Origin of the sequence: Collinsella aerofaciens (genome assembly GCF_015552075.1) — a bacterium.
In the GTDB taxonomy this organism is placed as follows: Bacteria; Actinomycetota; Coriobacteriia; order Coriobacteriales; family Coriobacteriaceae; genus Collinsella; species Collinsella aerofaciens_Y.
Map to the genome: position 1 here is coordinate 57,315 of NZ_JADNDZ010000121.1, position 56,463 is coordinate 113,777.

General features: G+C 60.8%; 53 protein-coding genes, 1 pseudogene and 1 riboswitch. Of the genes and pseudogenes, 10 read left to right on the plus strand and 44 right to left on the minus strand.

The window, feature by feature from the left end:
* Positions 1–36 precede the first annotated feature (36 nt).
* The 3 genes from ygeW to dpaL form a co-directional block, all read right to left on the minus strand.
* A complete protein-coding gene (gene ygeW, locus I2D41_RS09490; protein WP_055287465.1) occupies positions 37–1,239 on the minus strand; it encodes a knotted carbamoyltransferase YgeW in 1,203 nt (400 codons plus the stop codon).
* Between the two features lie 201 nt (positions 1,240–1,440).
* Positions 1,441–2,826 (minus strand): YgeY family selenium metabolism-linked hydrolase, encoded by a 1,386-nt coding sequence (locus tag I2D41_RS09495; RefSeq protein ID WP_195232234.1) that lies wholly within the window; start codon positions 2,824–2,826, stop codon positions 1,441–1,443.
* Positions 2,827–2,900: 74 nt separating this feature from the next.
* Positions 2,901–4,115 (minus strand): diaminopropionate ammonia-lyase, encoded by a 1,215-nt coding sequence (dpaL, locus tag I2D41_RS09500; RefSeq protein ID WP_117583046.1) that lies wholly within the window; start codon positions 4,113–4,115, stop codon positions 2,901–2,903.
* Positions 4,116–4,392: 277 nt separating this feature from the next.
* Here dpaL and I2D41_RS09505 point away from each other — a divergent pair, with 277 nt between their 5' ends.
* From I2D41_RS09505 to I2D41_RS09525, 5 genes are all read left to right on the plus strand, one after another.
* Positions 4,393–5,046 carry a helix-turn-helix transcriptional regulator gene (locus tag I2D41_RS09505; RefSeq protein ID WP_040359230.1) on the plus strand — a complete coding sequence of 218 codons (654 nt, stop codon included), beginning with the start codon at positions 4,393–4,395 and terminating at the stop codon, positions 5,044–5,046.
* Positions 5,047–5,169: 123 nt separating this feature from the next.
* Positions 5,170–6,132 (plus strand): hypothetical protein, encoded by a 963-nt coding sequence (locus I2D41_RS09510; protein ID WP_040359227.1) that lies wholly within the window; start codon positions 5,170–5,172, stop codon positions 6,130–6,132.
* A 266-nt stretch (positions 6,133–6,398) separates the two neighbouring features.
* Positions 6,399–6,489, plus strand: a riboswitch (SAM riboswitch).
* 8 nt (positions 6,490–6,497) lie between these two features.
* Entirely contained in the window at positions 6,498–6,923 is a 426-nt protein-coding gene (locus I2D41_RS09515) for a nucleoside-specific channel-forming Tsx family protein (protein WP_195364334.1), read from the plus strand.
* 324 nt (positions 6,924–7,247) lie between these two features.
* Positions 7,248–9,062 carry a hypothetical protein gene (locus I2D41_RS09520; RefSeq protein WP_195364335.1) on the plus strand — a complete coding sequence of 605 codons (1,815 nt, stop codon included), beginning with the start codon at positions 7,248–7,250 and terminating at the stop codon, positions 9,060–9,062.
* A gap of 182 nt (positions 9,063–9,244) precedes the next feature.
* Positions 9,245–10,480 (plus strand): hypothetical protein, encoded by a 1,236-nt coding sequence (locus I2D41_RS09525; protein ID WP_195364336.1) that lies wholly within the window; start codon positions 9,245–9,247, stop codon positions 10,478–10,480.
* A gap of 41 nt (positions 10,481–10,521) precedes the next feature.
* Here I2D41_RS09525 and I2D41_RS09530 read toward each other — a convergent pair whose 3' ends face one another.
* Positions 10,522–11,256, minus strand: coding sequence for a 3'-5' exonuclease (locus I2D41_RS09530; protein WP_195364337.1), 735 nt, complete (start codon positions 11,254–11,256; stop codon positions 10,522–10,524).
* A 461-nt stretch (positions 11,257–11,717) separates the two neighbouring features.
* On the opposite strand from I2D41_RS09530, the gene I2D41_RS10150 reads away from it, so the two are divergent.
* On the plus strand, positions 11,718–11,843 hold the full coding sequence (locus tag I2D41_RS10150) for a hypothetical protein (protein ID WP_255412934.1): 126 nt from the start codon (positions 11,718–11,720) through the stop codon (positions 11,841–11,843).
* A gap of 150 nt (positions 11,844–11,993) precedes the next feature.
* Here the strand turns inward: I2D41_RS10150 and I2D41_RS09535 are convergent, their stop codons facing one another.
* The 8 genes from I2D41_RS09535 to I2D41_RS09570 all read right to left on the minus strand — a co-directional run bounded on the left by I2D41_RS09535 (position 11,994) and on the right by I2D41_RS09570 (position 25,656).
* Complete coding sequence (locus I2D41_RS09535; protein WP_195364338.1) at positions 11,994–12,635, minus strand: SIMPL domain-containing protein; 642 nt, start codon at positions 12,633–12,635, stop codon at positions 11,994–11,996.
* Between the two features lie 439 nt (positions 12,636–13,074).
* Positions 13,075–14,280 (minus strand): ATP-binding protein, encoded by a 1,206-nt coding sequence (locus I2D41_RS09540; RefSeq protein ID WP_271741694.1) that lies wholly within the window; start codon positions 14,278–14,280, stop codon positions 13,075–13,077.
* A 275-nt stretch (positions 14,281–14,555) separates the two neighbouring features.
* Complete coding sequence (locus I2D41_RS09545) at positions 14,556–15,947, minus strand: ATP-binding protein (protein WP_195364340.1); 1,392 nt, start codon at positions 15,945–15,947, stop codon at positions 14,556–14,558.
* A gap of 333 nt (positions 15,948–16,280) precedes the next feature.
* Positions 16,281–19,058, minus strand: a complete 2,778-nt coding sequence (gene xdh / locus I2D41_RS09550) for a selenium-dependent xanthine dehydrogenase (RefSeq protein ID WP_195364341.1) — start codon at positions 19,056–19,058, stop codon at positions 16,281–16,283.
* Between the two features lie 12 nt (positions 19,059–19,070).
* Positions 19,071–19,550, minus strand: a complete 480-nt coding sequence (locus I2D41_RS09555) for a 4Fe-4S binding protein (RefSeq protein WP_195364342.1) — start codon at positions 19,548–19,550, stop codon at positions 19,071–19,073.
* 11 nt (positions 19,551–19,561) lie between these two features.
* Positions 19,562–22,561 (minus strand): putative selenate reductase subunit YgfK, encoded by a 3,000-nt coding sequence (gene ygfK / locus I2D41_RS09560; protein ID WP_195364343.1) that lies wholly within the window; start codon positions 22,559–22,561, stop codon positions 19,562–19,564.
* Between the two features lie 149 nt (positions 22,562–22,710).
* A complete protein-coding gene (gene ssnA, locus I2D41_RS09565) occupies positions 22,711–24,066 on the minus strand; it encodes a putative aminohydrolase SsnA (protein ID WP_195364344.1) in 1,356 nt (451 codons plus the stop codon).
* A 195-nt stretch (positions 24,067–24,261) separates the two neighbouring features.
* Complete coding sequence (locus I2D41_RS09570; protein ID WP_006235052.1) at positions 24,262–25,656, minus strand: uracil-xanthine permease family protein; 1,395 nt, start codon at positions 25,654–25,656, stop codon at positions 24,262–24,264.
* Positions 25,657–26,008: 352 nt separating this feature from the next.
* On the opposite strand from I2D41_RS09570, the gene I2D41_RS09575 reads away from it, so the two are divergent.
* Complete coding sequence (locus I2D41_RS09575) at positions 26,009–26,665, plus strand: helix-turn-helix transcriptional regulator (RefSeq protein WP_271741695.1); 657 nt, start codon at positions 26,009–26,011, stop codon at positions 26,663–26,665.
* A 112-nt stretch (positions 26,666–26,777) separates the two neighbouring features.
* Here the strand turns inward: I2D41_RS09575 and I2D41_RS09580 are convergent, their stop codons facing one another.
* Positions 26,778–27,155 (minus strand): RidA family protein, encoded by a 378-nt coding sequence (locus I2D41_RS09580; RefSeq protein ID WP_035137477.1) that lies wholly within the window; start codon positions 27,153–27,155, stop codon positions 26,778–26,780.
* Between the two features lie 300 nt (positions 27,156–27,455).
* Here I2D41_RS09580 and I2D41_RS09585 point away from each other — a divergent pair, with 300 nt between their 5' ends.
* The gene (locus I2D41_RS09585; protein ID WP_195364345.1) at positions 27,456–29,951 is read left to right on the plus strand and encodes a U32 family peptidase; all 2,496 of its coding nucleotides are present in this window, start codon (positions 27,456–27,458) and stop codon (positions 29,949–29,951) included.
* Positions 29,952–29,966: 15 nt separating this feature from the next.
* A complete protein-coding gene (locus I2D41_RS09590) occupies positions 29,967–30,626 on the plus strand; it encodes an RluA family pseudouridine synthase (RefSeq protein ID WP_271741696.1) in 660 nt (219 codons plus the stop codon).
* A gap of 116 nt (positions 30,627–30,742) precedes the next feature.
* On the opposite strand, the gene I2D41_RS09595 is transcribed toward I2D41_RS09590, so the two are convergent.
* From I2D41_RS09595 to I2D41_RS09725, 27 genes and pseudogenes are all read right to left on the minus strand, one after another.
* Positions 30,743–31,489: a DeoR/GlpR family DNA-binding transcription regulator gene (locus I2D41_RS09595; protein WP_195364346.1), complete on the minus strand. Its 747-nt coding sequence runs from the start codon at positions 31,487–31,489 to the stop codon at positions 30,743–30,745.
* Positions 31,490–31,492: 3 nt separating this feature from the next.
* Entirely contained in the window at positions 31,493–32,572 is a 1,080-nt protein-coding gene (locus tag I2D41_RS09600) for a Gfo/Idh/MocA family protein (protein WP_195364347.1), read from the minus strand.
* A 471-nt stretch (positions 32,573–33,043) separates the two neighbouring features.
* Positions 33,044–33,349 carry a 50S ribosomal protein L24 gene (gene rplX, locus I2D41_RS09605; protein ID WP_006235043.1) on the minus strand — a complete coding sequence of 102 codons (306 nt, stop codon included), beginning with the start codon at positions 33,347–33,349 and terminating at the stop codon, positions 33,044–33,046.
* 13 nt (positions 33,350–33,362) lie between these two features.
* Positions 33,363–33,731 (minus strand): 50S ribosomal protein L14, encoded by a 369-nt coding sequence (gene rplN / locus I2D41_RS09610; RefSeq protein ID WP_006235041.1) that lies wholly within the window; start codon positions 33,729–33,731, stop codon positions 33,363–33,365.
* 118 nt (positions 33,732–33,849) lie between these two features.
* Positions 33,850–34,110: a 30S ribosomal protein S17 gene (gene rpsQ, locus I2D41_RS09615; RefSeq protein ID WP_006235040.1), complete on the minus strand. Its 261-nt coding sequence runs from the start codon at positions 34,108–34,110 to the stop codon at positions 33,850–33,852.
* Positions 34,111–34,126: 16 nt separating this feature from the next.
* Positions 34,127–34,342: a 50S ribosomal protein L29 gene (gene rpmC / locus I2D41_RS09620; protein ID WP_006235039.1), complete on the minus strand. Its 216-nt coding sequence runs from the start codon at positions 34,340–34,342 to the stop codon at positions 34,127–34,129.
* Positions 34,343–34,428: 86 nt separating this feature from the next.
* Positions 34,429–34,845 (minus strand): annotated as a pseudogene (gene rplP / locus I2D41_RS09625) (50S ribosomal protein L16); the annotation flags it as partial.
* The gene (gene rpsC / locus I2D41_RS09630; protein WP_006235037.1) at positions 34,845–35,555 is read right to left on the minus strand and encodes a 30S ribosomal protein S3; all 711 of its coding nucleotides are present in this window, start codon (positions 35,553–35,555) and stop codon (positions 34,845–34,847) included. The gene rpsC and the pseudogene rplP, both read right to left, overlap by 1 nt.
* A gap of 6 nt (positions 35,556–35,561) precedes the next feature.
* On the minus strand, positions 35,562–35,933 hold the full coding sequence (gene rplV / locus I2D41_RS09635) for a 50S ribosomal protein L22 (RefSeq protein WP_006235036.1): 372 nt from the start codon (positions 35,931–35,933) through the stop codon (positions 35,562–35,564).
* Between the two features lie 14 nt (positions 35,934–35,947).
* Positions 35,948–36,208: a 30S ribosomal protein S19 gene (gene rpsS / locus I2D41_RS09640; RefSeq protein ID WP_006235035.1), complete on the minus strand. Its 261-nt coding sequence runs from the start codon at positions 36,206–36,208 to the stop codon at positions 35,948–35,950.
* Between the two features lie 32 nt (positions 36,209–36,240).
* Positions 36,241–37,071, minus strand: a complete 831-nt coding sequence (gene rplB, locus I2D41_RS09645; protein ID WP_022094198.1) for a 50S ribosomal protein L2 — start codon at positions 37,069–37,071, stop codon at positions 36,241–36,243.
* A 179-nt stretch (positions 37,072–37,250) separates the two neighbouring features.
* On the minus strand, positions 37,251–37,538 hold the full coding sequence (gene rplW, locus I2D41_RS09650; RefSeq protein WP_022094197.1) for a 50S ribosomal protein L23: 288 nt from the start codon (positions 37,536–37,538) through the stop codon (positions 37,251–37,253).
* On the minus strand, positions 37,539–38,165 hold the full coding sequence (gene rplD, locus I2D41_RS09655) for a 50S ribosomal protein L4 (protein ID WP_006235032.1): 627 nt from the start codon (positions 38,163–38,165) through the stop codon (positions 37,539–37,541).
* Positions 38,166–38,211: 46 nt separating this feature from the next.
* Positions 38,212–38,832, minus strand: a complete 621-nt coding sequence (gene rplC / locus I2D41_RS09660) for a 50S ribosomal protein L3 (RefSeq protein ID WP_035137484.1) — start codon at positions 38,830–38,832, stop codon at positions 38,212–38,214.
* A 459-nt stretch (positions 38,833–39,291) separates the two neighbouring features.
* Complete coding sequence (locus I2D41_RS09665) at positions 39,292–39,918, minus strand: histidine phosphatase family protein (RefSeq protein ID WP_195364348.1); 627 nt, start codon at positions 39,916–39,918, stop codon at positions 39,292–39,294.
* Between the two features lie 39 nt (positions 39,919–39,957).
* Entirely contained in the window at positions 39,958–41,112 is a 1,155-nt protein-coding gene (locus I2D41_RS09670; protein ID WP_195364349.1) for a cation diffusion facilitator family transporter, read from the minus strand.
* 151 nt (positions 41,113–41,263) lie between these two features.
* A complete protein-coding gene (locus I2D41_RS09675) occupies positions 41,264–42,478 on the minus strand; it encodes a PTS transporter subunit EIIC (RefSeq protein WP_148331880.1) in 1,215 nt (404 codons plus the stop codon).
* Positions 42,479–42,518: 40 nt separating this feature from the next.
* Positions 42,519–44,243, minus strand: a complete 1,725-nt coding sequence (gene accD / locus I2D41_RS09680) for an acetyl-CoA carboxylase, carboxyltransferase subunit beta (RefSeq protein ID WP_195364350.1) — start codon at positions 44,241–44,243, stop codon at positions 42,519–42,521.
* Positions 44,230–45,573, minus strand: a complete 1,344-nt coding sequence (locus I2D41_RS09685) for an acetyl-CoA carboxylase biotin carboxylase subunit (RefSeq protein ID WP_195364351.1) — start codon at positions 45,571–45,573, stop codon at positions 44,230–44,232. Before I2D41_RS09685 ends, accD begins: the two co-directional genes overlap by 14 nt.
* Before the next feature lie 10 nt (positions 45,574–45,583).
* A complete protein-coding gene (gene fabZ, locus I2D41_RS09690; protein WP_006235025.1) occupies positions 45,584–46,006 on the minus strand; it encodes a 3-hydroxyacyl-ACP dehydratase FabZ in 423 nt (140 codons plus the stop codon).
* 9 nt (positions 46,007–46,015) lie between these two features.
* The gene (gene accB / locus I2D41_RS09695; RefSeq protein ID WP_022094191.1) at positions 46,016–46,489 is read right to left on the minus strand and encodes an acetyl-CoA carboxylase biotin carboxyl carrier protein; all 474 of its coding nucleotides are present in this window, start codon (positions 46,487–46,489) and stop codon (positions 46,016–46,018) included.
* 3 nt (positions 46,490–46,492) lie between these two features.
* Positions 46,493–47,740, minus strand: a complete 1,248-nt coding sequence (fabF, locus tag I2D41_RS09700) for a beta-ketoacyl-ACP synthase II (protein WP_195364352.1) — start codon at positions 47,738–47,740, stop codon at positions 46,493–46,495.
* 39 nt (positions 47,741–47,779) lie between these two features.
* Positions 47,780–48,553, minus strand: coding sequence for a 3-oxoacyl-[acyl-carrier-protein] reductase (gene fabG / locus I2D41_RS09705; protein ID WP_195364353.1), 774 nt, complete (start codon positions 48,551–48,553; stop codon positions 47,780–47,782).
* Between the two features lie 30 nt (positions 48,554–48,583).
* Positions 48,584–49,510 (minus strand): ACP S-malonyltransferase, encoded by a 927-nt coding sequence (locus tag I2D41_RS09710; RefSeq protein ID WP_138113093.1) that lies wholly within the window; start codon positions 49,508–49,510, stop codon positions 48,584–48,586.
* Positions 49,498–50,442: an enoyl-[acyl-carrier-protein] reductase FabK gene (fabK, locus tag I2D41_RS09715; RefSeq protein ID WP_195364354.1), complete on the minus strand. Its 945-nt coding sequence runs from the start codon at positions 50,440–50,442 to the stop codon at positions 49,498–49,500. The genes I2D41_RS09710 and fabK overlap by 13 nt, the downstream gene beginning before the upstream one ends.
* A 2-nt stretch (positions 50,443–50,444) precedes the next feature.
* Complete coding sequence (locus I2D41_RS09720; protein WP_006235019.1) at positions 50,445–50,681, minus strand: acyl carrier protein; 237 nt, start codon at positions 50,679–50,681, stop codon at positions 50,445–50,447.
* Positions 50,682–50,732: 51 nt separating this feature from the next.
* Positions 50,733–51,692, minus strand: a complete 960-nt coding sequence (locus I2D41_RS09725; RefSeq protein WP_195364355.1) for a 3-oxoacyl-ACP synthase III family protein — start codon at positions 51,690–51,692, stop codon at positions 50,733–50,735.
* Positions 51,693–51,868: 176 nt separating this feature from the next.
* On the opposite strand from I2D41_RS09725, the gene I2D41_RS09730 reads away from it, so the two are divergent.
* A complete protein-coding gene (locus tag I2D41_RS09730; protein ID WP_195364356.1) occupies positions 51,869–52,645 on the plus strand; it encodes a biotin--[acetyl-CoA-carboxylase] ligase in 777 nt (258 codons plus the stop codon).
* A gap of 116 nt (positions 52,646–52,761) precedes the next feature.
* Here I2D41_RS09730 and rpsJ read toward each other — a convergent pair whose 3' ends face one another.
* The 4 genes from rpsJ to rpsL all read right to left on the minus strand — a co-directional run bounded on the left by rpsJ (position 52,762) and on the right by rpsL (position 56,175).
* Positions 52,762–53,070, minus strand: a complete 309-nt coding sequence (rpsJ, locus tag I2D41_RS09735) for a 30S ribosomal protein S10 (protein ID WP_022094184.1) — start codon at positions 53,068–53,070, stop codon at positions 52,762–52,764.
* A gap of 61 nt (positions 53,071–53,131) precedes the next feature.
* Positions 53,132–55,231 (minus strand): elongation factor G, encoded by a 2,100-nt coding sequence (fusA, locus tag I2D41_RS09740; protein ID WP_022094183.1) that lies wholly within the window; start codon positions 55,229–55,231, stop codon positions 53,132–53,134.
* Between the two features lie 19 nt (positions 55,232–55,250).
* Positions 55,251–55,724 (minus strand): 30S ribosomal protein S7, encoded by a 474-nt coding sequence (gene rpsG, locus I2D41_RS09745; protein WP_006235013.1) that lies wholly within the window; start codon positions 55,722–55,724, stop codon positions 55,251–55,253.
* A 73-nt stretch (positions 55,725–55,797) separates the two neighbouring features.
* Positions 55,798–56,175 (minus strand): 30S ribosomal protein S12, encoded by a 378-nt coding sequence (gene rpsL / locus I2D41_RS09750; RefSeq protein WP_006235012.1) that lies wholly within the window; start codon positions 56,173–56,175, stop codon positions 55,798–55,800.
* Positions 56,176–56,463 lie beyond the last annotated feature (288 nt).

Consider the following 56,463-nt stretch of genomic DNA (forward strand, 5'->3'; position numbering starts at 1 on the left):
GAGCGCCCCCTTTACATGGCTTACCTCAGCCCGGCTTTAGGCCTGGAGCCAACGGGCGGTGTTGCGCTCGTCGAGGGCCTTGAGGGTAGCGGCGGGATCGGCAACCTTCTGCAGGAACATCATGGCTGCGATGGCGTACGGCTTGTAGCTGGCCTCCTTGTACATGCCCACGCGGTGCATGTCGAAGACGTCGGCGTTGACCTCGCCGTGCTCGCAGGAGACACCGGAGATGTCGGCGGGCAGCGGGTGCATAAAGATGGTGTCCTGGCCGTTGGCAGTCTTCTCCATGAGCTCGGTCGTGGAGCACCAATCCTGATGCGTAGCGTTCTGAGCGAGCAGCTCCTTCTCGAGCGCAGCGATGCCGGCGTCGTCGCCCTCGGCGTACAGGTTGGTGCGCTTCTCCATGGCGGCAAACGGAGCCCAGCTCTTGGGGATTACGATGTCGGCGCCCTCGAAGGCCTCAGCCATGGTGTTGACCTGCTTAAAGGTGGTGCCGGACTCGGCGGCATAGCCCTTGGCGCGCTCGACGACCTCGGGCATGAGGTCGTAGCCCTCGGGGTGAGCCAGGGTGACGTCCATGCCAAAGCGGGGCAGCAGGCTGATCAGCGACTGCGGGCAGGACAGCGGCTTGCCGTAAGAGGGCGAATAGGCCCAGGTGACGGCAACCTTCTTGCCCTTGAGGTTCTCAAGACCGCCAAACTCGTTGATGAGGTAGAGCATGTCGGCAGAGGACTGCGTGGGGTGGTCGGAATCGGACTGCAGGGAGATGAGCGTGGGACGGTGATCCAGAACGCCGTCCTCGTAGGCCTGCTGGACAGACTCGGAGACCTCGGCCATGTAGGCGTCGCCCTTGCCGATGTACATGTCGTCGCGGATGCCGATGACGTCGGCCATGAAGGAAATCATGGTAGCGGTCTCGCGGACGGTCTCGCCGTGAGCGATCTGGGACTTCTTCTCGTCCAGGTCCTGCAGCTCAAGGCCAAGCAGGTTGGCGGCCTTAGAGAAGGAGAAGCGCGTACGGGTGGAGTTGTCGCGGAACAGCGAGACGGCCAGGCCCGAGTCGAAGATCTTGGACGAAACGTTGTTCTCACGCAGCTCGCGCAGGGCGTCGGCGACGATGTAGAGCGCCTTGAGCTCATCAGTGGTCTTGTCCCAGGTGTGCAGGAAGTCGCTGCCGTACATACCCTTAAAATCGAGGCCGTTCAGCTGCTCGACGAGCTCGGTAAACTTAGCGTCCATGTAAATGTCCTTTCTAAAGGTGAAACGATCGCAATGAGTAGATGCGCTCCGGCATGCGCGTGTGGCTAGAACATGCAGAGCGCTATGACGAGGACCCGCTACCGTCGAGGAAGCATGGGAGATAACGACCGCGGGCCCCAAGTCAACAGGAGGTGCCGGGGGCATAAACTGTCCCCGGCTCAACAAGATCGAGGAATGGGACTAGTCGATCTTGTTGTTGGTCAGACCGGCGCGGAACACGGTGGCATCGCCATCGGCCTGGCTCGGATCGTAGAGGTTCAGGGCAGCCACATACATGGCGGCAGCGGTGACCAGGTCGTCCTTGTAGGTGACCTCGTTGGGAGCGTGAGCCTGAGACTCGGCACCCGGACCAAAGCCGACGCAGGGGATGCCATAGCGGCCCTGGATGGAGACGCAGTTCGTGGAGAAGGTCCACTTGTCGCACAGCGGACGACCGGTGCGCTTGTCCATGCTGGGCTCGCAGCCGATGCGCTCGTCACCGAACATGGCCTTGTGGGCGTCGACGAGGGCCTTGACGTGCGGAGCAGTCTCCTTGTTGATCCACGTGGGGAAGTAAGCCTCGGTCTCGTAGACCTCGCCGGTCCAGGACGGACGGTCGTACATGTACATGGAGACCTTCACGTCGTCGCCGTACTTCTTGGCGGCCGGCAGGTTACGGATCTCGTCCAGGCAGGACTCCCAGGTCTCACCAGCGGTCATGCGACGGTCGATGGAGATGGCGCAGGAGTCAGCGACAGCGCAGCGGCTGGGGCTGGTGTAGAAGATCTGGCTGACGGTGCAGGTGCCGCGACCCAGGAAGCGGGCGTCCTCGAAGTGCTCGGGGTTGTACTTGGGGTCGAGCATCTTGACGAGACCCTTGATGTCGGTCGACTCGTCGCAGCCGTTGTTGTTGAGAGCGCGAACGTCGGCGATGATGTCGGCCATCTTGTAGATGGCGTTGTCGCCGCGGTCGGGAGCGGAGCCGTGGCAGGAGGTGCCGTGAACGTCGACGCGGATCTCCATGCGGCCGCGGTGACCGCGATAGATGCCGCCGTCGGTGGGCTCGGTGGAAATGACGAACTCGGGCTTAATGCCGTCCTTGTTGTAGATGTACTGCCAGCACATGCCGTCGCAGTCCTCTTCCTGGACGGTGCCGACGACCATGATCTTGTAGCCCTCGGGGATGAGGCCCATGTCCTTCATCATCTTGGCAGCGTAGGTAGCAGAAGCCATGCCACCCTCCTGGTCGGAGCCGCCGCGGCCATAGATGATCTCATCGGTCTCGTAGCCCTCATAAGGATCGGCATCCCAGTTATCGATGTTGCCGATGCCGACGGTGTCGATGTGAGAGTCGATGGCGATGATCTTGTCGCCCTCGCCCATAAAGCCCATAACGTTGCCCAGGCCGTCGACCTTGACCTCGTCATAGCCAAGGCTCTCCATCTCGGCCTTGATGCAGGCAACAACCTCACCCTCCTCGCAGGACTCAGAGGGATGGGAGATCATAGCGCGCAGGAAGCGAGTCATATCAGCACGATGGGACTCAGCAGCAGCCTTGATAGCGTCGAAATCGAGTTCTTTAGCCATTGTTCATAACCTTTCAAACGAAGGAATCTACCTGTGAGGTGGCGGAGCGATACCTATTTACTCCGCCCCAACGATTAGCAAGTGGGATATTCGCCTTCCCAAACAATGCGGCGATACTGGTCGGGATCGGTGTCGCCCTCGGTGGAGAAGCAGAGCACGGAGCTCGTCTTGTCCAGGCCGATGAGCTCCTTGAGCTCGGCGTACTCGGGATCGAGCATGAGGGTCTCGACCAGGCCGGTGGTCACAGCGCCGGACTCGCCGGAGATGACGCGCGGGTCGCCCTTCTCGGGAGCGCCCAGGGTGCGCATGCCGCGAGCGGTGACCCAGTCGGGGCAGGACACGAAGGCGGTGGTGTGGTTGCGCAGGATATCCCAGCCCAGGATGTTGGGTTCGCCGCAGCACAGGCCGGCCATGATGGAGGGCATGTCGCCGTCCACGATGCGCGGATCGCCGTCGCCGGCGGCAGCGCCCTTGTACAGGCAGGCGGCAGGCGCGCACTCAACCACGACGAAGGTGGGCGGGTTATCGGGATACAGGTTGGTGAAGTAGCCCACCACGGCGCCGGCGAGCGAACCCACGCCAGCCTGGACAAACACGTGCGTCGGGCGGTTGATGGCCATCTCGCGCAGCTGCTCGGCAGCCTCGGAAGCCATGGTGCCGTAACCCTCCATGATCCAGGACGGGATCTTCTCGTAGCCCTCCCAGGCGGTGTCCTGAACGATGACGCCGCGCTCGCAGGCGTCGGCCTCGGCGGCGGCCATGCGCACGCACTCGTCGTAGTTGACCTCTTCAATGGTCACCGTGGCGCCCTCGGCGGCAATGTTATCGAAGCGGGGTTTGGTGGAACCCTTGGGCATGTGCACGACAGCCTTCTGGCCCAGCTTGTTGGCAGCCCATGCCACGCCGCGGCCATGGTTGCCGTCGGTGGCGGTAAAGAAGGTAGCCTGGCCAAAGTCCTCGGCCAGCTGATCGGAGGTCAGGTAATCGAAGGTGCAGTCGGCAACGTCCTTGCCGGTCTCGTCGGCAATGTAGTTGGCCATGGCAAACGAGCCGCCCAGGACCTTAAAGGCGTTGAGGCCAAAGCGATAGCTCTCGTCCTTAACGCACAGGTTGGACAGGCCCAGGCGCGCGGCCTGGCCGTCCAGGCGGGCAAGCGGAGTGACGGTGTACTGAGGGAACGACTGGTGGAAGGCACGGGCCTTCTTCACGTGGTCGAGACTCATGATTCCCAAGTGCTTGTCATCGCTCTTGGGCATCGTGTTGCCCGCCCACTGGATCTTATCGGCCATACGGTGAACTCCTTAAGTCCTCTCTTGCCGGCCCCCGCATACGCGTTTCAGCCCGATCCCATTCACACGGCTGAACTTTTATGTGGATGCCAAACAAAAAGTTTGTTAGTAATGTTCTATCACACTTTTTGATTGGTATACCTAACGAATTGTTTGTTGCCGCAATCGGTACTTTTTCGCCGCCGAACGGTCATGAATTGCCTTGTTGATGGATTTGTTTGCGGTCATGTGTGGTTTATGGCACAGTGAGCCCAAACTAATTTTTAGGAAGGCACCTATGACCCCCGCACAGATTGAGTTTTATAAGCGCCTTGCACACGGCCTGGCGCTCCAATTTGGCCCCAACTGCGAAATCGTCGTCCACGATCTGGAGACCGATGACGTGGACCACTCCATCGTAGTGATTGAAAACGGCCACGTCAGCGGGCGCAAACTGGGTGACGGCCCCAGCCATATCGTGTTTGAGTCCATGCACGAGGGCGCCACCGATGTACACGACCGCGAGCCGTACCTCACTAAAACCACCGACGGTAAGCTGCTCAAATCGTCGACGATCTTTATCCGCAACGACGAGGGCAAGCCCGTCGGCATTTTGGGCATCAACTTTGACATTACGCTTATGAAGGCTTTTGAGCGTTCGCTCGACGCCTTTACCGGCACCGGCGGCACGGGCTATACCGAGCCCGAGCCCATTACCAAGAACATCGGCGACCTGCTCGAGGACCTGCTGCACGAGTGCGAGCAGTTTGTGGGCAAGCCCGCGGCACTCATGACCAAAGACGAGCGCATTCGTGCCATTGGCTACCTCGACCGTCGCGGCGCCTTCCTCATTTCCAAGTCGAGCGAGCGCGCCTGCGAGTTCTTTGGCATCTCCAAGTACAGCTTCTATAGCTACCTCAATGAGGCCAAGGCTGCTGCCGGCGACAAGTAGGCACTCGCCTGGATTGCCCCTCCCCTTTTGGGCGCGAGTTCTGGAAAGCACGAATCCAAGACCGAGCCGCTTGGGAAGTTCCATATAATCGATGTCATTAGTATTTCGAAAGGATGGAACAGAATGGCGTTGAGCAAGGCATCATGCACCGGTCGCGGATTGATTCCGGCAATTGGTGGACATGTGCACCGCATGTTCGATGAGAGTGAAGACGACCTGTTTTCGCTGAGCCTTGACGACGTGATGGATGATCGCCCGTGGACCGCCGACGAACTCATGGGCGGCGGGGCTCGCCCGTCAAGTCCCAATCCCGCACTTGCGCCTAAGCCCGCATCTGCGCCGACGCCCGCGCCTACGCCCGCACCCACTTCGGCGCCCACGACCGCTCCCCGCCCCGCAAGCGACCCGTCCGAGACGGCGGCATTTCTCGCTGCGGCGACGCAGGGCAAATCGGCCGACAGCACCGTTATGTACAACGCCCAGCAGTTGCCCGTTCCTGCGGCACGCAAGCCTCCGGTCACAAGGCTCGATGAGCCCGTTGCCCATCAGGTTGCCTACGATTCCTGGGCTGCAACCGATCTGGATGAGACCTCTACCGGCATGCCGGCGCTCGACGTTCCAGTTAACCCGCTTTTTGCCGCCAACACGAGCGCCGCGGACTATGAGGGCGGTGCGGCATATTCCGATTATTCCGATGGCTATGCTGGCAACGGTCGCATCGAGACCGAGAACTATGGCACCGCATCGAGCGATTATCTCAACGATCCGTACGCCGCCACGCCTGCACCGGAATATGACCCGGAGGCCGCGTCCGCGCCGGCGTATACCAAAAGCACGGGCGAAGAGCGCTTTGCCGATTATTACGCCGAGGAAAAGGCGCTGCGTTTCTCGGAATTTCCGCAGGCAGTCAAGGTTGCCTTTATCGCCATTATCATTGCCCTGCTCGGTGTCATTGCGTTTGAGGGGTTCCAGCTGTTCCGCGGCCCCACCCAAGCGGAGTCGGAGACCCAGCAAAAAGAGGACGATAACCAGTACCTGGACATCAACACCCTCAAGGGCGACCCCAACGACGGAGACGACGAGTAGCGAGAGCTGAAGGCGGCCGCAGGATCCCGCATCCAGCACCGGCTTCTAAGTGCTGTTTTGTCATCCAGCTACACTTTTCCGAAGTTTTAAGGTGCCTATTTCGACACTTTTCCGTACTTTTACACGGCTGATTTCGACACTTTTCCGGATGGAAGCCGAATAATCACTTGGGAAACCAACGCCATCCGCGCGTCATTTCGCGGATGGCGCTTGATTTCTGTCCGTACACGTTGATAGACCCCATCGTGCCCGCAAGGAGCGGGCGCGTTTTATCCAGAGTCGGGGTAGAGAGTTGGCTCCACGATCCCGACGCCAACCGGCCAAGAGGCACGGTGGCCCTGCCAATATCGATGAAAGGAGTCCGTATGGACAATTTCTCCGTGCGCAGTGAGCGCAACTTCCACAACCTGGCAGCCAAGCCAAAACGAATGCATCTTCTGGACAAGCCGAACGGCTATGCCTCGGCCATGGTCAAGAGCAGTCTCCCCCACCAGATGCGCTTTACCGTGCAGGCGCTCGAGAAAGAGCTCTACACCGCCGGCGACCCGCACGTACTGCAGATTAAGCTGCTTGGAGACGACTCGCGCGAGCTGTCTAGCTGGAAGCTGTTTGCCGACGGCACGTGCGTCGCAAGCGGTTCGGGTGACTTTGCCCGCGAGTGCTTCTGCGAGGGAGCTGAGGTGTTTCTGGACCTGTGTCGCGACGCCGTCGAGACTGCCGAGCTGTGCCAGTGGAGCGAGAGGGAGTACGAGCTGTTGGGTGCCGCGCGCGGGATTGCGGGGGGGGTGTAGGAACAGAAGCCTCATGACGGTGGCCTCAGCTGGAATGACGTATCGCTCGATAAATGATCTCAACAACGTAGCCGATGCGCCGCATTTCACCTCAAAGGCATTGAGCGATCAGGAGGCGTCCAGCATTTCTTTGATATCCCCAATTGATTGTTCCGAGAAAGTCTCTTCATGTCCTTATAATCGCCCTTACGAGAAACGTGGACGAGACAGGCGTCCATATGCCGTCTCTAAACTAACGAGCCGTTCGCGGAAAGAACATCTGGCTAGCATGGGCCAAAGATATACTGGTATCGCTGCAACAATTATGGAAGATCGGCACCACCAATGACCTCCTTGAAATTCTCCAGGCGCTTCGCGCTTAGCCTGCTCGCCTCGCTGTCCGCCACCGTAGCGCTTGCTTTGCCCTCAACCGCCCTAGCCGCGTCGGACCCGAACCCGCCCAGCATCTCCAACGTGACGATATCCGCGACGACAGTCACGGCCGGCTCCACGCTGCATGTCGGCTATAGCGTCGATGACCCTAACGGGGTACGGTCCGTCACGCCCATAGTCGAAGTCCTTGTCGAAAACGATACCGGAGACCATGGAATCAGTTCCCGTCTCGCCTTCTCGTCGACCGGCAACACGACCGCGGGCTTCGATATCTCCACCTCCCCGAGCGACCGGCCCTGCAGGTACCGGATCATCGGCCTCGGCGTGACCGATAGTCTTGGATGGGTTACCGATGTCTACGACACGACGTATGCCGAGGAGAAGGGGCTCGACTGTCCGACCTTCACCACCGACCCCCTCGAGTATGAGGTGACCGAGGGACCCGAGGACCAAAACCCGCCGACCGTGTCCTCCGTGTCGCTCTCGAGCAGGGAGGTCGCAACCGGTGCCGACCTCCACATCTCTTGGACCGTCTCCGATGCCGACGGCGTTCGCTCCGTTTCCCCCATACTGCGGCAGGGCTGGGAGAATTCGGACGACGGCTGCTCTGTTTCGTCAGCCTATTATCACGGAGGCTCGTCTATCGACGGGTTTGACCTCACATTCGACAGCAATAGGATCGGAAGGCACAGGCTGATCGGCCTTTCGGTCACCGATGGCCTAGAGTTCGAGACCGATGTGTACGAGAGTTCCTACGCCAGGGCCAACGGCATTTCGGGCGCGACTTTCTCGGTTGGCGACCCGAGCGAGCTGTGCTTCGAGGTGACCGGCAGCGCGATCGACCGGAACCCGCCCACGGTCTCGAACGTTTCCATCTCCGCGAAGAGGGTCCCCGTCGGCGGGATCCTCCGTATCTATTGCAATGTAGGCGACGCGGACGGCGTAAAGTCTGTCTCCCCGATCCTCGGCGACCCCGGCTATGTCGAGGACCCGAACTCTTTAAAGACCCGCAAAACGTTGAGCTGCAGCTACGATGCGGCAAGGGGCTATATCGAAATCGAGTTCCCCACGTCGCTCTCGATGGGCTCGTTTGAAATCCAAGCCCTCGCGGTCCTCGACAAGACGGGCCACGAGACCTTCGTCTACAGCTCCGCCTACGCCGAGCGTAACGGCAAGACCGGCGTTCAGACCTTTGATGTCGACGACGCGGGGGACGTCACCTTCGACGTGACCGCTCCGCTGTATGCCGCCACCAAGGGCGACGGGCAGGCGTATGCAAAGGACGGCGAGGCCGGTCTGACCTTCCGCTTCAGCGGTCCTCTCGATGAGTTCACGCGTCTCCTCGTGGACGGAACTGAGGTCTCCGCCGAGAACTACACCGCAACCAGGGGCAGCACGATTATCGAGCTCAGGCCGTCCTACCTGGACACGCTCGCCGGCGGCGGACACACCGTCACGGCCGTCTGGAAGGACGGGACGGCGACCGATGCGTCCTTCACCGTGGAGGGGAAGGCCCAAGGGGAGCAGGCGGGCGGAAAGACCGACGTAGATTCACCCGGCGACAACAAAAGTGATCCTGCCACTCCTGAAAAGGACGCCGACGAGGCGGCTACAAAAAAGTCGGGACGCACGACAGCCGATGAACCAAAGCTCGCTGCAACCGGCGACTCCACTTGGATGGCCAGCATCGCATTGGCCATGGCGGCCACGGCCTGCTTCACGGCAGCGAGAAGGCTTGAGCCCAAGCAGCATAGGCACGAACAGTAGCTCAAAGCGAACTCAACTGGGAAGGGCAGATGGATAGCCGTCCTTCTCTTATAATCAACCCAATCCGCTGAAATGCAATCAGTTAACGAGTTTCGCCAGACGCTCGGCCTCTACCCCGCTCTAGCAAGCCACCAGGCGATGAGATAATGCCCACGACTATCAACGTAAGCAAGGAGCGCGCTATGGCAGACAACGAGACCAAACCCTCGGCGAACGACGGCCGAGAGGAGCTCGTGGCAAAACAGCTCGCATCGACCAAAATCCACCTCGCGCTCACTCAGAAGCGGGTGGACGTCTCCGGCGCCATCAAGCTACCGCTCGAGCGAATTCCCCAACTCGGCGTGGCGTTCGCCTCGCTCCCCTCGATGTTTCGCACCGTCACCAACACGGTGAGCGTGCCCACGCTGCTCCAGGCGACTGACAAATATGGTAACCTGCTCGATCCGTCGAAACTCAACACGTTCAAGGACGGCAGCGGTCTCACAGGGGGCTACCGCGACGCCGCCAAGGGCCTTGGGCAGGCGCGCTTCCACGTAGTCGAGGGCGACATCGCCACGAGCGTCACGCAGGTGCCTTACGATCCAACATCGCTATTCATGGCAGCCGCAATCGCGCAGATAAACCAAAAGCTCGACTCCATCCAGGAGTCCGTCGACGAAATGTTCGAGTACATGCGTCAGCGCGACAAGGCCAACATGCGTGGCAACCTCAAGACGCTCGCAGACATCCTCAACGGTTACGGCCTCAACTACGGCAACGCCACCTACATGGCAAACGCCCATATGAAGGTGCTCGACATCAAGCAGTCGTCCGCGCAGGACATGGAACTCTTCCGCTCGCAGGCACAGGCGGATCTGAAAAAGAAAGGGTTCATCGAGGTGCGAGACGGCTTGGGCAGACGCCTCGACAAGGTGCTCGACTACCTCAAAGACTGCCAGCTCGCCACCTACATCCACGCGTTCTCGCTGTTCCTCGAACCCATGCTCGCCCAGAACTTCGAGCCCGCAAAGCTCGCGGACGCCACTGCGAAGATCGAGGCTGATTCGATCGCGTACCGCGAGCTCTACACCGACTGCTACAACGCACTCGAAGCGGGGGCTGTCGACACCGTCGATGCGGCACTGCTGGGCGGTATCGCGTCCGCGGGCAAATTGCTCGGTCACGCCATCGCAAAGACCCCCGTGGGCGACCATACACTCATCGACGAGGCGCTCGAAGGCGCAGGAGAGAGCATCGGAAAGTTCAACGACAAGCAATCCGAGAAACTCCTCGAAAAGCTCCATCAGGCAAAGACGCCCGACGTCACGCCGTTCAAGCAGAGCGTAAAGGAGATCGACACCCTCTACAACCGCCCCGCGCAGATCGCCGTGGACGCCGAGAACGTCTACATCTTGCCTGCCAAGCAGCAGGAAGAGTAACGATACGCGACAGGCACGCGCCATGCAGACAGCTAACGCCCCTACCTTCCCGCCGCCTTCAGCTTCAGCAGCAGGTCGCCCAGCTCGGGGCACTTGCTAGAGAGGCGTGTCTGGGCCCGCTCGCCCATCCCCCAACGTTGGCGGACTTCTTGGGCGCGCGGACTCACGTGATAGTCCCCGTCCATCACCTGCTTGAGCAGCTTGGCGGTCACGCGCGCATCGGCTAGGGCGCTGTGGGCATGGCCCGTCGACTCGTCAAACTCGATGCCGAACCACGTTGCCGCGTCGCCCAACGAGACGCGCCCGCGGCTGCCAACGTCCATGATCGAGGTGTAAAACGCCTGCAGGTCGGCCCAGTCCGTAGGAAATGTGGAAAGGTCGATGTGCTTTGCCTGGCACTCGGTCAAAAGCTGCCGACGGTCCGCACCGCTCCAACAGACCACCTGGGCGGAGTAGCGACCGATCCAATCGCTGAGCCTTTTTATCACCATGTAGAGCGGATCGGCCATCGCGGTGTCCACGGCCGATATCCCCGTGAGCTCGCGGACGGGATACGCAACGCCTTCGGTAAATTCCGTCTGCACAAACTGCGAGAACTCGCCCATAACGTTGCCGTGGTAATCGAGCTTAACGGCGCCGACCTCGATAATCTCATTGCGCAGCCCACGGCGCTGGCGCTGCTTTGGCACCGGCGCAAACTCAAAGTCCAGCACAATCTGGCGCGCAAAGTTCGTCGTATCGATAGCCGAGATACACGGCGTCTTTTCAGCTGACACGGTTAGGGCCTTTCTCCGTTGCTTGCCGCTTGTTACATAAGCGGCTACATTGCCGTAAGGATAGGTGGCCGCGCGGACATGAAAGCTGGGCGCAATACCATGCGCTAATCACACGCCATGCAGACGGCCCCAAGAGAGTCGCCCGCTCTATTCAAATGGATGAAAAGATTTAGGCCCGGTGACTTGAATCAGCGGTCATCCCGGGCCCATCAATATGCAGTGTACCTACAGAGGGCTGGTTAATCAAACGGGCTTTCGGTGACGAAGACCTGCGCGTCTAGCCCCAATCGCCCAGCGCCGTCTTCTGCCGCCCTTACAAAAGGCTGCTATTCGAGGGAATCACGTTGCTGTTATTATCGAACATATATTCGTATTTATGACCGCGCTTTGATTGAATGGCAGTTGTTGACGGCAGTTCCATGTGCCGGGCAGCGCCCTCCATGCGACGGGAGGTGATGCCCATGACCGATCTGATTGATTTCGTGAAGCTCCTGACCGCTTTGGTCTCGCTCCTCACGGCGCTTATCGGACTTTCCGAGGCACTTAAGCAGCGTACGAAGCAAAAGAAGAGGGGTCGACGCCGTTAAGGCATTGACCCCTTAATCGAAGTAACGGCGCTGCCCAGCTATCCACAACTTGGGCTGCCGTCGACCTTACTCTACCCACGGACATTGAGTTTAACAAATGGTTTTTTCGGTAGCGAAGCCTCGGTCCCTCAGCCGCTCAGCACCTGCTTCCTACTCCAGCCACCATTCCATATCCACGGAGCACTCGACCTCGATAGGCTCTGGCTCCAGCACCGTCTCCTCGGAGCCTCCGGACGCCCCATCGGGAGCACACGCGGCAACACAGTATGTTCGACCATAGCCCGCCGCCCGACTGTTATACGAGATATGCTTGACGCCGCCCAGCATAGACCCCGCCGCAACGGCAAGTGCCTGCGCGTTGCCGCGAGCACGTTCAACCGCACGGGCAATCAGGGCGTCTTCCGCCGCGCGCTGATCCGCCAACTCAAATCGAATGCTCATGTCGGCATGTGACTCGCAGGTATTGAGTGCGGTCCACACAGCAGCAAAGTCAGTCGAATCGACAGGCGCGGCAACCGTACCGTACGCATAGTAGTTGTAGCCCACAATCGTCGCCTTCTTGCGCGTCATCTGCGCATAACAAGTGTACCGACAGCATGTTAATTCGCTATCCAAACCAAAGGGCGCCAGCGCGGCGGCTACGCGGGCGCGACCGGTGTTGTAATCCTCCAGGCACGATTCCTTGGTGGTGCGGCGACCACCAAAGCCAATGCTAAAGATCACGCGGTCGGGCATAACCTCGTCCTCTATCTCGGCGCCAACGCTCACATAACCGGTCTTATCCGTTGCCATGACATCCGTCCTTTCCACGAATGGCTACGTTGCGGTAAGCGTAGCCACCCGTGCGGACACAAAAATGGGATGCTGTGCCACGCGCGCCAGGCACGCGCCATGCAGATGGCCCCAAGAGAGTCGCCCGCTCTATTCAAATGGATGAAAAAGATTGAGGCCCGGTGACTTGAATCAGAGGTCATCCCGGGCCCATCAGAGCTCGTAGAGCTCTTGGTTGCTTTGGTCTCGCTCTTCACGGCGCTTATCGAACTTTCCGAGGCACTCAAGCAGCATTCGGAGCATAACAAGTCGCTGCCATTAAGGCACCGACCTCTTGACCAAGCAACGGCGTTTCCCAGCTCTCCAGAACTTGGGCTGCCGTCAACTTTATTCTATCCGCGAGCATCTGGTTTACCAAATGGATTTTCGGTAAAGGAAGCACGGCACGCCCGCAAAACCACTACGCCCCAAGTGCCGCCATGGGAATCACCGCCACGCCGTCGTCGCGTGTGTAGGCAATGCTCCCCTTTCCAACCACGACCGCCAAAAACGCCGGCGCGGCATTCTGGGCGGCAGGATTGGAGAGCACTTTCCTCTCCAGCGCCTTGAGATTTCTCGCTCCATCGTCTGCTTTCGCATCACTCAGCTTGACCTCGATGGCTCCCCAGCGCCCGTCGTGCTCAACGATCAGATCGACCTCAAGGCCCTTCTCATCTCGGAAATAATGGACACTGTTGTCGACACCGCCGTAGGTGGAAAGGAACACGCGCACGTCGCGCAGGACGAGATTCTCAAAGAGCATCCCCAGCGTTTGCATATCGCCAAGCAGCCGCTCAGGGGTAGCCCCCAGCAACGCCGCCGCAAGTGACGGGTCACAGAAGTAGCGCTTGGGGCGCACGCGAGCGCGGGCCTTCGAGCGCATGGGCGGCTCCCATCCGCACAGGTCCTCGGTCAGCTTGAGCCTGTTGAAGAGGTCCAAGTACGCAGCGATGGTCCTCTCGTCGGGGCCCGTCTCACCGTACGAGGCGTCCTTTACGAGCGTCTTGTACGTGACAGCCTGGCTCTCGTTCATGGCAAGAGCTCGCAAAAGGCCGTGTGCAAGCTCGGGCGACATGCCCTCGTCCAGCACGTTGACGTCGAGCACCGAGTGCACGTACTGGCTTGCCGTCTCTCGCGCAAGATCTTCCGAAAGCCCAAGATTTGCAGGCCAACCGCCCCTGCAGCACCAGCGGGCGACGTCATCCACCGTGCTCTCGCGACGCTGAGGGGCAAAATCCTCGCCCTTAAAGAGGCTTGCCAGTGACACGAGCGGCTCGCCGTCGCCCGACTCACACAGGGCCATGGGGCGCATTGACAGACGGGCGATCCTACCCGTGCCGGAATGACGAACATGGCTGCGCTCCTCGCTTTTGAGCGCGGTCGAGCCCGTGAGCAAAAGTGTCCCCCGTTCGTTGCCGCTCGCGTCCACGAAACGCCGGGCGGCATCCCAAACCTCGGGCACCTCCTGCCATTCATCGACCAGGTGTGGCGCATCGCCGATGAGCGCCAGGCTTGGGTCGACCTCTGCCGCCGCACGCTGCGCAGGCTCATCGAGCCTGGAGACGCTCGCCGAGCGAGAGAGCGCCGTCCAGGTCTTGCCGCACCATTTAGGGCCGTTGATCTCCACACAGCCAAACGCCCGCATAAGGGTGTCGAGGCGCTCCTCTATGAGCCGGGGCCTATATCCCTTTTGGGTCAATCTCTTTGGTGCATCCATAGACGGCCGTCCCTCTCTATCACGCGATATGCGAAATTACGCCATTCTCAATGCTGATTTTACGCTACTTTCAATGTAGTTTTTACGCCATGACAGATGTAGTTTTTACGCCATTTTCATTGAAGGTTTTACGCTTGGCATCCTTAGCGCGACCCATTCCGAGCATCACATCAGAGCGTGCTTGGTTATCTCCGCTCGCACATCTCGGCAAACGAAATCAGCTTGGCATCTCCCCTGCTCGCCGCAGCTTCCTGACATCCTTGCGTAAAGCCTCGCTTCGAGAAAATCGCATAGCTTTTGTGCTGCCGCCTAAAGAGCTCGCTTCGATGCACGAGCTTTTGCAGCACGTCTTCGCCCACCGGTTCATTGCGCCATTTGCACTCCGCAAACAGAGCAGTGCTCTCGCCATCGTCAACAATCAAGTCGATTTCTTCCTGCGTATGCGTGCGATTATCCGTCCCCCACCAGCGCCCGACGCTCGCCGGAACCACATCGAGCTGGCCCGCGCGCGCGAGTTCGTACACGTATTGTCTGCATATAAGCTCAAAGACCGTACCCATGTAATCCGATACGTGTGGCTCAATGCGCTTATACGCCATCTCGGCCATATCGTTTTGAATCAGCCCGATGTTCTGCGGAACAAACTTGTACCAGAACCTAAACATCTGATCGCTCAGCAGATACACGGCTCGCTTATTACTCGTCTCGTTTAGGGGCAGCTCGCGCTCGACAATCCCAAGCGACGCCAGCTTATCCACATAGCTCTTTACGTTGCTCGCAGGGATTCCCGTAGAGCTCGCAATCTCCGAGATCTTCGAGCGCCCCTGAGCAATTGCTTGCACGATCGCATCATATTGCTCGGGATTGCGGCACTCCTGCAATAGCAGGTTACTCGGCTCCTCAAAGAGATAGCCCGTAGGAGTAAGAAAAAGACGTTTGATGTTGTCCTTGAGCGGTGCGGCAGGATCGACTTTCTCGATATATGCAGGAATGCCACCCGTCATGCCATAGCAAACTGCAGCGTCTTCGCGACCCATGCTCTGCCACAGGCCGAGGGTCGTCATAAAATCGAGCGGCATGATCTTAAACTGGGCCGTACGCCTACCGTATAGCGGACTCTCGTAGCCCAACACCTGCTCTTCCATAAACGAAAGCGACGACCCGCACAGGATAAGCATAAGCTTGGTCTCTTTGTACAAGTGATCGATCTTGTCTTGCAGCAACGAGCTGATCTCGGGATTCGATTGGGCGAGATAAGGATACTCGTCGATCACGACAATCAAACGTTCCGTGCGAGCCATGGTAGCCAACGCATCGAACGCCTCGTCAAAACTACGAAACGACACGCCAGCAACACCAACGGAGCCCGCAAGTATCGCCTGGCTAAAGCCATGCAGGTTTGCCTCTGCATTGGTACGACGAGCTTGAAAGTAAATAGCCTTCTTGCCTTGGATAAACTCTGTGATAAGACGCGTTTTGCCCACGCGACGGCGGCCGTAAATCACAGGCATCTCAAAGGAGCCCGTGCCATACAGTCGATTGAGCTCGGACATTTCCACTGTTCTTCCGATAAACATAGGGCCATCCTTCCTTTGCGTTATAGCTAGCTATATTATACCTTCCTATAATATAGCTAGCTATAACGTAATTCGACAAGCGGCGCACACGAAAGGGGCGGTACACCACCGCACGTGGACCGTTCCGGAAAATGCATCCCGTTCTGGAGCCAAAAACTGGGCCGTAGTTTCCGCCAAACATGCCATCCGTTCATCCCATTCTGAGGCTTGAATCCGGAACACAGTTTCCGCTCCAAACAAAAGGCCCCGGCTCGCGATGGAGCCGGGGCCAAAGGTGCAGCATATACAGTTGGTGTTGTGCGCGAACAGCCCATCAGCAATGCCGTCTGCGCCCTACCCACGGTGACGGGCGCGGCTGTACGGCGTATCCACCATGGGCAGATCCGGACGCAGCTTGCCGTCGAATGCGCGATAGGCGTTCTGCACGGCGGGCGCCGTGGGGATCGTTGCGATCTCGCCAATGCCCTTGCCGCCATATGCCACGGGCAGCAGCTCGTCCTTCTCCACGTAGATGGCGTGGATATCCGGAATCTCGGGCGCACGGAACAGCCCGAGCGTACCGTACCTTGCCTGGGGCACGCAGTCCTTGAGCGGCCAGTCCTCAGTAAGCGCATAGCCCATACCCATGAGCACGCCGCCTTCGATCTGACCCTGGATGGAGATGGGGTTGACCACCTTGCCGGAATCGTGCGCGGCATAGACCTCGCTCACGCGGCCGTCATCATCCAAAATGACCACATGCGTGGCAAAGCCGTAGCAGATGTGGCTCTTGGGGTTGGGAACATCCGCACCCAGCTTGTCGGTCGGCTCCAGGTACACGTAGCCAAACTCGCATCCCTCGAGTGCCTTGATGGCGGCCGCGGGATCCTGAGGATGCATACCCTGGCCGGCGACGAGTTCCTGTGTACGCAGCTGATAGGCGTGACCGTCGTCGTACTCGATCTTGACGCCGTCGCCATGCGCACTCACGGGAGCATCGGGCGCGGGCTTGCCGGCCTCGATGTCAAGCATGGCATCGCGCAGCAGGAAGGCGGCGCCGCGCACGGCCTCGCCGGTCACGACCGTCTGACGCGAACCAGACGTGGTGCCGGAGTCGGGAGCGTTCTCGGTGGAGCACTCGCCGTTGGCGATGCAGCTCAGCGGCAGGCCGCATGCCTCGGCAACGTCCTGCAAAAAGACGGTGTTGCAGCCCTGGCCGATGTCGGACGTGGCGGCATAGACCACGGCCACGCCGTTCTCGATGCGGATCTTGCAGCGGCCGGCATCGGGCAGGCCCACGCCCACGCCGGCGTTCTTCATGGCGCAGGCGATACCGGCGTGTCCGGGATGCGCATAGTAGGCATCCTTGACCTCGAGCAGCGTCTCCTTCAGCGCCGTGGAGCAATCGGCGATCTGGCCGTTGGGCAAAACCTCACCCGGCTCGATGGCATTACGGTAACGAATCTCCCACGGATCCAGGCCGACCTTCTCTGCCAGCAGGTCGATCAGGCTCTCGAGCGCAAACTCGGACTGGCAAACGCCAAAGCCGCGGTACGCGCCGGCGGGCGGGTTGTTGGTGTAGTAGCCAAAACCGCGAATGTCGGTGTTCTGGTACTTGTAGGGGCCGACGGCATGCGTGCAGGCGCGCTCGAGCACCGGGCCGCACAGCGACGCGTAGGCGCCGGTGTCAAAGTTGATCTCGCAGTCCAGACCGGTAAAGTTGCCCTCGGCGTCGCAGCCCAGCGTAAAGGTGCCGTCCATGGCGTGGCGCTTGGGATGGAACGCGAGCGACTCGGCACGTGTGAGCTTGCACTTCACAGGACGCTGGAGCTTATAGGCAGCAAGCGCGGCCAGGTGCTGGATCGAAACGTCCTCCTTGCCGCCAAAACCGCCGCCCACAAGCATGGTCTCGACAACCACACGCTCGGGCTCGTTGTCCCAGCCAAACATGTGGGCGCACTCTTTGCGCGTATCGTAGGCACCCTGGTCGGTCGACTGCACCTTGACGCCGTTCTTGTACGGGAAGGCGACGGCGCACTCGGGCTCCAAGAAGGCATGCTCGGTAAAGGGCGTGGTAAAGCGCTGCGTCACGGTGAACGCGCTCTCCGCTAGCGCCTTGGCGGCGTCGCCGCGCGTCACGTGACGGCTCTGGCACACGTTGTCCTTGAGTTCCACCGTGTTGCCAAAGGCAAAGAAACTGTCATGCAGGCGCGGGGCGTCGGCAGCCCTAGCCTCGACAATGTTGCGCACGGGCTCCAGCGGCTCGTAATCAATCTTTACGAGCTTCTTAGCCTTCTCGAGCGTCGCCTCGTCCTCGGCAACCACCAGCACGATGGCGTCACCCACGCAGCGGGTGATATCGCCCTGGGCGATCATGACATCCCAGTCCTGGATAAGGTGGCCGACCTGGTTGACCGGCACGTCCTCGGCGCGCAGGATGCCCACCACACCGGGCAGGGCCTCGGCCTTGGAGGTATCAATGGAGAGCACGCGGGCGCGCGGATACTTGGAGCGCACGGCGCTAGCATAGGTCAGGCCCGGCTGATCGAGCTCGTCGATGTCGTCGGGATACTTGCCCTCGCCGAGCACCTTCTTGCGCACGTCGATGCGGAAGGCGCGCTTGCCCACACCGTAGTCGTCGCCGCGCTCCAGGTCCTCGTCGATCTGCTTTTCGCCGCGGAGCACCGCAGCTGCCAGCGAAATGCCCTCGATGATCTTCTTGTAGCCGGTGCAGCGGCAGACGTTACCGCGAATGGCGTACTTGATCTGCTCCTCGGTGGGCTCGGGGTCCTCGGCGATGAGCGCCGCGCCCGCCATGACCATGCCGGGGATGCAAAAACCGCACTGCACGGCGCCCACGGCACCAAAGGCGTACACAAAGGCCTCGCGCACGTCCTCGGGCAGGCCCTCGACGGTCACGATGTTGCGACCGGCGGCAAGAGCGGTGGTCAGTACGCACGCCTTGACGGCCGCACCGTCCACATGGATGGTGCAGGTGCCGCAAGCGCCTTCGGAGCAGCCATCCTTGGCGGAATGGATATGCAGGTCGTCGCGCAGGTAGCGCAGCAGCGGTTTATTCTCCGTCGTCGTGCGCTCGACGCCGTTAACGGTAAAAGTGAATTCCTGTGCCATGGTGATTCCCTTCTACACGCCGGCGGCGATGCCGGTGCGGTCGTGGATGGCGCCATGCGGGCAGACGACGGCGCACATGCCGCACGACAGGCAGTCCACGCCGTCGATATGGGCGCAGTTGTCCTCGATGCGGATAGCGCCGGCAGGGCACTTTTTAGCGCACATGCCGCAACCGATGCAGCTCGTGTCGCAGATCTTGCGAGCGATGGCGCCCTTATCGGTGTTGTTGCAGCGCACCAGAATGTTCTGGTAGCCGGGAACGAAGGCAATCACGCGCTGCGGGCACGCCATGCCGCACAGGCCACAGCCCGTGCACTTGGAGCGATCCACGCGGGCGATGCCATCGACCAGCGCAATGGCACCGTGGGGGCAGGCCGCGACACAGGCACCACAGCCAATGCAGCCTTCGCTGCAGCGGGCGTCGCCGCCTGCGGAAGCACAGCCGCTTCCGCAGGCAACGTAGGCCACGTTATGTTGAATGGATTTGGCCATAAGAGACTCGCCTATTTCTTAAGAAGGTACGAATAGTTGTCGCGCACAGCCCTGATGGTCAGGCGGACGGCCTCGGGAAGACCGGTGTTGACGGCATCGACCGAGACGGTGCGGACCGTGCCGGCGACGCGGACCATAAAGTGATCCTCGTCCACGGCCAGGAAGCCCTCGTTCTCGGAGTTCTCCATGTCCTCCTCGCTCCAGAACAGGGTGAGCTTGTCCTTGTAGGGACGACCCTCCTGGTAGGGGCAGAACACGGCGCAGTTGCCGCACTCGTTGCACATGCCGTCGACATGTACCACCTGATGCTTGGCCAGGCCCGGCACCTTAATGGCAACGTTGGCGCGGTTGGGGCACACGTCGCAGCAGACCTCGCACACCGAGCCGCAGCCCAGGCAGCGGGTCTTGGTGCAGTTGCGCTTGTCGCGGCACAGCGACCCCTTGCGCTCGTAGCAGGCGTCCTCGCGATCGGCCTGAGCATTCTGGTCGGCGTACTTGTTAAAGTCCACACCGGCGATGGCACGGGCGACCTCGGCGGCATCGGCGATAGCCTCGACCACGGTGGCAGGACCGCGACGGCAGTCGCCGGCAGCCCAAACGCCCTCGACGCCGGTGGAGGTGGCGGCAAGACGGCCGCGACGGTCGTGCTCGACGCCCGTGGCATCGTACAGGCTGGCATCGATGCCCTCGCCCACGGCGCAGATCACCGTGGTGGCGGAAAGCTCGACGGTCTCGCCCGTGGCGACGGGGCTGCGACGGCCGCTTGTATCCGGCTCGCCGAGCTCCATGACGTCGCAGGTCAGCACGGAGCCGTTGAGTGCCTTGGGCGCCAGCAGCTCGCAGAACTCAACGCCGTCGGCAAGAGCAAGATCGAGCTCTTCCTCGTCGGCGGGCATCTGCTTCTTGGTGCGACGATACACCAGGCGCACGTTCTTCACGCCAGCCAGGCGCTTGGCCACGCGAGCCGCGTCCATGGCGGTGTTGCCGGCGCCAATGACCACGACGTCCTCGCCCAGCTCGAGCTTCTCGCCCTTCTTGGCGGCCTCGAGGAACTCAAGCACGTCGAGCTCGGCGCCCTCGCGCAAACCTGCAGAGCCGGGCATCCAGGCACCGGTAGCCACGACCACGTCAGTAAAGCCCTGGGCCTTGAGCTCGTCGATGGACTCCACGCGGGCGTTGAGCTGCACCTTGGCGCCAAAGGCCAGGCAGAGCTCGGCATCGTGGGAGATATCGTCGCTGGCGATACGGAACTCGGGGATCACGTGACGGACCACGCCGCCGAGCGAGTCGCGGGCCTCGAAGATGGTGACGGGCACGCCGGCGCGCGTCAGGAAGAATGCCGTCGCCAGGCCGGCCGGGCCGCCGCCGATAACGGCGACGTTGCGCTCGCCGTCGTTGGCGATGGCCTGGGCGCGCAGCTTGGGCAGCACGGCGGTCATGGCCTCGCGGGCGGCCTTGAGCTTGCTGGCGCGAATCTGGGCGCCCTCGGGCTCGTAAAATGCACGCTCGCAGGCACGGCCGCAGGGATGCGGGCAGATGGTGCCGGTAATGAACGGCAGGGCGTTGCGCTCGATGATGATGTTGAGTGCGTCCTCGTAGCGGCCCTCGTCAACAGCCGCCAGGTAGGCGGGAATATCCTGCTGGATGGGGCAGCTCGTGCGGCACGGCGTGGTAAAGCAGTCGGAAAGCGGGCTCTTGCCGGCGACCTTGCGGTCGGGCAGCGGACGCAGCGGCTTCTTGTAGAGCGGGTTGGTGAGCGAGTCAGCCTGGATCGCAGTCACAGCCTCGAGAGAGACGCCCGCGAACGGCTTGCCGTCCAGATCGCCAAATTCGCCGGCCATCTGACTAAAGCGCTCGTAGCCACCGGGCTTGAGCACGTCGGTCGCCAGGGTGACGGGCCAAATGCCGGCATCGTACAGGGCGCGGATGTTGTAGACCGTGGCACCGCCGGAGTAGCTGATGCGCAGCTTGCCGTCAAACTGCTCGGTAATGCGGCGGGCAGCCTCGATGGTCAGCGAGAACAGCGAACGGCCGGACATGTACATCTCGGTAGAGGGCAGCTCGTTCCTCGTCACGTCGACGGGGAACGTGTTGGTCAGCTTGACGCCAAACTCCAGGCCGCGCTCGGCGCACAGGGCGATCAGGCGCTCGAACATAGGCACGGCATCGGCCCACTGCAGGTCCTCGCGGAAGTGCGTGTCATCGAAGACGATGTAGTCAAAGCCCAGCTCGTTCAGACGCTGACGGGCAAACTCATAGCCCAGCAGTGTGGGGTTGCACTTGATGTAGGTGTTGAGGCCCTTCTCGGTGATCAGATAGGTCGCGATGCGCTCGATCTCGGCCGGCGGGCAGCCGTGCAGGGTAGACTCGGTGATGGAGTTGGAGACGCGTGCCGGGATGGACTCGACGAACGCGGCGTCGACATGCTCAAACTTGCCCAGGTTGGCGAGCGCCCATGCGCGGCACTCGTTCCAGACGTCGGAGCCGCTGGCGTCCTTCATGCCCTCGATGTAGGCGTCGACCTTGGGGCTCTTGATGCCCTCCAGGTCATAACCCACGGACATGTTGAAGACAAAGCCGTCCGGGCTGCCCAGGCCGTACTCGCGAGCGATCAGGTGGCAGGCAAACCATGCCTTCACGTACTCGGCAAAGGCCTGCGGAACCTCGAGCTCGGTCGACCACTCGCAGTTGTAGCACTCGTCCTGCGCCACGATGCAGGGCTTGTTCACACACTTGGAGAGCTCCTCGCCGTCCATAACCTGAACGGTCTTAAGCTCAAAGAAGCGGGAACCGGCCACATAAGAGGCCACGATGTTCTGGGCAAGCTGCGTGTTGGGACCGGCGGCCGGGCCAAACGGAGTCTCGATGCGCTCGTCAAAAATGGGAAGCGCGCCCTCCTGGTTGGTCGTGACCATCTTGCGCACGCCAAAGACGGCGCCCTGAGTCTTGTGCTCCTCGATGATCCAGTTCATCAGCTGCGAAAACGGGATCGGCCTCATGATGTCGCTCATAGTGAGCTCCTCTCTGTAACGCCCGGCGAGACCGCGCGGCGGGCGCAAATACGGTGTAGCGCTAGCACAGCGCCGGCGACCCCGCGGAGGTCGCCTATACGCGCGTCGAATGCGGCGAAACACCCGACGCGCGTGAATCTACTTGTGAATTAGTAGGTGCAATCGTTGAGCGTGCTCCAGAGCTTCTTGGACTCAGCCATGGTCCACGCGTTGATCTTGTCCTCATCAATCCCAACGAACTCGCGATCCTTGTACAGGACGCGGCCGTTGATGATGGTGGTGCGGCAGTTTTTGCCCATCATGCCAAAGAGCATGTGGCCGTCGATGTTCTCCTCGCTCAGCGGCGTAAAGGGCTTGTAGTCCATAACGATAACGTCGGCGGCAGCGCCGGCCTCGAGCACACCAAGCTTGCGATCGAAGTACTTGCTCGCCATCTTGGCGTTGTTCTCGAACAGCATCGTCATGGCCTCGCACCAGCCCACGTTGGGCATGGCAGCGTTGTGGCGCTGAATGATCAGGAAGACCTTAAGGCTCTCGAGCATATCGTGGGTGTAGGCGTCGGTACCCATGCACACGGGGATGCCGCGGCGGAAGAACTCGAGCACGGGGGCGCAGCCCACGGCGTTGCCCATATTGGATTCGGGGTTGTTGACCAGCCAGGTGCCGGACTCCTTGACGATATCCATCTCGGCAGGCGTCACGTGGATGCAGTGGCCCAGCATGGTGTCGGGACCAAGCAGGTTGTGCTGCAGCACGCGCTCGACGGGGCTGATGCCACCGCGGTTGAGGCGGGAGTCCCACACGTCATTCATGCCCTCGCACACATGGATGTGGAAGCCGGTCAGGCCGTTGTTGGCCTCGGCCATCTTGTCCATGGTCTCGTCCGACAGCGTAAAGGTGGCATGCCCGCCAAACATGGCGGCGATCATGTGGTTGTCGTTATCGCGACGCTCCTTGGCGGCCCACTGGGCAAATTCGGCGTTCTCGGCAATGGCCTGGTCGCATTTTTCCTGGCCACGGCGATCGGAAACCTCGTAGCACAGGCACGAACGCATGCCCAGCTCCTGAGCTGCATCCTTAATGGTAAAGAGGCTTCCCGGGATCTCGCAGAAGCTCGCGTGGTGGTCGAAGATCGTGGTGACACCATCGCGAATAGAGTCCAGAATCGTGGCATAGGCGCTTGCCTTGGTGCCGTCGAGCGTCAGATTGTCGTCGATCTTCCACCACTGCTGCTCAAGATTCTCCAGGAAGTTGGTGGGGTTGCAGCCCTTAATGGCAAGGCCGCGGGCCAGACCCGAGTAGATGTGGGTGTGGCAGTTGATGAGTCCGGGCATGATGAGGTTGCCCTGGGCATCGACGTACTCGGCATCCGGGTACTTGGCCTTGAGCTCGCACTCGGGACCTACTTCGACGATCGTATCTCCGTCAATGGCGACCGCACCGTTTGGAATGAACGGGGCCTGAGCATTGCGGGTAAAGACGGAACCGTTAGCGACCAGAAGCATAAATGCTCCCTTCAACATCAGGGGCGGGGTTTGACACCTCTGACATGGCGGAGTGCGAAGCGCCGGCCTACACCGGAAACGGGCCCTCTCCCGTCAACGCTTCACCAAAGGGACAAACCCTTTGAAGTGCGGCTTGGCGCCGCATGACGTCGGCGGACGAGGCGATGCGCCCGCCGACGAATAGCACCGAATTGGTTACTTCTTGCTCTCGGGCAAGACCAGATCCACGGCAGCGTCCTTGGCAGCATCGATGTGCTGAGCCACGACCGGCGTCTGCGGAAGAATCAGGTTAAGGACAATGGCCATGATGGCGGTGGGGGTTACGGCATTGGAGCCGATGACGGTGGGCACCCAGGTGGGCATACCCTCGCCGGCAAGGCAACCGCTGGCCATCCAGATACCCAGGCCAAAGACGACGGAGGTACCGACGATGGTGGTAGTGCGCTGCGTGAGGCCCTCGCGGGTGAACATGCGCACGCCGTTCATGGTGATGGTGCCAAAGACGCCGACGGTCGCGCCGCCGATGACGGGCTGCGGGATAGCGGAAAGGACGGCAGAGAGCTGCGGGAACAGGCCGGCGATGGCAAAGACGGCCGCGATGATCACAAAGACCCACTTGTTGACGACCTTGTTGGAGCAGATGATGCCCACGTTCTGGCCAAGGGCGCTGGTGGGAAGACCGCCCAGCAGGCCGCCGACCATAGAGGTGAGGCCCTGGGACACGATAGCGCCGGAGAGCTCGCGCTCGGTGGGCATACGGTCGATGGAGCCCAGGCAGGCGGCAGAGACGTCGCCGATAACCTGGATGGCAACCATGGGGAACACGACGGCGAGGGTAATGCAGACCTCGGGATCAAACTCGAGCGCATAGGGCATGAGCTTGGGAAGGGCGAAGACCTGGGCGGTGGCGACGCTGGAGAAGTCGATCATGCCAAAGGGAATGGAGACGATCATACCAACGATCATGCCAAAGAACACGGATCCCAGCTTGAGCGTGCCCTTGCCAAAGTTGGCGAGCGCAAAGACCACGGCGAAGGTGATAAGAGCGACGCACCACGCCTGCGGGGTGCCCCACAGCGGCGTGCCCATGCCGCCGGCCATGTACTTGACGGCCGTGGGATAGAGAGAGACGCCAATGGAGAAGATGACCGTACCGGTCACGACGGGCGGGAACAGCCACTTGATCTTGCTGTAGGCCAGACCAAAGAGGACCGCGACGGCACCGCCGACAATCTCGCCGCCCAGCAGCGCGCCAAAGCTAAAACCCGAGGCACCCATGGCCTGCAGGGCCGGCAGGAACGCGAACGAAACACCCATGACGATGGGCAGGCCGCCGCCGATACGACGGAAGGGAGCGAAGGCCTGAAGGGCCGTATCGATCGCCGAAAGAATGAGCGCGACCTGGATGATGTCGGTGCTCTGCTGGCTATTAAAGCCGTAGACGCCGGCCATGATGACCGCCGGGGTAATGATGCCGGCAAACGATGCCAGTACGTGCTGAAGGGCACACGGGATCATTTCCTTAACGGGAGGCATGCCTTCGCGAGTGAACAGGGCTTCAGTGCCGTTCGTAACCGTCTCCTGGGTCATTTGACCACCAATCCTCGAAGTAGTTGTTTTCGCATCTAACGCTCTATTGTGACGCAGTGCGGGGTTGAGGTTGTGCCTTCATTGCATATCGTATTAAAGATGATTCTCATTCTCAATAATAATTTTTTGTTATCAGACTATTCTTCAGCTGAAATAACGCATTTCCGCAGGTCAGGAAAGTGTCTGGTCAAAATACCATCTAACTTTTCTTTTGGTCAACCGTTTACCGCTAAATTCCTACCGTTCGTCTGCATTACGCAATGTACCTGCGGATATACGAGATGATGGGCAGCGTGTTACCATGAGAAAAAATTGTTATGAACATTTCCGATTTCACCCAAAGGAGTTGCCCGTGAACGAGACCGTACGTCGCTTTTTGCCGATGGTCGATTTTCTGGAGCAGATACTCGGCAAGAACAGCGAAATCGTGCTGCACGATTTCTCGGATCCCGACCACGCCATCGTTGATATTCGCAACGGCATCGTGAGCGGCCGCAAGGTCGGCGGTCCCGCCACCGATCTGGCACTCAAGATCATGCACGACGCCAAGTATCGCGACCTGCCGTTTATTACGGGCTACGAGGGGCGCGGTGCCGGCGGCAAGACGTTGGAGTCAGCGACGTACTTTATCCGCAAGAATGACGAGATCGTCGGTATGCTCTGCGTCAACACCGACCTCTCGACCGTGCGCTCCATCAACGCCATGGCGCAGCAGCTCATGGCGTGCTTCGACGCGGCGCCGACGCGCACGGAGCCCGCCCCTATCGAGGTCGAAAGCCTTTCGGAGTCCACACAGGAGCTTATCGACCGCAGCATTGCCGAGCTGCTGAGCGCGCGCGGGCTGGATGTAGCGTCGCTTGGTCAGAGCGACCGCGTGGACGTCATTCGCCACCTCAACGGCAACGGGGTGTTCATGCTCAAGGGCGCCGTGGCCTGCGCCGCCACCGCGCTGGGCATCTCGGAGCCCAGCGTCTACCGCTACCTGCAAAAAGTTCGCAAGGAGGGCTAACGGGCAACATGAAGCGCGGCTCCACAAGCGATCCGTCACTTGGCAAAAGACCCTGCAGCTCGCACGCGCTGCAGGGTCTTTTTGCATGTCATGTTTAGTTGTGGCCAACGCCTTAGAGAGCGGCAACGACCTCGATCTCGACCAGACCGCCAGCCGGAAGGGCGGCAACCTGGAAGGCGCTGCGCGCGGGGAACGGGGCCTCGAACTTGGAGGCGTAGATCTCGTTCACGGCGGCGAAGTCGGCGATGTCGGCCAGGTAGACCGTGGTCTTGACGACATCGGCAAAGGTAGCGCCGGCAGCGGTCAGCAGGGCCTCGACGTTGGCGAGGGACTGCTTAGCCTGGGCCTCGACGCCCTCGGGCATCTTGCCGGTTGCGGGGTCGATGCCCAGCTGGCCGGACAGGAACACCATGTTGCCGGTCTGGATACCAGGGGAATACGGGCCGATGGCTGCGGGTGCGTTATCGGAAGACACGACGGTCTTGCTCATGTTTATCTCCTTACGATCAGTTGAGAAAGCGTGAGCGCGGCGTTCACACCGGGAGGCACAGTTCGGTCTGAACACCGCGCTTGATTGGGATGGTACTCAAGGTTTCTGTTTGATGCAAGAATATTATCAGCTTGCGAGAATATTTTATCGCCCAACGGTCTCCCCGAACCGCTGAACGGTTCTCATGTGGAGCAGCCAGTCCAAGCTGCTGAAGACTTTATCCCGCTTGGAGCACGGGCATCGCCTGCCGCAACGGCGCCACTATACTTTTGATTATCTGAGCATTTTGAAAGGCAGGATATGACCGCAACCGCCAGTCGAACCACCAACCGCAGACCCGAGCTTTTGGCGCCCGCCGGAGGGCCCGAGCCCTTTGCCGCCGCACTCGCCGCCGGGGCAGACGCCATCTACTGCGGCATGGGCAGCTTCAACGCCCGCCGCAAGGCCACCAACTTTACCGACGAGGCCTTTGAGCAAGCCTGCCGCGCCGCGCATCTAGCCGGGTCGCGCGTCTACGTCACGGTAAACATCGTCATCAAACAGTCCGAGATGGGCGATGCGCTGCAACTCATCCATCGCTGCTCCACGCTGGGCGCCGACGCCTTCATTATCCAGGACTGGGGCCTGTTCTTTGAGGTCAAGCGCACCATGCCCGGCATCGAGACACATATCTCGACCCAGGCGAACATCCACGACGACCGCGGAACCCTTTGGTGCCGTGAGCAGGGCGCCGACCGCGTGACTCTCTCGCGCGAGCTCTCCATCGACGAGATCGCCGCCATTCACAACGCCGCGCCCGATGTGGACCTCGAGGTCTTTAGCCACGGTGCCATCTGCTTTTGCTACTCGGGCCTGTGCCTGCTTTCGAGCTTTGCCATGGCGGGCCGCTCGGCCAACCGCGGCATGTGCGCCCAGCCCTGCCGCCTGCCCTACGAGCTGATCGACGAGAACGGCCGCTCGCTCTCCCCTGCCGGTCGCGAGCGCGCGCTGTGCCCGCGCGACACCAACACGTCGCAGCTTGTTCGCCGTCTGTATGACGCCGGCGCCGCGTCGCTCAAGCTCGAGGGCCGCATGAAGGCCCCCGATTACGTGTATTCCATCGTCGATGTGTATCGTCACCAGATTGATGACATGCTGGCCGGGGTCGCCGTAGATAAGGACGAGGTAGCCGCCCGTCAGCGCCAGCTCAAGCGCTGCTTTAACCGTGACTTTACGCACGCCTACCAAGACGGCACCTCGGGTGACGAGATGATGAGTTACGAGCGCTCCAACAACCGCGGCCAGATCGTGGGCACGGTGCTCGGCAGCCGCCTGACCAACCGCGATGTGCGCGGGCTCAAGCCCGACGACCGCCGTCGCCGCGCCGCCATCGCCCGCATTGAGTTGTTTGAGCCCGTGGGCAAGGGCGACCTGCTGGAGCTTCGCCACGATAACGAGTTTGACCAGTTCCTAACCACTATCGCTACCGATGATGCCGCCGCGGGCAATATCATCGAATGTCGCGTACCCCGCAGCATGCCCGAGGGCTGCCGCGTCCGCGTGATTCGCAGCCAGCGTGCCATCGACGCCGCCGGCTCCGCGCTCAAGCGCGATGTGCTGCGCCGCCGAGCTGTTGATGTGTCCGTCGTGGCGCGTCTAGGCGAGCCGTTTACCGTTACGCTCGCCTGCTGCGACGACCCTTCGCTTACGGCCACGGCCACGGCCTTTACCGTCGAAGCCGCCAAGACCCGTGCGGTCGAGGCGTCCGATCTGGTTGAGCACGTCGGCCGCATGGGTTCCTCTCCTTTTGAGGCTGCGAGCTTTGAGGTGGCGCTCGACGAGGGCTGTGGCATGGGTTTCTCCGCCGTACATAAGGTGCGCGCCGCCGCTTGCAAGGCGCTGGAAGAGGCCATTCTGGCGCCGTACGCGGAGCGCGCGAAAACGCTCGAGCTGCCGGCGATTGTCACCAGTGATTCCCGCCCCGCGCCCGAGCACTACCGCGACGAGCCGCAGATCTGCGCCACCGTCACCTCGCTCGAGGCCGCCGAGGCAGCGCGGGCGGAGGGCGCAACGCGCATCTACATGACCACCGACGCGCTCGATGCGGCCAAGCTCTCCCCCGCCGATACGTTTGAGCAGGGCATCGTACCCGTGCTCGATGAGGTCTGCCGCGCCGTTGACCACGTCCGCGTTGACCCATGGGTTGTTGCCGGCGCCACGGTCGCTATTGGCAACATCTCTGAGCTTGCCCTGGCCGCCCAGGTTGGCGCCACGGCCGAGATTCGATCCTGCCTGCCCGTGCACAATGCGCCCTGCATGGAGGCACTCGCCGAACGCGGAGCCGGCGCGTTTTGGCTCTCGCCCGAGATCACGCTCGACGAGATTGTCTCGCTCGGCGCCGCCGCGCCCGCGGCTCTGGGCATCACCGTCTTTGGCCGCCCGCGCGTCATGACAAGCGAGCATTGCATTCTGCAGGTTGCCAACGGCTGCATCCACGATTGCGCCAACTGCCGCCTGCGTGCCCGCAAGCTCTCGCTCAAGAATATCGACGGAAAGGTCATGCCGGTGCGTACCGACATCCACGGCCGCTCACGCTTGTACGACGCCTACCCCATCGATCTCACGCCGCAAGTTCCGCAGCTGCTCGATGCCGGCGTGCGCCGTCTTATGGTCGACGGAACCTTGCTCGAGGCCGATGAGATTGGCCGTGCCGTCGCTCGCGTCCGTCGCGCTGTCGAGGCGGCTCAAGCCGGCCGCAAGCCGGCCGCCCGCCTGCGCGGCGCCACCTCGGGCTGCATGTTTGTGGGAATTAGCTAACCGAAAGGCTTACACGTGAACGAAGAACCTCAAGTCCTCTATTGCGACGCCTGGCTCATGGCCATCGACAAGCCCGCCGGCATGATCGTCCACGGCGACGGCACCGGCGAGCGCACGCTCACCGACTACGCCAGCGACCTGCTGCTGGCGATGGGCGACGGCTTTGCCGCGACCGACATGCAGCCGCTCAATCGCCTGGACCGCAACACCACCGGCGTGGTGCTGTTCTCGCTCGACAAGCAGACGCAGCCCGCCTTTGACCAGATGATCATCGACCACGCGTTCGAAAAGCACTACCTGGCGCTCGCCGAGGGCAAGATCGACTGGAACGAAAAGCTCATCGACAAGCCCATCGCCCGCGACCGCCACGATAGCCGCAAGATGCGCGTTGGCGCCAGCGGCAAGCCGTCTCAGACGCGCGTGAAGGTGCTCAAGCGCCTTAAGAGCCGCCGAGGCCTTCCCGCGCGTTCGTATATCGATGTCGAGTTGCTCACCGGCCGCAAGCACCAAATCCGTGTACATCTGGCGAGCGAGCATCATCCCCTGGTTGGCGACGACCTGTACGGAACGCCGCGCCCCTGCGGCCTCATGCTCCATGCCCACAGCGTGTCCTTTACGCATCCCGTAACCGGCGAGCACATCCACATCGAAGCTCCCTGCCCCTGGGAGCCCTAAAACCTGCCAAAAAGGGACAGATTTATTTTGGCAGGTTTTATCTGGACAAACGTCAAAACCACCACAAAGGTTCCTGCCCCTTCGCGGTGGTTTTGGCCTTAGCCCGTCCCTTGCTGTTAGACCGTGATGACGTTGTCCATTGACCGGTACTTGGCTGGGACCTCGCCTGCGGTAATAATCGTTGCGTCGCGGAAGTCCGCGAACTTGACGGGCGCCACCATGCCAAATTTGCTGGCGTCCGAGATTACGAAGCGTTTGGCCGTATGACGCATCGAGATGCGCTTTACTTGGGCCTCCTCGATATCGGGCGCCGTGAAGCCCTGCTCGGCGGCGATGCCATTAGAGCCCCAAAAGCCACAGTTGAAGTTGTAGCGATCTAAGATTGCCAAGGCATCGGGGCCAACGAGCGCCTCGGTCTCGAGTTTGAGCTCGCCGCCCAGCACCACGGTACGCATACCCCGCAAAGCAAGGCGCTGAGCATGGGGCACGGAATCGGTCACGTAGGTGACATCTTCAAGGTGGGGAAGATGCTCGATGAGCCTGAGCGTCGTCGAGCCCGAGTCGATGTATACAAAGCTCTCAGGCTCCACAAGCGCCGCCGCACGGGCGCAGATACGCTCCTTGTCATCGTTATGGAGGTCGCTGCGCTCATTAAGCGTTAGGTCGCGCGTCACGTGCGCGCGCTCAAGACTCGTCGCCCCACCGTGGACCTTGGCGATGCGATGCACTCGGTCGAGCGTCTGCAGGTCGCGCCGAATGGTAGACGCCGTCACGCCCAGGGCCTCAGCAAGCTCCGGTACGGTAACCGAGCCCGTCTGCTGCACCATCGACACGATTGCGTTGAGCCTATCTTCCGCAAGCATCGCTTACTCCTCCTCGGGGTACACGACTCCCCAGTCGGCGCGAAGCTTGGTCATAAGCTCCATAACATCAGAAGCATAATCCAGCAGCTCGCGCTTGGAGTCGTCGCCGGCAACGGCCTTCTCAAGATCGGCCATCTCATAACACAGGGCGTAAGCCTCGGTGCCTGCGTAGACCTCCTCGCGGTGGCCGTCCGCAGTCCACACGATGGTCGCGTGATCGGCACGCGGATATTCGTTGACCTCGATATAACACTTGTCGAAGCTAATGACCGAGCGCTTGGGCTGCTTGGAGTGGAGCGTGAGGCTCACCACGCCCAGCTGCTGTTCGGCATTACGGCAGACGATGCCGCCCGCAACGTCAACACCGGTCTCACAGGTGTTGCCTAGAGACACGACCTCGGCGGGCTGGCTGGCCATAAAGAGACGCATGACGGACAGGGCATACACGCCAATATCGAGCATGGCACCGCCAGCAAGGTTGCGGTTGTAGAAGCGATTGGTCAGATCGCCGTACTCCTTGTAGCTGCCAAAGTTGAGCTGAGCGAGATTCATGCGGCCGAACTCACCGGCATCCATGCGACGACGCAGCTCCTGATACAAAGGCATGTGGAGCACCGTGGTGGCGTCCATAAGGACCACGTTGTGCTCGGCGGCAATGGCACGGGCCTCATCGAGTTCAGCGGAATTGAGGGTAATGGCCTTCTCGCAGAGCACGTGCTTACCAGCTGCCAGCGCAGCGCGCAGATAGGTGATATGAGTGTTGTGCGGGGTGGTGATGTAGACGGCGTCGATGTTCTGATCGGTGTAGAGGTCCTCGACCGTTTCATAGACCTTCTCAATGCCATACTGCTCTGCAAAAGCCTGAGCCTTGGACAGTGTGCGGTTGGCAACGCCCGCAAGCTTGCGGCCGGCAAGAGCGAGAGACTGGGCCATCTGGTTGGCGATAACACCGCAACCGATCACTGCCCAGCGGAGCTCGGGGGCAGTAAAAATATCGTTGGGGAATGGCTTGTCCTGGACCGAGGCAAATGCCACCTTAGCGGCTGCTTCGGCGTCGAGTGGAGCCTGTTTGGAATCTGCCATGATGTGCCTCCTAAGTCATCGGAAGTCCTTCATTTCAAACAACCCTATATTCGCACAATCGCGCGCGTATTTGCTCGTGTTTGCGTGTCTATTTGCTTATCGGTCATTATTTAGCCATAGTTGGCAGATATTTGCGCGGCTATGCGCGATAATGCGCATGCGACAATCCTTGTGAAACATAAAGGAACGGAACACCATAGCCATAAAAGACAGAGTAGGCTGTATTACTCCACCCCTCTGGGGGGCGCAGCCATCAAAGGACTGTCCCAAACTGCCGGCATATAGGGACTTCCCTAACTGCCGGCACAAAGGGAACGTCCTCAGCTACCAGCGTTTCAACGGCACTCATTTAAGTCTATCCCCAATGAGTATGTCCCCTCATTTAAGTCTGTCCCCAATGAGTAGGGATAGAAAAAGGCCCGGGTGCCATGGCATCCGGGCCTTTGCTAGCAACTTGATGTTGCGGGCAGCTTAGAACTTGTGGCCGCACTTCTTGCAGACGCGCAGCTTGTTCTTGCCGTCCTTCTCGTGACCAACGCGGGTAACCTTACCGCACTCGGGGCAAACGAGATTGACGTTGGAGGCGTCGATGGGAGCCTCCTGCGAAACGATGCCGCCCTGCTGGTTGGCAGCGTTGGGCTTGACGGCCTTCTTGACGACCGAAACGCCCTCGACAACGACCTTGTTCTCGGCGGGGAGAGCACGCAGGACAACGCCCTGCTTGCCGCGATCCTTACCAGAGAGAACCTGGACCTTATCGCCCTTCTTGATATACATATATCTCCCCTAACTACAGGGTCTCGGGAGCGAGCGAGACGATCTTCATGTACTTCTTGTCACGAAGCTCGCGAGCGACGGGCCCGAAGATACGGGTGCCGACGGGCGAACCATCGTTGTTGATGACAACGCAGGCGTTCTCATCAAAGCGAATGTAGGAGCCATCCTTGCGGCGGATCTCCTTAACGGTGCGAACGACGACGCAACGGACAACGTCCTTCTTCTTGACGTTGGCGCCAGGGGTAGCCTCCTGGACAGCACCGATGAACACATCGCCGATGCCTGCATAACGACGCTTGGAACCGCCAAGCACCTTGATGCAGCGAATCTTGCGAGCGCCGGAGTTGTCGGCGACGTTCAGCATGGTTTGCATCTGAATCATGGTAGATGTTCCTCCGAACTAAGAACCGAAGAGAGGTGCGCAGCCTTTATACGGCCCGTGGTATGCAAGCCAGGCATACGCACATCTTCGGAAACGTACAAGTCGTAAGAGCGACTGCTTATTTAGCGCGCTCGACGACCTCGATGAGGCGCCAACGCTTCATCTTGGACATAGGACGGGTCTCCATAACGCGGACGGTATCGCCCACGCCAGCCGTGCACTCCTCGTCGTGAGCGTGCAGCTTCTTGGAGCTAGTCATCATCTTGCCGTACTTGGGGTGACGCTTGCGCTCGGTGATGGTGACAACAATGGTCTTGGCACCGGAGACGGAGGTAACGACACCCGTACGGACCTTACGCGAGTTACGCGAATCAGTCATGTTCTCTCCTTAGGTCCTACTCGGCGACAGCGGACTTCTCCGCTGCGATCTCGCGGGCGCGCTGCTCCGTGAGGACGCGAGCGATGTCCTTCTTCACGGTGTTGACGCGAGCGGTGTTGTCCAGCTGGCTGGTGGCCATCTGGAAACGAAGGTTAAAGAGCTCGGCGCGCATTTCCTTCAGCTTCTCAACGAGCTGAGCGTCCGAGAGCTCACGAATCTCTGCGGGCTTCATTAGTTCTCCTCCTTGGCGGCGGCGGCGTCCTCAGCAGCCCACTTGGCCTCGAGAGCGGCCTCCTCAGCCATCTCCTTCTCGATGCGCTGCTCAGCGTTCTTGGCAGCAACAATCTTGGTCTTGATGGGAAGCTTGTGCTGTGCAAGACGCAGAGCCTCGCGAGCGACCTCCTCGGGCACGCCCTTGACCTCGAACATGATGCGGCCGGGCTTGACGACGGCCACCCACTCCTCGGGGTTACCCTTACCAGAACCCATGCGAGTCTCGGCAGGCTTCTTGGTGATGGGCTTATCGGGGAAGATCGTGATGTAGACACGACCTCCACGCTTCATGTAGCGGGTCATGGCAATACGAGCGGCCTCGATCTGACGGTTGGTAATCCAATGGGCCTCGAGAGCCTGGATACCAAACTCGCCGAAATGCAGCTCGGTATTACCCTTGGCCTGGCCCTTCATGGAGCCACGCTGCACCTTGCGGTGAAGAATACGCTTAGGGGCAAGCACTACTGACCCCTCCTCTCGGAGTTACGACGACGAGGACGGGAAGAGCCCTCGAGTGCAGGGTTGGGAACAGGCTGGCCCGGGAGCTTCTCGCCCAGGTAGATCCAGACCTTCACGCCGCAAGCGCCCATGGTGGTGCTGGCGACAGCCGTGCCGTAGTCGATCTTGGCACGGAGGGTGTGCAGAGGCACGCGACCCTCGCGGTACCACTCACGACGGCCCATCTCGGCGCCGCCGAGACGACCGGAGCACTGGATACGGATGCCCTTAGCGCCGGCCTTGCGGGCGGACTGGACAGCCTTGCGCATAGCGCGACGGAAGGCAACGCGGCCCTCGAGCTGCTCGGCGATAGACTGAGCAACGAGGTTGGCGTCGAGCTCGGGGCGCTTGATCTCGACAACGTCGACGGAGAGCTGGCCCTTGGAGACGCCAGCGACCTTCTCGAGCTCGGTGCGGAGGGTATCGATCTCGGCACCCTTCTTACCGATGACAACGCCGGGGCGAGCGGTGAGGATGATGACCTTCACCTTGTCGCCAGCGCGCTCGATCTCGACGCGGGAGACAGCTGCGCGGGAAAGACGCTTCTCGAGGTACTTGCGGATCTCGAGATCGTTACCGAGGGTCTTAGCGTAATCCTTCTCTGCGAACCAGCGGGAGCGCCAGTTCTCGGTGATGCCAAGACGGAAGCCGGTGGGGTAGACTTTCTGACCCATACAGCTTTACGCCTCCTTTCGAGGAGCAACGACGACGGTGATGTGGGAAGTACGCTTCAGAATACGAGAAGCGGAACCCTTGGCGCGGGGACGGATGCGCTTAAGCGTCGGACCCTCGTCAACATAGGCAGCGGCGACAACCAGGTTGTCGGCACGCAGACCGTTGTTGTTCTCGGCGTTCGCAACGGCGGAACGGAGAACCTTCTCGACATCCACGGCGACGGCGCGGTCGCAGAAGTGGAGGATGTCGAAGGCCTGAGCGACAGGCTTGCGGCGGATCAGATCGACCACCAGGCGGGCCTTGCTGGGGGAAACACGCACGTACTTAGCGACGGCGCGAACCTCGGTGGCCTCAGTTTCAATAGACTTAGTTGCCATTTACGGTTAACCCCCTATTTGGCCTTGTGGCCACGGAACGTACGAGTCGGCGCGAACTCGCCGAGCTTGTGACCAACCATGGACTCGGTAACATACACGGGCACATGCTTGCGGCCGTCGTGGACGGCGATGGTGTGACCAACCATCTCGGGGAAGATGGTGGACGCGCGGGACCAAGTCTTCACGACGTCCTTCTTGCCAGCCTCGTTCATCGCGGTGATACGCGAGAGAAGGCGAGTCTCCACGAACGGGCCCTTTTTGAGACTTCTGCTCATAAGTGCTTTCTCCTAAAACTCGGTATCCGAAATTACTTCTTACGGCGACGAATGATGTGCTGGTTCGAGACCTTCTTCTTCTTGCGCGTACGAAGGCCCTTCGTCGGCTTACCCCAGGGGGTAACAGAGGGACGACCAGAGGTGTGGTTCTTGCCCTCGCCACCGCCGTGCGGGTGGTCGACAGGGTTCATGACGGTACCGCGGACGGTCGGGCGCACGTTCATGTGACGCTTACGGCCGGCCTTGCCGATGACGATGTTGGAGTGATCGGCGTTGCCGACCTCACCGACGGTGGCGCGGCAGGTAACGAGGATGCGGCGCATCTCGGAGGAAGGCATACGGACGATAGCGTACTTGCCCTCCTTACCCATCAGCTGGCAGGAGTTACCGGCGGAACGGGCGATAGCAGCGCCCTTGCCCGGCTGGAACTCGACGGCGTGGATGAGCGTACCGACGGGAATGTCGGCGAGGGGCAGAGCGTTGCCCGGCTTGATGTCGGCGTCAGAACCGGACATGATGGTCTGACCGACCTCGAGGCCCTTGGGGGCCAGGATGTAGCGCTTCTCACCGTCAGCGTAGTGCAGCAGAGCGATGCGAGCGGAACGGTTCGGATCGTACTCGATCGTGGCAACCTTGGCGGGCACGCCGTCCTTGTTGCGCTTGAAGTCGATCACGCGGTAACGACGCTTCACGCCGCCGCCCTGGTGGCGGGTGGTGATGCGGCCGTTGTTGTTACGACCGGCCTTCTTGGGCAGGGGCTCGAGAAGAGACTTCTCGGGCTTGGTGCAGGTGATCTCGGAGAAGTCGGAGATCGTCTGCCAACGCCTACCAGCGGAGGTCGGCTTAAGGTGCTTTACAGCCATTACAATCCCTTTCAATAGGAATCCGTTAGCCATCGCAGACAGGGATTCGAGGTTCTGCCTCGGGTGCGATGACACCGGACGTATACACGGTTCCGGGCGTGTCCATTTTATACGCCCAAAACCTTGAGCTCTCGCCTCCCCTATTTGGGAGGCATGAGCTCACTCAACAGCAGCGAGTCTTAGGCCTGGTTGCCAAAGACCTCGATGGTGTCGCCCTCGGCCAGCGTGACGATGGCCTTCTTCCAAGAACGGGTCTTGCCGGCGACATAGCGCACGCGCTTGGTCTTGGGCTTGACCGTCAGGGTGTTCACGCGAACGACCTTGACGCCGAAGATCTCCTCGACAGCGTCCTTGATCTGATACTTGTTAGCATCCTTGGCGACCTCGAACGTGTACTTGTTCAGCTCCATGCCGGAGAAGGAACGCTCGGACACGATCGGACGGATGATGATCTCGTGGGCGGTCATTTATGCAAGCACCTCCCCGAAGTGAGCGGCGATGTCGGCGGGCATCAGCACAGCGTTGTTGTTGACGAGATCGTAGGTGTTGGCCTCGTCAGCGGTGATGATGAACGTCTTGGGAATGTTGCGGAACGACAGGTAGGCGTTGACGTCCTCATCGCGAACGATGATGGTCAGACGCTTGCCCTCAAGACCGAGAGCCTTGAGCATGGCGACGGCAGCCTTGGTGGAAGGCTTCTCGAAGCCGTAGTCGTCGACGAGCACGAGCTCGCCATCGGCCAGCTTGGCGGACAGCGCGGAGCGCATAGCCAGCTTGACCTCCTTGTTGTTCATACGCTTAGCGTAGGAACGGGGCTTGGGGGCGAAGACAACGCCACCGTGACGCCACTGGGCAGCACGGATGGAACCCTGGCGGGCACGGCCGGTGCCCTTCTGACGCCAAGGCTTCTTGCCGCCACCGGAAACCTCAGAGCGACCCTTAGCAGACTGGGTGCCCTGACGCCAAGAGGCCATCTGGCACTTGACGATGTGGTGCATAACGTGGATGTTCGGCTCGATGCCGTACACCTCAGCGGCGAGCTCGGCCTCGGCGACCTTCTTGCCCTCGCTGTTCTTTACTTCAAACTTTGCCATTTAAGTGTTCTCCTTGGTATGACGCTGGGCTAAATGGGCTGGGCCCTTAGGCCATACGGATGGCGACGAGACCATTCTTGGCACCCGGGACAGCGCCCTTGACCAAGATGAGGTTCTGCTCGGCATCGATGCGGACAACGGAAAGGTTCTTGACGGTAACGCGCTCGTTACCCATGTGACCGGCCATCTTGACGCCCTTGAGGACGCGCGCAGGATAGGCGCACTGACCGATAGAACCGGGATGACGCTGGAAGTGAGAACCATGCGTCATAGGACCGCGGCGCTGACCCCAGCGCTTGATGCGACCCTGGAAGCCCTTACCCTTGGAGGTACCGATGACGTCGACCTTCTCGACATCAGCGAAATCAGCGACGGTAACGACCTCGCCGACCTTGTGCTCCTCGCCGTTCTCGACGCGGACCTCACGAAGGAAACGGACAGGCTCGACGCCAGCCTTAGCGAAGTGACCAGCCATGGGCTTGTTCACGTTCTTGGCCTTGATGTCGCCGAAACCGATCTGGACGGCGTCATAGCCGTCGGTTGCCTGAGTTTTAACCTGCGAGACAGCGCAGGGGCCAGCCTGGATGACCGTGACGGGAACGACGTTATCGTCCTCGTCCCAAACCTGGGTCATGCCAATCTTGCGGCCGAGAATCATGCTGATCAAGATATGATCCCAACTCTCGCGTGGTCTTGGGACAATGCGTACGCCACCGAGCGTACGCCCCTAGAGGACCACTACTTACACGACGTGCTCCCCAGCCTTGTATTTCGCCCGGACTACCTGACAACCCTATTAAGCAGGCATTTTGTCCAGCCAGAATACTCCCCTGGTTACACACAGCTGTTTAGTATACACGGCTGCGGGCGTATCCATCGAGATTCATATTTCACTCACATTGTTTACGCAGGTAAAGTGCGTGGTACGTTCCCAGTGTGCGGCGGAGGGGGCGGGCCTGAGACATATTAAGGTTGCTGCTCTACAGTCCTGCTCACGACGGAGAGCACATTAAGTGCTCTCCTGTTCGTGCGGAACTCGCGACAACCTTAATATGTCTCAGGCCCGCCCCCTCCGCCGCACACTGGGAACGCCACGTTGATGTCTGCTAAACCTTGCTCGCTCAGGCTAATAACTTTGTTGGGGGTCCACTATTTGCTGGAGGGTGAACTTGCATTGGGACGGTTCGCCTTCTGCTTGTAGCTTTACCTCATCGAAATCGAAGATCATGATGGCGCAGTTGGGGAGTTTTGCTGGGAGCTCGAAGCCCTCTGGGGCTGCAGCCTTGATGAATTGGCGGCTGGCACTGCCGTGGCTTACTGCTAGAAGGGTTTCGATACCATCGGCGCCCATGATATTGGTGAGGGTGTCTACCATGCGCTCTTGCAGCGCCTGGCTTCCTTCTCCTCCGAATGGGATTAAGTCCTCGCCTGGATCCCAGACGTCGGTGGGCAGCGCGTCGTGCGGGCCCTCTTCAAAGGTGCCGTAGCAGCGCTCGATAATGCCTTCGCAAGGCTCAACGTCAGCGTCCGGGCCGAGGAGTTCGCATGCGACGAGACTTGCCGTGTCCATGGCTCGGCCTAAGGGTGATGAGACCACTTTGTCGGGGGTGACGCCGTGGGCCTTGAGCCATGCGGCTGCTGTCTGTGCCTGCTGACGACCCAAATCGGTGAGCGGAGAATCGCAGCGACCCTGGACGAGCTTTTTGACGTTGAATTCCGTCTGGCCATGACGAAGTAGATATAGACGCTTCATGCTCTCCCCTTCTGTATAACTAGCTTTACCAGCGCAGCCCTACTCGTGGGTATGGCCTACGTAGTCTTCGTCGATCGTGATCTTGGCAATCGACTTGGGATATTCGGATTCGACCCGTTGTGCCAGCGCGTGCTTTAGGTCCTCGGCGTTCATCGCCAAATCCGAGGGTCGCACGCAGTCAAAGATCACGTTGGTGTGCGTAGGGCCCGGCACACAGCGCAGGTCGTGAATCGAAAGACGACTATCGATCTCCTGGGCCATGGCGTTAATGCGTAAACGCATGCTCGCCACCTTGGGGTCGTCGGTCACGATGGGGTCGTAATGGAGCGTGACAATCATGCCGTCTTCGTTCCTGAACGCCTGCTCGATGTTATCGAGCGTGTCGTGACTTTCCAGCGGGCTGGCCTCGGCTGCCATCTCGGCGTGAGCGCTTGCGAACTTCCTGCCTGGGCCGTAGTCGTGAACCATTAGGTCATGGACGCCCAAAACGCCGGGATAGCTCATGATCTTGTCTCGAATGTGCTTGACCAGCTTAGGATCGGGCGTCTGGCCCAAAAGCGGGCTCACCGTATCTTGGATAAGCTCAAAGCCGCTCCAGCCAATATAGGCGCCAACGGCAAGGCCGACCCAAGCGTCAAGGTTGATGCCCGTCACCTGCGAAACAATTGCGCACGCCAGCACGGCGCCCGTGGCAAGGACATCGTTCTTGGAATCTTGCGCGGTCGCATGCAGCGTCTCGGACTCAATGCGATCGCCGAGCTTTTGGTTGAGGGCCGCCATCCAGAGTTTTACGACCATCGAAAGCACTAGAACTGCCACCAGGGCAAGCGAGAACTCGACAGGTTCGGGGTGGATGACGCGCTCAACCGAGGACTTCACCAGCTCAACGCCAATCAGCAGCACGAGCGCCGCCACGACCAATCCCGAGAGATACTCGTAGCGACCGTGGCCGTAAGGATGCTCGGGGTCGGCCGGCTTGCTCGCCAGCTTAAAGCCCAGCACGCTCACGATATTCGAGCTGGCATCGGACAGGTTGTTCATGGCATCCGCCACAATCGAAACCGATCCCGACAGCACGCCAATTACGCCCTTCGCAGCGCATAGTGCCACATTGGCGAGAATACACACCACGCCCGTCAACGTGCCCACGCGCGCACGGTCGCCCTGCGCACGCTTAACAATCCACTCGACCATCTACATCCGCCCCCACGGTACTACCTATATATCTATTGCTCAAACGGATTGTAGTGTAGCCACTTTGTCCCCCAGATACAAAAAAGGCCGCAACCCACACGGGCCACGGCCTTGGAATATGGCAAAGGAATCGTCCTTGTGTCGCACAGGTTTACGCGCTTACTTCGGCCACGCTCTTCGAGGTTTCGGGTGAATCGGCTCCGTCCCCCGTCGTCTGTCCCTTCGCCGGCACCACGCCAAAGCAGTAGCTCAGCGCCGCAGACACCGCAAATGCCACACCGCCGGCAGCGCAGCACCACAGCAGGTTCGAGATGCCGCCCGTAGCAAAGCCAATGACCATAAGGACATTCGTCATGCCGATGGTATAGGCCGTAACGTGGCCCACGGCCGCAACAAGGCCTCCGACGGCGCCGCCAATGGCCATGCACGTCAGGCACCTGCCATATTTAAAGCCGCAACCGTACAGCGCCGGCTCGCTTACGCCGCCAAGAACACCCGAGATTGAATAGCCCAGCATGAGCGCCTTCTCGTCCTTATCCGCAACGCGAAGCGACGCGCCAAAGGGCATGCCCCAAACGGCGAACGTTGCCATCGTCGCGGCGATCAGGATGCACGAATCCGTTCCCACACTCATAAACTGCGCATAGGCGAGCGATAGGACAACGTTGCTGACGCCGGCGATCTTTAGGAACTCCCAGCCCGCAGCAAGCCCCATGAGCGTGAGCAGCGACACGATGCCACCGGAATTGCCAAGCATAAACATAAGCTGGCCCAACAGCATGCCCAGATAGCTGCCCGCCGGCGCCGTAATACACAGCGAAACCGGAACCATGACAAGCATGGTCGCAAACGGAACGAACGAAAACGCCACGGCCTTAGGGATAACGCGCTTAAAGAAACACTCCACTCGCCATAGCACGGGCACCGAGATGAGAACCGGAATAACAGTCGTCGTGTAATCGTTGACCGGCGCAGGAAGCAGACCATACACGGAAGTCATCGATGCCCCCGTCGTCGATGCGGCATCGACAAGCTTGAGTAAATCGGGGGCAATCAATACGCCGCCCAGCATCATGCCCAGCTGCTCCGAGCAACCGAGCTGGCGGGCGGCCGCCCAACCAAGATAAATGGGCAAAAAGTAGTAGCCGGCGTTATAGAGCCAACTGTAGAACAGGCGATAGATATCGGAATCGGCAGACCACAGGCCCAGCATGCCTTCGCCCATAATGACAGCGACGGTGCGGAACAACGCCGCGCAGACAATAAACGGCAGCGCCGACATCATGCTTTTGGACAGATAGTCCACCACGGCCATGGCGTTTGATGAAACCGACGTTGTAAACGAGGTGTTAGAAACTTGTAGCATGGAACGCCTTTCCCAATATGACATGCGGGCTGTCCCTTTGTCACATCGTGCGGTATCGACCGATTGCGCGGTACTTTTCGTAGCGGAGGTTTGTGAGGGTCGCGTCGTCGAGCTGCCCAAGCGTATCGAAGGCATCAAATGCCGAGGACATGACGGCACCGGCGATCTCCTCATGCGACAGGCCCTTATCGTCAACAATGCCGTCGATGATGCCGAGCGCCAGCAGATCGGGGGCCGTGAGCTTAAGCGCCTCGGCGGCCTCATCCGCACGCTCGGTATCCTTCCACAGGATCGACGCACAGGCCTCGGGGCTCACGACTGAATAGGCCGAGCTCGAGAGCATCAGGATGCGGTCGGCCACGGACAGCGCCAGCGCGCCACCAGAGCCGCCCTCGCCTGTCACCACCGAGACAATCGGTGTCTTAAGGCCGCTCATCTCCATGAGATTCTGAGCAATCGCCTCGCCCTGGCCGCGCTCCTCGGCACCGATGCCGCAAAACGCGCCCGAAGTATCGACCAGGCACAGAACCGGTCGACCAAACTTTTCGGCCTGGCGCATAAGGCGACGCGCTTTGCGGTAGCCCTCGGGATGTGCCATGCCAAAGTTGCGACGCATGCGCTCTTTGGTCGTGGTGCCGCGCTCGATGGCGATGACCGTTACGGGGCGCCCGTCTTTCCAGCCAATGCCAGCCACCACAGCGGCGTCGTCGCCAAAGTAGCGGTCGCCGTGCAGCTCCACAAATCCATCCAGGCTCAGCGAGATCATCTCGCCTGCCGTGGCGCGATCTGCCGAGCGGGTCTGTTTGACAATCTCGAGCGCGGTTTTTGGTGCGGCCGAGCGCTTGAACAAGTGTCCCAACTTTTTGCCGCGGCGACCCGTATGCACGATCTCATGCGGTGCCCCCAGGCCGGGCGCGTGCCCTTCGTGCAGCGCCAGCAGCTCGCCTACCGTGAGCGCAATCTCGCCACGCGGAACAACGGCATCGCAAAAGCCGTGCTCCAGCAAAAACTCGGAGCGCTGGAATCCCTTGGGCAGGCGCTTGTGCATGTTCTGCTCGATCACGCGCGGGCCGGCAAATGCCGTCAGGGCATCGGGCTCGGCCAGGATAATATCGCCCTCCATGGCAAAGCTCGCGGTTACGCCTCCGGTCGTGGGGTCGGTGAGCACCGTGATATACAGGCCGCCCGCCTCGCTGTGGCGCCTAACCGCCGCAGAAATCTTGGCCATCTGCATAAGCGATGTCACGCCCTCTTGCATGCGCGCACCGCCCGAAACGGTAAAGCCGACAACTGGCAATCCAAGCTCGGTCGCTCGCTCAAATGTGCGACAGATCTTCTCGCCCACCACGGAACCCATCGAGCCCATCATAAAGTTGGCGTCCATAAAGAAGAGCGCGGTATCGCAACCGCAGATTTTGCCCCTGCCGCACACAACGGCATCGTGCTCGCCCGAACGCTCGCTCACGCTCTTGAGCTTGTCGGCATAGCCGGGAAACGAGAGGAAGTCCTCCGGCGCCAGACTGGCATCCCATTCCTCAAACGTGCCCTCGTCAATCGTCATGCGCATGCGGTCGCGCCCGCTCACGCGAAAGTGTTTGCCGCAACGAGGGCAGACCTCGAGGTTGTCGTGCAGGCGCGCCTCATCGATCACGCGGCGGCACTCCGGGCACTTGATAAACACGTGGCGCGCGGGAAACTCGGCGCACGACTCGGTCATCGGTCCCTCGAGGACGTTGACCGTCTTCGCTTTTCTATTCATCAGCATAGAGATGCCCCATCAGATCGGTGTGATACATGCCCGACAAGAACTCGTCGTTTGCCAGCACGTCGAGCTGAAGCTCGCTGTTTTCGCTCACGCCCTCAATCACGAGCTCGCCCAGGGCCGAGCGCATCTTGCGAATGGCGCCGTCACGCGTGGGCGCACACACGATGAGCTTGCCAAGCATGGAGTCGTAGTACGGCGGAACTTTAGCACCGGTAAACATGGCGGAATCCCAGCGCACGCGCGGACCACCCGGCACACGCAACGCGGTGACCGTTCCGCATGACGGCAGAAAGTCCGGCGTTTCGGCATTGATGCGGCACTCCATGGCGTGGTTGCGGACCGGCATGTCCTCCTGCTCAAAGGGCAGAGGCTGGCCGGCTGCCACGCGCAGCTGCCACTTGACCAAGTCGGTATCGGTCACAAACTCCGTAACCGGATGCTCCACCTGCAAGCGCGTGTTCATTTCCATAAAGTAGAAATTGCCGTCGTCCGAATACAGGAACTCGATGGTACCGGCTCCTTCGTAGCCGACGGCACGAGCCAGGTCACGCGCTGCCTTGTGCATGCGAGCACGAATGTCGTCGTGTCCGTCGAGGCACGGCGCGGGGCTCTCCTCGATTAGCTTTTGGTTGCGCCGCTGCACCGAGCACTCGCGCTCGCCGAGCGAAAACACATGGCCCTGCTTATCGGCCATAATCTGTACCTCAACGTGATGCGCCGGCGCGACGAACTTCTCCATGTAGCACTCGCCGTCGCCAAAAACGGCCTCGCCCTCGGCTCGTGCTTCAATAAAGGCCTTTGCCGCATCTTCCACGCGCTCGACCTTACGAATACCGCGACCGCCGCCGCCCGCACGCGCCTTAATAAGCACGGGGCAGCCAATGCGCTCAGCCTCGGCCGTTGCCTCCTCGGGACTTTTGAGCAAATCGCAGCCCGGCACGATGGGCACGCCCGCCGCGGCAGCCGTTCGACGTGCGGCGTCCTTGTCGCCCATGCTGTCGATCACCTTGGCCGAAGGACCAACAAACGCCAGGCCATACTTGTCGCAGTCGCGCGCGAAGCTCGCCTTCTCGGAGAAAAAGCCATAGCCGGGATGAATTGCCTTAGCTCCCGACTTCACGGCACAGGTGAGCACAGCATCGTCGTTGAGGTAGCTCTCGGCAAGACGCGGGCCGCCGATGCAATACGCCTCGTCGGCAAGCTGCACGTGCAGCGCGTCCGCATCGGCCGTGGAGTAGACGGCGACGGTCTTGATGCCCATATCGCGGCACGCGCGGATAACACGGACCGCGACTTCGCCGCGGTTGGCGATGAGCACTTTGTCGAACATGAAGCCTTCCTTAACTTTCGTGCATGAGTGCAAAAGACATATCGGCGCGGCAGCAAACCTCACCGTTGACGCTCGCAGTACCCGTCGCAAAGCGGAACGGCCCGCGCGCACGCGTGATGGAGCACACCAGATCAACCGTGTCGCCCGGGCGCACCGGACGCTTAAAGCGCACCTTGTCCAGACTCGTGTAGAACGGCGTCGCGCCGCGCGCCTCCTCATCGCCCATCAGCAGCACGCAACAGTTTTGGGCGAGCATCTCGCACTGAATCACGCCGGGGACCACCGGGTTTCCCGGAAAATGCCCCTGCAAAAAGTACTCGTCGCCCGTGATCGTGATCTTGCCGTGGGCCTCGTCGCCCACCAGCTCGGCCTCGTCGAGCAAAAGCATCGGTTCGCGATGCGGCAACAGTTCCTTAAGCTCTTCTTTGTTCATGGATATCACCTATCCGATCCTCATGAGGCAGCTGCCAAACTCCACGAGGTCGCCGTCGGCCACGCAGATCTCGAGCACCTCGCCGTCTGCCTCTGCCGTTACCTCGTTGAGAACCTTCATGGCCTCGATGATGCAGAGCGTCTCGCCGGCCTTGACCTTAGAGCCCACGTGCACAAACGGCTCGTCGCCCGGCGCCGGGGCAGCATAGAAAACGCCGACCATGGGAGCGGTCACCTCGGTGCCCTTGGGCTCTGGTGCGGCGGCAGGTGTCTGCGCGGCGGGCTCCGGTGCGGCAGGCGCGACTGTGGGAGCTGCAACTGGAGCGGCCATAGCGCTCGGCATGGGCATGGGCACGGCAACCGGCTGTGCGGCGCTCGCGCGCTCGAGTTCGACCGCGGTGCCATCGGGCTCCTCAACGCGCACGCGCGTGAGGCCGCGGTCCTCCATCACATCGGCTATCTCGGCAAGTCTTTTGGAATCCATGCTCTAGCTCCTCGTATATCTACGCAGCGCGATGGCGGCGTTGTGCCCGCCAAAGCCTAGGTTGGTCGAAAGCGCCCAGGTAAGGTCGGCGCGAACTGCGCGATTGGGCGTGTAGTCAAGATCGCAGGCGGGATCGGGCGTGCGGTAGTTAATGGTCGGCGGCACCACGCCCTGCTCGAGCGCCATGGCGCAGGCCATGACCTCGATGGCGCCCGTGGCACCGATCATGTGGCCGGTCATCGACTTAGTCGACGAGACGTGCGCGGCGCGCGCCGCGTCCTCGCCGAGCGCACGCTTAATGCCCGCCGTCTCGGACGAATCGTTGAGCTTGGTCGATGTGCCGTGGGCATTGATGTAGAGACCCTCGGAAGGCTTGACGTCGCCCTCGGTCACCGCCAGCGATATCGCGCGGGCAATGCCGGCAGCCTCGGGATCAGGACTCGTGATGTGATAGGCATCATCGGTGTTGCCGTAGCCCACGACCTCGGCATAAATGTGCGCACCGCGCGCCTGCGCATGTTCCATGCTCTCGAGCACGAGCACGCAGGCGCCCTCGCCCATCACAAAGCCGTCGCGGTCTGCATCGAACGGACGGCAGGCCGTCGCGGGATCGGGGTTGGTGGTCAATGCGCGGCAGGACGTAAAGCCCGCAACGGCATCGGGGATAATGGCCGCCTCGGCGCCGCCCGCGAGGATCGCGTCGGCATAGCCGTGCTTGATGGCGCGGAACGCCTCGCCCACCGCATGGGCCGAGGTTGCGCACGCGGTCACCACGGGCAGGGTCGGGCCCTTTGCCTTGTGGCGGATTGCGATATTGCCCGATGCCATGTTGGGGATCATCATCGCGATCATATAGGGCGATGCGCGGCGGGGCCCACGTTCGGCAATCGTATGGACGTTGTCGACGAGCGTCGTCATGCCGCCCACGCCCGAGCCCACGTAGACGCCCAGGCGCTCGCGATCGATGGCGCCTTCGACATCAAAGCCTGCATCGTGCATGGCTTCGTCCGAAGCCGCCATCGCAAACTGAACGCAGGGGTCGAGATGCTTGGCGTCACGCTTGCCAAAGTACTCGTTGCCGTCAAAGCCCTTGACCTCGGCTGCCACCTTGACGGCAAACGCATCGGTATCGAAGTGCGTGATCGGGCCGATGCCGCACGTGCCGGCGCACATGGCCGCCCAGGTGGCAAGCGCGGTGTTGCCGAGCGGCGACACGGCACCGATACCGGTGATTGCAACTCTCTGTTCCATCATGGTCTCCTCATCCAAGCCGTTCTTCGGCCCTGGTTTCTACATCGCCATTCCGCCGTCGACGCGTACGACTTCGCCCGTAATGTAGGCAGCCGCATCGCTCACTAAAAATCGCACCACACCGGCCACCTCTTCGGGCTGCGCCATACGCTTAAGGGGAATCTGCTCCTCGGTTACCGTACGCACCTTCTCCGAGAGCTTTGCCGTCATATCCGTCTCGACAAACCCGGGGGCAACCGCGTTCACTCGTACGCCGCGGGGCGCAAGCTCGCGCGCCACCGCCTTGGTCAGGCCGATCACGCCCGCCTTGGAGGCAGCGTAGTTGGCTTGCCCGGCATTGCCCATCAGGCCCACGACCGAGCTCATGTTGACGACGCAACCGCCGCGCTGGCGCATAAAGGTCTTGGTGAGCGCGCGCATCATGTTGAATGTTCCCTTGAGATTGACGTCGAGCACGCGGTCGAAGGCGTCATCGCCCATGCGCATGAGCAGGCCATCGCGGGTGATGCCAGCGTTGTTGACGAGCGCCCAAATGGAGCCAAAGTCGTTGAGGACCGCTTCCACGCACGCGTTGACGGCAGCGGGGTCGGCCACGTCACATTGATATGAGCGCGCCGTGGCGCCAGCCGCCTCGCAGGTGTCGCACGTCTCGCGCGCCGCATCGAGGCTGCCGGCATAGACGACGGCGATATCGTAGCCATCCTCCGCCAGACCGATAGCGCAGGCGCGGCCGATACCCCGCGAGCCGCCCGTGACCAGTGCCACGCGACGTGAGTCGTTGCGCTCGAGCGCGCCATTGTTCAAGTTGCCCATGTCATTCCTTTCGGGTTACAGCCCTGTGGACTATGCAAGCTCGTCGGCAATAGCTGCGACCTGCTCGGCCGTTTCGCACGAATACACGCGAACATCGCTCAGCGTACGCTTGACCAGGCCCGACAGGGTTTTGCCAGGGCCGACCTCAATAAACGTGTCGATGCCCTGATCCTGCAGAGCATGCAGCGTATCGACCCAGCGTACGGCATGGCTCACCTGATTGGCCAAGACATCCGATGCCGTCTGGGGGTCCGCCGGATAGGGCGCCGCTGTCATATTTGCCAAAACAGGAATGAGCAACGGGGACGGCGCGTGACCGGCCTCAATATATGCGGCAAGGCCACAGGTCGCCTCGGCCATATAGGGGCTATGAAATGCACCCGACACCGCGACCTTCATGGCGCGGCCGCCAGCCTCTTTTACTAGGACGTCGAGCTCCTGCAGCGCCTCGGGCGCTCCGGCCACAACCGTCTGCTGTGGGCTGTTGTAGTTGACTGGCCAGCAGTCCTCGCCGGCCTGTTTTGCCAGGCCCTCGACTTGCGCCGCATCGAGCTTGATGACGGCGCGCATGCCGCCCGGATGGCGCTCGGCAGCCGCGGCCATCAGCGCCGCGCGCTCGCACACGAGCTCAAAGCCCGCTCGCGTATCGAACGCCCCCGCAAAGGTGAGCGCGGCGACCTCGCCCAGCGAGAATCCCGCACAGGCGGCAGGTACCACGCCGCGCTCACGCAGGGCGGCAGCCGCTGCCAGGTCGTGAACGAACACGCACGGCTGCGTGTTCTCGGTCTGCGAGAGCTCCTCCTTGGAGGCACTCCGGCATTGCTCGCTGGTCCCCGGGCGCACCTCGTCGGCAATGGCGAACACCTCGGCGGCCGCCGGCGATGTCTCGATCAAGTCGACGCCCATCGCGGGGTGCTGGGCACCCTGGCCGGCAAACAAAAACGCTACGCCACCCATGCGCACGCACCCTTCAGGACGTGCTCGGCGCCATCGACCAGGTCGTCAACGATTTCGCGTGCGCTCTGGCGCTCGTTGACCATGCCGGCAATCTGTCCACACAAAAACGAACCCTCTTCGTAGTTGCCGTCCTTGGCGGCCTTACGCAGCGCACCGGTTCCCATAGCACCGAGCTCCTCGGCACTCGCGCCGGAACCCTCGCTCTTGACATAGGCGTTGGTGAAGGGGCTCTTGAGGGCGCGCACTGGATGTCCCGTCGAGCGACCGGTCGCACGCGTTGAAGTGTCGTTGGCCTTCAGGACCATCTCTTTGTACTGCTCCGAGACGGTGCACTCGTCTGCGACCAGAAAGCGCGTACCCACTTGCACGCCTTCGGCGCCCAGCATAAAGGCGGCCGCCACGCCGCGGCCGTCGGCAATACCGCCGGCGGCCACGACGGGAATGTCAACCGCATCGACGACCTGCGGCACCAGTGCCATCGTCGAGGTCTCGCCAATATGGCCGCCCGATTCGGTACCCTCGGCAACAACCGCCGTGGCTCCACGACGTGCCACGAGGCGCGCCAGCGCCACCGAGGCAACGACCGGGATGACCTTGATGCCCGCCTCGTTCCACGCCTTCATGTACTTGGCGGGATTGCCGGCGCCCGTCACGACGACCGGCACTCGCTCGTCAATCACGACCTGTGCAACCTCGTCGGCAAACGGGCTCATGAGCATGACGTTGACGCCAAAGGGCTTATCCGTCTTGGCGCGCAGCTCATGAATCTGGTCGCGAAGCCAGTTGGCGTCGGCGTTCATGGCCGCGATGATGCCTAAGCCACCCGCCTCGGACACTGCGGACGCAAGCGAGGCATCGGCAATCCAGGCCATACCGCCCTGGAACACGGGCTTTTCGATGCCGAGCAGATCGCAGAGAGGAGTCTTGAGCATCTCTACTTCTCCAATGCCGCCTCGACCGTATCGGCGAACTCGCCGACCGTCTTGGGGTTCTCCTCGGTATCGAGCTGGATGCCAAACTCGTCCTCGACGGCAACGAGGATCTCGACGGTGCCCAGGCTGTCGAGACCAATCTCCTCGAGCGTGGACTCGGGCTTCATCTCGACATCGTCAAGACCGGCGGTCTCGCGGATAACGTCGCAAACGCGCTCGAAGGTCTTCTGATCTGCCATGGTAGTTCTCCTTTGGTTGTGCCCTAGGGCGTTTTTATTTCCTATGTGCGACTACTTCCAACGAAGCAGATAGCCACCTATATCCAGACCGGCGCCAAATCCAACCAAGGCGATGGTGTCGCCTGTGTGAAGTGCACCGGCGTTTGCCAGCCGGTCGAAGGCAAGCGGAATGCATGCGCTCGAGATGTTGCCGGTTTCACGCAACGTGCGAACCACGCGCTCGTCCGGCACGCCCAGGCGCTTGACCGCCTGGCTCAGGATTCGTTCGTTAGCCTGATGGAATACAAAATGATCGATGTCTTCGACCAAAATGCCCGCATCGATCGCAAGCTTATGGACCGTGTCGCAGATGGCGTTGACGCCGAACTTGAACACGCGGCGGCCATTCATGGACAGCACGCTCGCGCTATCTGCGGAAGCCTTAAACGGCGAGGTACCGACCAGACCGGGAACGCGCAACGTCTCGACGTCGGGCGCCGTCAAAAGCTCAACGGCAAGGGGGTTGTCTCCCCCAGCTTCAATCACTGCGGCGCCTGCCCCATCGCCAAAAAGCACGCAGGTGGCACGGTCGGTCCAGTCGAGCGCGCGCGTCATCTGCTCGGCAGCAACAACAAGCACGCGCTCGGCACGGCTGCGAGCGATATAGCCCTCGGCGACATCGAGCGCAAATACGAAGCCGGCACAAGCCGCCGAGACATCGAAGGCAGGGCACGTCGCGCCTAGTCGCTCAGCAACGGCACACGCCTCAGCGGGAACAAGGTGGTCACCCGTCGTCGTCGAGCAGACGATCAGATCCAGCTGGCTCGCGTCGATTCCGGACACCTGGAGTGCCCGCTCGCTCGCCGCTACTGCAAGGTCGTCAAGTGACTCGGTGGTGCAGACGTGGCGGCTCTTGATACCTGTGCGAGTAAAAATCCACTCATCCGAGGTATCGAGGAACTCAGACAGCTCGTCATTGGAAACACTGCGCTCAGGAAGTGCCGAACCTGTTCCAAGAATCGTGAAACCCATCACTAACCTCCTTTGAGTTGTTGACGTGTTTACATCGACCAAGAGAGGATAACGCATTTCAGTCTTTGTTGACGTGTTAACATTAAATTGTCCAAATGCGACAAAGGCTTCACATTGTGTCTATCTCTCGACACCATTGCGTCATTCACTTATTCAATAAGGAGGTAGCAGCCGCTATGGATGCCCAATTAACGATTGTCGACGTAACCGGATCGACCAACGATGACCTGCTCGAGGCAGGAAAACAGGGTGCGCCGCACGGCACAGGACTTGCCGCCCGCGCGCAAACGGCAGGACGCGGCCGGCGCGGCCACAAGTGGGATTCAACCGCCGGCAACCTATTGCTTTCGATTGTCCTGCGTCCATGCGTTAATCCCGCAAAGTACTCTGGTCTTGCCGCCGTCAGCGGCCTAGCGGTGCTCGAAGCACTCGAAAAGCAGGGTCTTGCAAACGAGATTCGCCTTAAATGGCCCAACGACCTGGTCGCGCGAGGACGCAAGCTCGGCGGCATTCTGGTCGAGGCCGCACGCGATAACGAAGGCAAACCTTTCGCCGTCTGCGGCATTGGTGTCAACGTAAACTACACGCCCCAAGAGGTGCCCGATGGCGGCCTGGCGGCAATTGGCCTCTCGGACCTTAACGAGAGCGTTCCCACCGTCAACATGCTCCTCGATGAGGTCTATCACGCAGTTATAGACGCTGTAGATGCGTGGGCAGAGCGTCTTAACGCCATGGAAGAAGACGGCGGACCGCTCGCGCCCGTCCACGGCGAATATGTCACTCACCTCAATTGGATTGGGGAGCACGTTATCGCCCGTTCCCCTGCCGGCGACGAGCTGGCACGCGGCATCTTTAAAACCGTCGATGGCTTTGGTCGCGCGTGTATCGAAACGGAAGGCGGTTTGCGATTCTTCCATTTTGAGGAGGCATCGCTGCGTCCCGCGAGCGAATAGGGCGCCACAGCCAGCCGCTCGGCAGCCTTATCCGGCGGTCTAATCCCATCATGCTAAACAAAAGGGCCCCGCTACCGTAACGGCAGCGGGGCCCTTTAAGCTATGAGCGATATCGCTTAGAGCTTGATGTCGATGTCGACGCCAGCGGGGAGGTCGAGACGCATGAGCGAATCAACGGTGCCCGAGGTGGGGTCGAGAATGTCGATAAGGCGCTTGTGTGTGCGCATCTCGAACTGCTCACGGGAGTCCTTGTTCACGTGCGGCGAGCGGATAACCGTGTACAGGTTGCGCTCGGTGGGCAGGGGGACAGGACCGGAAACGCGAGCGCCGGTCTTCTGAGCGGTCTCGACGATGAGCTTCGCGGACTGATCGACGACCTCGTGATCATAGCCCTTGAGGCGAATGCGGATCTTCTGGGTAGCCAACTTAAACCTCCAAAGAGTGCGAGAGATGTTCTCGCAGGATTACGTAACAGGGAGCTCGAACTTAGGCGTTCTTGCTCATGACCTCGTCCACGATGGACTTGGGCGCAGGCTCATAAGAGTCGAACTGCATCGTGTAGGATGCACGGCCCTGGGTCTGGGAGCGAAGGTCGGTAGCGTAACCGAACATCTCGCCCAGCGGCACCTTGGCACGGATGAGCTTACTGTTCTTGCGATCCTCCATGCCCTCGATCTTGCCGCGGCGACCGGAGAGGTTGCCCATAACGTCGCCCATGTACTGCTCGGGGGTCTCGACCTCGACAGCCATGATCGGCTCGAGCAGCTGCGGGTCGGACTTCTTGAGGGCGTCCTTGATAGCCATGGAACCGGCGATCTTGAAGGCGGCCTCGGAGGAGTCGACCTCGTGGTAAGAACCGTCGAACAGGGTGACCTTGACGTCGAGGACCGGGAAGCCGGCGATAACACCGGTGTTCAGGGCCTCCTGGATGCCCTTGTCGATGGACGGGATGTACTCCTTGGGCACGACGCCGCCGACGATAGCGTTGACGAACTCGTAGCCGAAGCCCTCCTCCATCTTCTCGAGCTTGATGACGGCGTGGCCGTACTGACCGCGACCGCCGGACTGACGGACGAACTTGCCCTCAGCCTTCTCGACATCGTGACCAGCGGTCTCGCGGTAGGCGACCTGGGGCTTACCAACGTTAGCGTCAACCTTGAACTCACGGAGCAGACGGTCGACGATGATCTCGAGGTGCAGCTCGCCCATGCCGGCGATGATGGTCTGGCCGGTCTCGTGGTTGGTGGACACCTGGAAGGTCGGGTCCTCCTCGGCGAGCTTGGTCAGAGCAAGGGACATCTTGTCCTGCTCGGCCTTGGTCTTGGGCTCGATGGCAACGTCGATAACGGGCTTAGCGAACTCGATCTTCTCGAGGACGATCTCCTTGCCCTCGGCGCACAGGGTGTCACCGGTGGTGGAGTTCTTGAAGCCGACGCAAGCGACGATGTCGCCAGCGGCAGCGTCGTCACGGTCGATACGCTCGGCGGCGTTCATCTCGAGGATGCGGCCGAGGCGCTCGCGCTGACCGTTGGAAGCGTTGACCACGTAGGAGCCGGACTCGGCGCGGCCGGAGTAAACGCGGACATAGGTGAGCTTACCGACGAACGGGTCGGTCATGATCTTGAAGACCAGGCCGGAGAAGGGCTCGTCGAAGGAAGGATGACGCTGGATCTCCTCGCCGGTGTCCGGATCGGTACCGGTGACGGCCTCAACGTCGAGCGGGCTGGGCAGGTAGTCGACGACAGCGTCGAGCAGCTCCTGGACGCCCTTGTTCTTGTAGGCGGAGCCCACGAAGACGAGGTTGAGCTCGTTGGCCAGAACGCCCTTGCGCAGAGCAGCCTTGAGCTCCTCGACGGTGAAGTCCTCCTCCATGAGAATCTTCTCCATGAGCTCGTCGTCAAAGCTGGCAGCAGCGTCGAGGAGCTCCTCGCGCTTGGTGGCAGCGATGTCGGCAAACTCAGCCGGGATCTCGTCCATCGGCTCGGGGTAGGTCATGCCCTTCTCGTCGGCCTTGAAGTCCCATGCAGTCATGGTGACCAGGTCGATGACGCCCCAGAAGTTGTCCTCGGCGCCCATCGGGACCTGAGCGGCCACGGCGTTAGCGTCGAGACGATCCTTCATGGTCTCGATAGCGTTGAAGAAGTCAGCGCCCACGCGGTCATACTTGTTGATGAAGGCGATACGGGGGACGTTGAAGGTAGAAGCCTGACGCCAAACGGTCTCAGACTGGGGCTGAACGCCGGCAACGGCGTCGAAGACGGCGACAGCGCCATCGAGGACGCGCAGGCAGCGCTCGACCTCAGCGGTGAAGTCAACGTGGCCCGGGGTGTCGATGATCTGGATGCGGTAGTCCTTACCGTCCTTGTTCCAGAAGCACGTGGTAGCAGCGGAGGTAATGGTTACGCCGCGCTCCTGCTCCTGAACCATCCAGTCCATGGTGGCAGCGCCCTCATGAACCTCACCGATCTTGTGGGTCTTACCGGTGTAGTAAAGAATACGCTCGGTCGTGGTGGTCTTACCGGCATCGATGTGGGCCATGATGCCGATGTTACGGGTATCGGAAAGCTTGTACTTAGGCTTAGCCATGTTAGTTCCTTACCTTAACTTACCAACGATAGTGAGAGAACGCGCGGTTGGCCTCGGCCATCTTGAAGACGTCCTCACGCTTCTTGACGGAAGCGCCCAGGCCGTTGGAAGCGTCGAGGATCTCGTTGGCGAGACGCTCGGCCATGGTCTTCTCCTTGCGAGCGCGGGAGAAGTTGACGATCCAGCGGATACCCAGAGCGGTGGAACGACGGGAGTTGACCTCCATCGGAACCTGATAGGTAGCGCCACCGACACGCTTGGGCTTAACCTCGAGCGTGGGCTTGACGTTGTCCATAGCCTTCTTGAAGGTAGCGAGAGCGTCGCCACCCTCGGACTTCTCGGCAACGATCTCGAAAGCGGTGTAAACGATGCGCTCAGCGGTGGCCTTCTTGCCGTCAAGAAGGACCTTGTTGATGAGCTGAGTCACCAGGCGGTTGTTGTAAACGGCGTCAGGCTGAACCTCACGACGATTAGCTGCTGCACGACGCGGCATGTGAAATCTCCTTAAGTGTCTACCGTGCGGCGCTTAGGCGGCACACGGCGAAAGTATCAAAACGTTATCTGGCTTATTTAGCCTTGGGGCGCTTAGCACCGTACTTGGAACGGGCCTGCATACGGTTCTGGACCGGAGCAGCGTCGTAGGCGCCACGGATGACGTGATAACGGACACCAGGGAGGTCACGGACACGACCGCCGCGGACGAGCACGATGGAGTGCTCCTGCAGGTTGTGGCCCTCACCCGGGATGTAAGCAGTAACTTCGATGCCGTTGACAAGGCGAACACGGGCAACCTTACGAAGAGCCGAGTTCGGCTTCTTGGGGCTCGTGGTGAAGACGCGGGTGCACACGCCGCGCTTCTGGGAGTTGTGCTGCAGAGCAGCGTTCTTGGACTTCTTGGGCACGGAACGACGGCCCTGGCGAACCAGCTGGTTAATAGTAGGCAAAGCGTACTCCTTCTCGAATGATTCCAGCTTTCTGTAAAGTGCAACGGCTTGAATCGAGGGGTCAGCATCCCCCTACGAAACACGCAGTTCGATAGGATACGTGGCGTTAGCTGTGCCGTCAACAGACCACGCCGCCGGGCGTATCCCAAAATAGCCATATTTCCGCAAAGCCTACACAAAAGGAATCCCCTCCTGTGCGCGGGGGCGGATTCCCGGCCCGGGCGGCCCGCTGTTTAAGTTTGCTGCTCTACAGTCCTGCGCAAGACGGAAAGCACATTAAGTGCTTTC

What these genes read in the sequence shown, in the direction of transcription:
- ygeW (WP_055287465.1), bottom strand. Translation starts at nt 1,239, where the DNA reads ATGGACGCTAAGTTTACCGAGCTCGTCGAGCAGCTGAACGGCCTCGAT.
- I2D41_RS09495 (WP_195232234.1), bottom strand. Translation starts at nt 2,826, where the DNA reads ATGGCTAAAGAACTCGATTTCGACGCTATCAAGGCTGCTGCTGAGTCC.
- dpaL (WP_117583046.1), bottom strand. Translation starts at nt 4,115, where the DNA reads ATGGCCGATAAGATCCAGTGGGCGGGCAACACGATGCCCAAGAGCGAT.
- I2D41_RS09505 (WP_040359230.1), top strand. Translation starts at nt 4,393, where the DNA reads ATGACCCCCGCACAGATTGAGTTTTATAAGCGCCTTGCACACGGCCTG.
- I2D41_RS09510 (WP_040359227.1), top strand. Translation starts at nt 5,170, where the DNA reads ATGGCGTTGAGCAAGGCATCATGCACCGGTCGCGGATTGATTCCGGCA.
- I2D41_RS09515 (WP_195364334.1), top strand. Translation starts at nt 6,498, where the DNA reads ATGGACAATTTCTCCGTGCGCAGTGAGCGCAACTTCCACAACCTGGCA.
- I2D41_RS09520 (WP_195364335.1), top strand. Translation starts at nt 7,248, where the DNA reads ATGACCTCCTTGAAATTCTCCAGGCGCTTCGCGCTTAGCCTGCTCGCC.
- I2D41_RS09525 (WP_195364336.1), top strand. Translation starts at nt 9,245, where the DNA reads ATGGCAGACAACGAGACCAAACCCTCGGCGAACGACGGCCGAGAGGAG.
- I2D41_RS10150 (WP_255412934.1), top strand. Translation starts at nt 11,718, where the DNA reads ATGACCGATCTGATTGATTTCGTGAAGCTCCTGACCGCTTTGGTCTCG.
- I2D41_RS09535 (WP_195364338.1), bottom strand. Translation starts at nt 12,635, where the DNA reads ATGGCAACGGATAAGACCGGTTATGTGAGCGTTGGCGCCGAGATAGAG.
- I2D41_RS09545 (WP_195364340.1), bottom strand. Translation starts at nt 15,947, where the DNA reads ATGTTTATCGGAAGAACAGTGGAAATGTCCGAGCTCAATCGACTGTAT.
- xdh (WP_195364341.1), bottom strand. Translation starts at nt 19,058, where the DNA reads ATGGCACAGGAATTCACTTTTACCGTTAACGGCGTCGAGCGCACGACG.
- I2D41_RS09555 (WP_195364342.1), bottom strand. Translation starts at nt 19,550, where the DNA reads ATGGCCAAATCCATTCAACATAACGTGGCCTACGTTGCCTGCGGAAGC.
- ygfK (WP_195364343.1), bottom strand. Translation starts at nt 22,561, where the DNA reads ATGAGCGACATCATGAGGCCGATCCCGTTTTCGCAGCTGATGAACTGG.
- ssnA (WP_195364344.1), bottom strand. Translation starts at nt 24,066, where the DNA reads ATGCTTCTGGTCGCTAACGGTTCCGTCTTTACCCGCAATGCTCAGGCC.
- I2D41_RS09570 (WP_006235052.1), bottom strand. Translation starts at nt 25,656, where the DNA reads ATGACCCAGGAGACGGTTACGAACGGCACTGAAGCCCTGTTCACTCGC.
- I2D41_RS09580 (WP_035137477.1), bottom strand. Translation starts at nt 27,155, where the DNA reads ATGAGCAAGACCGTCGTGTCTTCCGATAACGCACCCGCAGCCATCGGC.
- I2D41_RS09585 (WP_195364345.1), top strand. Translation starts at nt 27,456, where the DNA reads ATGACCGCAACCGCCAGTCGAACCACCAACCGCAGACCCGAGCTTTTG.
- I2D41_RS09595 (WP_195364346.1), bottom strand. Translation starts at nt 31,489, where the DNA reads ATGCTTGCGGAAGATAGGCTCAACGCAATCGTGTCGATGGTGCAGCAG.
- I2D41_RS09600 (WP_195364347.1), bottom strand. Translation starts at nt 32,572, where the DNA reads ATGGCAGATTCCAAACAGGCTCCACTCGACGCCGAAGCAGCCGCTAAG.
- rplX (WP_006235043.1), bottom strand. Translation starts at nt 33,349, where the DNA reads ATGTATATCAAGAAGGGCGATAAGGTCCAGGTTCTCTCTGGTAAGGAT.
- rplN (WP_006235041.1), bottom strand. Translation starts at nt 33,731, where the DNA reads ATGATTCAGATGCAAACCATGCTGAACGTCGCCGACAACTCCGGCGCT.
- rpsQ (WP_006235040.1), bottom strand. Translation starts at nt 34,110, where the DNA reads ATGACTGATTCGCGTAACTCGCGTAAGGTCCGTACGGGTGTCGTTACC.
- rpmC (WP_006235039.1), bottom strand. Translation starts at nt 34,342, where the DNA reads ATGAAGCCCGCAGAGATTCGTGAGCTCTCGGACGCTCAGCTCGTTGAG.
- rpsC (WP_006235037.1), bottom strand. Translation starts at nt 35,555, where the DNA reads ATGGGTCAGAAAGTCTACCCCACCGGCTTCCGTCTTGGCATCACCGAG.
- rplV (WP_006235036.1), bottom strand. Translation starts at nt 35,933, where the DNA reads ATGGCAACTAAGTCTATTGAAACTGAGGCCACCGAGGTTCGCGCCGTC.
- rpsS (WP_006235035.1), bottom strand. Translation starts at nt 36,208, where the DNA reads ATGAGCAGAAGTCTCAAAAAGGGCCCGTTCGTGGAGACTCGCCTTCTC.
- rplB (WP_022094198.1), bottom strand. Translation starts at nt 37,071, where the DNA reads ATGGCTGTAAAGCACCTTAAGCCGACCTCCGCTGGTAGGCGTTGGCAG.
- rplW (WP_022094197.1), bottom strand. Translation starts at nt 37,538, where the DNA reads ATGACCGCCCACGAGATCATCATCCGTCCGATCGTGTCCGAGCGTTCC.
- rplD (WP_006235032.1), bottom strand. Translation starts at nt 38,165, where the DNA reads ATGGCAAAGTTTGAAGTAAAGAACAGCGAGGGCAAGAAGGTCGCCGAG.
- I2D41_RS09665 (WP_195364348.1), bottom strand. Translation starts at nt 39,918, where the DNA reads ATGAAGCGTCTATATCTACTTCGTCATGGCCAGACGGAATTCAACGTC.
- I2D41_RS09670 (WP_195364349.1), bottom strand. Translation starts at nt 41,112, where the DNA reads ATGGTCGAGTGGATTGTTAAGCGTGCGCAGGGCGACCGTGCGCGCGTG.
- I2D41_RS09675 (WP_148331880.1), bottom strand. Translation starts at nt 42,478, where the DNA reads ATGCTACAAGTTTCTAACACCTCGTTTACAACGTCGGTTTCATCAAAC.
- accD (WP_195364350.1), bottom strand. Translation starts at nt 44,243, where the DNA reads ATGCTGATGAATAGAAAAGCGAAGACGGTCAACGTCCTCGAGGGACCG.
- I2D41_RS09685 (WP_195364351.1), bottom strand. Translation starts at nt 45,573, where the DNA reads ATGTTCGACAAAGTGCTCATCGCCAACCGCGGCGAAGTCGCGGTCCGT.
- fabZ (WP_006235025.1), bottom strand. Translation starts at nt 46,006, where the DNA reads ATGAACAAAGAAGAGCTTAAGGAACTGTTGCCGCATCGCGAACCGATG.
- accB (WP_022094191.1), bottom strand. Translation starts at nt 46,489, where the DNA reads ATGGATTCCAAAAGACTTGCCGAGATAGCCGATGTGATGGAGGACCGC.
- fabF (WP_195364352.1), bottom strand. Translation starts at nt 47,740, where the DNA reads ATGGAACAGAGAGTTGCAATCACCGGTATCGGTGCCGTGTCGCCGCTC.
- fabG (WP_195364353.1), bottom strand. Translation starts at nt 48,553, where the DNA reads ATGGGCAACTTGAACAATGGCGCGCTCGAGCGCAACGACTCACGTCGC.
- I2D41_RS09710 (WP_138113093.1), bottom strand. Translation starts at nt 49,510, where the DNA reads ATGGGTGGCGTAGCGTTTTTGTTTGCCGGCCAGGGTGCCCAGCACCCC.
- fabK (WP_195364354.1), bottom strand. Translation starts at nt 50,442, where the DNA reads ATGCTCAAGACTCCTCTCTGCGATCTGCTCGGCATCGAAAAGCCCGTG.
- I2D41_RS09720 (WP_006235019.1), bottom strand. Translation starts at nt 50,681, where the DNA reads ATGGCAGATCAGAAGACCTTCGAGCGCGTTTGCGACGTTATCCGCGAG.
- I2D41_RS09725 (WP_195364355.1), bottom strand. Translation starts at nt 51,692, where the DNA reads ATGGGTTTCACGATTCTTGGAACAGGTTCGGCACTTCCTGAGCGCAGT.
- I2D41_RS09730 (WP_195364356.1), top strand. Translation starts at nt 51,869, where the DNA reads ATGGATGCCCAATTAACGATTGTCGACGTAACCGGATCGACCAACGAT.
- fusA (WP_022094183.1), bottom strand. Translation starts at nt 55,231, where the DNA reads ATGGCTAAGCCTAAGTACAAGCTTTCCGATACCCGTAACATCGGCATC.
- rpsG (WP_006235013.1), bottom strand. Translation starts at nt 55,724, where the DNA reads ATGCCGCGTCGTGCAGCAGCTAATCGTCGTGAGGTTCAGCCTGACGCC.